We start from the raw sequence: 55,702 nt of genomic DNA, 5'->3' as shown, positions 1-55,702 counted from the left end.
GTCTGCGGCCGAATGGCTGGGCGCTTCCGCCGACCGGGCGGGCAGGGTGCTGGTCGAACCCGACCTCACCGTGCCGAGCAGCCCGGACATTTTCGTCATCGGCGACACCGCGCATGTGGTGCGGCCGGATGGGAAGCCCGTGCCGGGTGTGGCGCCCTCGGCCAAGCAGGAGGGCAAGCATGTCGCCGCGACGATCAAGGCGCGGCTTGCCGGCGACATCGCCACGCGGCCTTTCCAATACCGTCATGCCGGCGATCTGGCGACGATCGGCAAACGCGCCGCCGCGATCGATTTCGGCTGGATCAAGCTCACCGGCTGGCTCGCCTGGTGGCTGTGGGGCATCGCCCACATCTATTTCCTGATCGACTTCCGCAACCGCCTGGCGGTTTCGCTTAGCTGGCTATGGATTTATCTTACAGGTCAGCGCAGCGCGCGGCTGATCACGCAGGGCGACGACGACAAGAGCTGATGCTCTTGGCGCCGCAGTCGAAGGCTTGGTGACCGGCCCGGAGAAGCGGCCCGGGGCAAAAAGCCGTGAACTCGAAGGACCGTGGCCGCTCCCACTCTGGTTCAAGCCGTCCACATGCGTTAGTTTTAGCCATGCGTTATGTAATCGTCATCGCAGCCATTGCCTTCTTCCTGATCTGGGATGGCCTCTACAATCATGGTCACTATCTCGACGTGACCGTGCGGGAAATGTCGCGCATCGTGCGCCAAGTCACCGGATAAGCCTTGCCGGTTGCATATCGCGGGCGCGACATCGTTGCCGGTTGACGCCCAGGCATCGCTCCCACAAAAACACCGCTGAATCGACGATCACGGAGGTTGGCTTGATCCGGCACATCGTTTTCTTCAGCGTGCGGCGCAAGGAAGATGTCGAGGCCGTGCGCTCGGGCCTGCTGGCGCTAGGCAAGATTCCGCATTCCAAGCATTTCGAAGTGACGCTCAACACCAAGGTCGATCTGTTCTCCAACGCGATCGACGTGGTCGTCTATGCCGAGTTCGAGGACGAGGCGGCGCTTGCCGCCTACAAGGCGCATCCGATTTACGCCGACACGACCAGCAAGGTGAAGCCGATGCGCGAACTGCGCTATTCGGCCGACGTCGTTGCCGCGGCCTGAACCGGCATAGCGCGCATACTGTCGATCCCGCGCCCTTGAACCGCGGGTCGGAATGGGGCAAACCGCGCCGGCATGACCAAAAAATCCGCTCATCCGCTCGACCATCTCGTTCTGCCGGCAGAGAACCTCGATGCCGTCCGCTCGCGCCTGACGTCGCTCGGCTTTGTCGTCGCGCCCACGGGCATCCACCCCTTCGGCACGGAGAATGCCTGCGTCTTTTTCACCGACGGCACCTATCTGGAGCCGCTGGCGATCGGAAATGAACAGGCGGCGGACCTCGCCATAAGCGAAGGCAATGTCTTCGTCGCGCGCGACCGTCTCTACCGTCAAACCCTTGGCGAGGAAGGTTTTTCCGCTGTTGTCTTCGGAACGGCCAATGCCGATGCCGATCATACGCGCTATGTCGAGGCCGGTCTTTCGGCCGGCGGGATGCTGAGCTTCTCGCGCGCCTTTACCGACGCAAACGGCAAAAGCGACATGGCTTCCTTCAAGCTGGCATTCGTATCCGACAAGGAGGCCGACGAGGCCTTCCTCTTCGCCTGCCAGCGCATCAACGCGCCAAAGATCGATCGCACGGCGCTGCAGGCGCACGCCAATGGCGTGACGGGTATTCTCGAAATCATCGCCGTCAGTGACAGGCCCGCAGCCCAGATCGGATTGATCGCGACCGCCGCCGAAGCGGATGCGAGCGATGGCGACGCGGTGCGGCTGCCGAATGCGGTCCTCAGCGTTCTTTCGTGCGAAGACTATGGCTCGCGCTTTGGGCTGAAAGTCGCGCCATCGCCGAACCTGCGCTTCACGGCCATCGTTTTCTCGGTTCGCGACACGGCCGCCGCCAAGCAGCTGCTTGCGGACAACGCAGTCCGACACAACATGAGCGGCAATGATATCGTCGTTCCGCCGGCGCCCGGGCAGGGCGCCGCCTTCATCTTCCGGGAGATCCCATGAGCAAGCCCCTGGCGCCCAATTCATCGGTAACCGTCGGCAAGGTCGTCTTCGCCAACAATGCGCCGCTGTCGCTGATCGCCGGCCCGTGCCAGCTTGAATCGCGCCAGCACGCCTTCGACATGGCCGGCGCGCTGAAGGAACTGACTGACCGTCTGGGCATCGGCCTTGTCTACAAGACGAGCTACGACAAGGCCAACCGCACCTCGCTTTCGGCGACGCGCGGTGCTGGGCTCGATGCGGCGATGCCGATCTTCGACGATCTGCGCAAGGAGTTTGGGCTCCCGGTGCTGACCGACGTCCACACCGAGGAACAATGCGCCATCGTCGCGCCCCACGTCGATGTCCTGCAGATCCCGGCCTTCCTGTCGCGCCAGACCGACATGCTGGTCGCCGCGGCCAAAACCGGCAAAGTCATCAATGTGAAGAAGGGCCAGTTCCTCGCGCCCTGGGACATGAAGAACGTCGTCGCCAAGATCACTGGCTCCGGCAATGCGAACGTGCTCACCACCGAGCGCGGTGTCTCCTTCGGCTACAACACGCTGGTCTCTGACATGCGCGCGTTGCCGATCATGGCCGAGATCGGCGCTCCGGTGATTTTCGACGCGACCCATTCCGTGCAGCAGCCGGGCGGGCAGGGCGGCTCCTCCGGCGGCGAACGGCGCTTCGTCGCGACGCTGGCGCGCGCGGCCGTTGCCGTCGGTGTGGCCGGTGTCTTCATCGAGACCCATCAGGACCCCGACAATTCCACGTCTTCAGACGGCCCTAACATGGTGCCTCTCAAGGACATGCCGGCGCTGCTGGAAAAGCTGATGGCCTTCGACCGCATCGCCAAGGGGCACTGATTGCGGCGACGGACCTCGCGCTGGCTTGTGGGAGTTGGCACTGCCTGGTCGACAGCAAGCAAAAGTCGGGAACCTTCACCCGCTCCTCTCATTGTCAATGCAGGCATTCAATCGAGAGGAGCACCACCATGACCACCCCGTCCGGGCACACTGAAGCCATTGCCGCCTCGCGCGTCATCGGCACGTCTGTCTACAACACGGAAGGCAAGAGCATCGGCAGTATCGAGGACGTGATGCTCGACAAGATGTCGAACGGCATCATGTTCGCCGTGATCGGCTTCGGCGGCTTCCTTGGCATGGGCGAGAAGTACCACGCCATCCCGTGGGCGACGCTTGACTATGACGAGGATCAAGGCGGCTACGTCGTCCCGTTCACCAAGGAGCAGTTGCAGGCCGCGCCCGCCTATTCGATCGAGGAACTGACCGGCGCTGACGGCGAGGCCGCTCGCGATGCTTCATTCCAGTATTATCACGTGAAGCCCTATTGGCATTGACCGCTAGATAGGTGCACTGAAAGCCAAAGGCCCCCGGGCAAAACCCGGGGGCCTTTGGCGTTGAACTACTGCGCCGCTTGGAGCGTCGACAATTCCACCGAGCTCTGCTGCGGTTTCTGGTCGTCGCACGACGTCAGGAACGCCGCCGCGATCAGGAACAAACTCACGATACCGCTCAACTGGGACATGGCGAAACTCCTCCTGTTTCGCCCCGCGCGAACGCGACCATAGACGAGAAGGCCACGCGATGCGCATGACTTATGTTGACAGAAATTTGCGCTTCGTGAATCCGGCCCGCGGCAATAATTGCGGGCGCGCCGATTGCCTTTTGCGCCGCTTTGGCTAAGAGGGGCGCGACGCTTCAATCGATCAATCGGGGACATCGCAAATGACCGCCATCATCGACATTGTCGGGCGTGAAATCCTGGACAGCCGTGGCAATCCGACCGTCGAGGTCGACGTGGTGCTGGAGGACGGCTCGATGGGCCGCGCCGCGGTGCCATCGGGCGCATCCACCGGCGCGCATGAGGCGGTCGAGCTGCGCGACGGCGGGCCGCGTTATCTCGGCAAGGGCGTCCAGCGCGCCGTCGAAGCCGTGAACGGCGAGCTGTTCGAGGCGATCGGCGGCATGGAAGCCGAGAACCAGATCCATATCGACCAGACGATGATCGAGCTCGACGGCACCCCGAACAAAAGCCGCCTCGGCGCCAACGCCATCCTCGGCGTCTCGCTGGCCGTCGCCAAGGCTGCGGCCGAAGCCGCCGGCCTGCCGCTCTACCGCTATGTCGGCGGCGCCAAGGCGCACATCCTGCCGGTGCCGATGATGAACATCATCAATGGCGGCGCCCATGCCGACAATCCGATCGACTTCCAGGAGTTCATGATCCTGCCGATCGGCGCGCCGACGCTGCGTGACGGCGTGCGCTGGGGCTCGGAGATTTTCCACACGCTCCGCAAGAAGCTGAAGGATGCCGGCCACAACACCAATGTCGGCGACGAGGGCGGCTTCGCCCCCAACCTGAAGAGCGCGCCGTCGGCGCTCGATTTCATCATGGAGTCGATCGAGAAGGCTGGCTTCAAGCCCGGCGAGGATGTCGCGCTTGGCCTCGACTGCGCGGCGACCGAGTTCTTCAAGGATGGCAACTACGTCTATGAGGGCGAGAAGAAGACCCGCGATCCGAAGGCGCAGGCCAAGTACCTGGCCAAGCTCGCTTCCGACTATCCGATCATCACCATCGAGGACGGCCTTGCCGAGGACGACTGGGAAGGCTGGAAGTATTTGACCGACCTGATCGGCAAGAAGACCCAGCTCGTCGGCGACGACCTCTTCGTCACCAACACGGCGCGGCTGCGCGATGGCATCCGCATGGGCGTCGCCAATTCGATCCTGGTCAAGGTCAACCAGATCGGCTCGCTGACCGAGACGCTCGACGCGGTCGAGACCGCGCACAAGGCCGGCTACACCGCCGTAATGTCGCACCGTTCGGGCGAGACCGAGGATTCGACCATTGCCGACCTCGCGGTCGCCACCAATTGCGGACAGATCAAGACCGGCTCGCTGTCGCGTTCGGACCGCATGGCCAAGTACAACCAGCTCATCCGCATCGAGGAAGAGCTCGGCAAGCAGGCGCGTTACGCCGGCAAGTCGGTGTTCAAGGGCTGATCCAGCCTGTTTGGAACAGTTTGGAAAGGGCGGGGCATCCCGCCCTTTTTCATTTCCGGCGGTCCTGCAACAGGTCGCCCGTAACCGTCCATTAAGCACAATCGGGCGAAATACGACTCATGGCCGCTTGCGTTCGCGGCCGCGAGGGTTCGGGTCATGTGGACACGTCAGCACAAGCAGAGAAACACCGGCAGGCTGATCATCCCTTCGCTCTGCGCGCTCTTTCTGGCCTATTTCGGCTTCCATGCCTATCACGGCGAGTTCGGCATCTATTCCAAGTACCGGCTCGAGGCCCGGGCGGCCGAACTGCAGGCGCAGCTTGATGCCGTGAAGGCGCGCCGGGTCGATTTCGAGCGCCGTGTCCAGCTGATGCATGAAGGCACGCTGGAAAAGGATATGCTTGACGAGCAGGCCCGAAAGGCGCTCAATTTGTCTCAGCCCGACGAAATCACCATCATGCTGCCCTCCGCGAGGAAATAACCGATTTTCGGTTAATCGCCGTTATTTTCAATGATTCTAATCGCTTAGATGCATGCCAGCCATGCATTTTTCAGCATGGCGCAATGCATCCTTGCATGTTAGCCTCGCGCAAATCGGTGGGGAGACTTTTCGATCTCCCTGAATGTCCGCAAAGAGACGCCAACAGGGAGTGACGCATGGCCACCGCCGCCAAAAAAGCGCCCGCGAAATCCAGATCCGACAACAAATCCAGATCCGACAAGCAGCCCAATCTGTCAGCACCCAAGCCCGCTGATTTCACCAAGGAAGAAGAGCTCTCCGCCTACCGGCATATGCTCTTGATCCGCCGCTTCGAGGAGAAGGCCGGCCAGCTTTACGGCATGGGCTTCATCGGCGGCTTCTGCCATCTCTATATCGGCCAGGAAGCCGTCGTCACCGGCATGAAGATGGCGTTGGTCGAAGGCGACCAGATGATCACCGCCTATCGCGACCACGGCCACATGCTGGCGATGGACCTGTCACCGCGCGGCGTCATGGCCGAGCTCACCGGACGCCGCGGCGGCCTGTCCAAGGGCAAGGGCGGCTCCATGCACATGTTCTCCAAGGAGAAGCATTTCTATGGCGGCCACGGCATCGTCGGCGCCCAGGTGTCGCTCGGCACCGGTCTCGCCTTCGCCAACCGCTACCGCGAGAATAAGAACGTTTCGCTGACTTATTTCGGCGACGGCGCCGCCAACCAGGGCCAGGTCTATGAGAGCTTCAACATGGCCTCGCTGTGGAAGCTGCCGGTGATCTACATCATCGAGAACAACCGCTACGCCATGGGCACGTCGGTGTCGCGCTCGTCGGCAGAGACCGACTTCTCGCATCGCGGCGCTTCCTTCAAGATCCCCGGCATCCAGGTCGACGGCATGGACGTCCGCGCCGTGAAGTCGGCGGCCGACATCGCCACCGAATGGTGCCGCGCCGGCAACGGCCCGCTTATCCTCGAAATGCAGACCTACCGCTATCGCGGCCATTCGATGTCCGACCCGGCGAAGTACCGCTCCAAGGAGGAGGTGCAGAAGATGCGCTCCGAGCACGACCCGATCGAGCAGGTTCGGGTGCGGCTGCTCGACAAGAAGTGGGCAAGCGAGGACGAGCTCAAGGCCATCGACAAGGAAGTTCGCGACATCGTCGCCGACGCCGCCGAATTCGCCCAGAACGACGCCGAGCCGGATCCGTCCGAGCTCTGGACCGACATCGTACTCTAAGGGGAGGGCAAGGACATGCCGATCGAAATTCTCATGCCCGCGCTCTCACCGACGATGGAAGAGGGCAATCTTTCCAAATGGTTGAAGAACGAGGGCGACAAGGTCGTCGCCGGTGACGTGATCGCCGAGATCGAGACCGACAAGGCGACGATGGAGGTCGAAGCCGTCGACGAAGGCACGCTGGCCAAGATCGTCGTTCCCGCCGGCACCGAAGGCGTCAAGGTCAATGCGGTGATCGCCGTGCTCGCGGTCGACGGCGAAGACGTCGACAAGGCCGGCGAAGGCATCGGCGAGGAAGAACCTGCCAAGGCTGAAGCCGCGCCTGCGCCGGCGCCCGCTGCCCCCAAGAGCGAGGCTCCGGCCCCTGTCGCCGCCGCGCCGAAGACGGAAGTAGCGGCCGAGCCGGACATTCCCGCCGGCACCGAGATGGCTTCCACCACGGTGCGCGAGGCGCTCCGCGACGCCATGGCCGAGGAGATGCGCCGCGACGGCGACGTCTTCGTCATGGGCGAGGAAGTCGCCGAGTACCAGGGCGCCTACAAGATCACGCAAGGCCTGCTGCAGGAATTCGGGCCGCGGCGGGTCGTCGATACCCCGATCACCGAGCACGGCTTTGCCGGTGTCGGCGTGGGTGCGGCGATGGCCGGGCTGAAGCCGATCGTCGAGTTCATGACCTTCAACTTCGCCATGCAGGCGATCGACCAGATCATCAACTCGGCCGCCAAGACGCTCTATATGTCCGGCGGCCAGATGGGCGCGCCGATCGTCTTCCGCGGCCCGAACGGCGCCGCCGCCCGCGTCGCCGCGCAGCACTCGCAATGCTATGCCGCCTGGTACAGTCACATCCCCGGCCTCAAGGTGGTGATGCCCTACACGGCGGCCGACGCCAAGGGCCTGCTCAAGGCGGCTATCCGCGATCCGAACCCGGTCATCTTCCTCGAGAACGAGATCCTCTACGGCCACTCCTTCGATGTGCCGAAGCTCGACGACTTCGTGCTGCCGATCGGCAAGGCTCGCATCCACAAGCAGGGCAAGGACGTCACCATCGTCTCCTTCGGTATCGGCATGACCTACGCGGTCAAGGCGGAGGCCGAGCTGCGCGGCATGGGCATCGATGCCGAGATCATCGATCTCAGGACCATCCGGCCGCTCGACTTCGACACGATCATCGCCTCGGTAAAGAAGACCAACCGTCTCGTGGTGGTGGAAGAAGGTTTTCCGCAGAACTCGGTCGGCGACCACATCGCCAACCAGGTCTCGCAGCGCGCCTTCGACTTCCTCGACGCGCCGGTGATCACCATCGCCGGCAAGGACGTGCCGATGCCTTATGCGGCGAACCTCGAAAAGCTGGCGCTGCCCAATGTCGGCGAGGTCGTCGAGGCCGTCAAAGCCGTTACCTATCGCTAAGCCGGTCGGGAGGACATCATGCCAATCAACATCACCATGCCGGCGCTCTCTCCGACCATGGAAGAGGGCAACCTGTCAAAATGGCTGGTCAAGGAAGGCGACAAGGTTTCGCCCGGCGACGTGATCGCCGAGATCGAGACCGACAAGGCGACGATGGAAGTCGAGGCCGTCGATGAAGGCACGGTCGCCAAGCTGGTGGTTCCGGCCGGCACCGAAGGCGTCAAGGTCAACGCACTGATCGCGATCCTGGCCGGTGAGGGCGAGGATGCCGCCGCCGCGGCCAAGAGCGGTGGCAGCGCCGCGCCAAAGGCCGAAGCGCCGAAGGCGGACGCTCCGAAGGCCGAAGCCCCCAAGGAAGCACCCAAGCCGGCAGCAGCGGCCGCGGCGCCTGCGCCGGCGAAGGCCGAGCCCGCTCCCGTCGCCAACGGCCACGCCGCCGGCGACCGCGTCTTCGCGTCGCCGCTGGCTCGCCGCATCGCCAAGGATGCGGGCGTGGATGTTTCCGCCGTGACCGGCACCGGCCCGCATGGCCGCGTCGTCAAGGCCGATGTCGAAGCGGCGATCTCTTCCGGCGGCGCCAAGGCGGCGCCTGCCGCGAAAGCGCCGGCCGGCGCCCCTGGCGCGACTCCGGCGCCGGCACCCAAGCCGATGTCGGACGACCAGGTGCTGAAGCTGTTCGCCGAAGGCTCCTACGAGCTCGTTCAGCATGACAACATGCGCAAGACCATCGCGCGCCGCCTGGTCGAGGCGAAGTCCACCATCCCGCATTTCTATCTGACGCTGGACTGCGAGCTCGATGCGCTCTTGGCGCTGCGCACGCAGCTCAATGCCGCCGCCCCGATGAGGAAGACCGACAAGGGCGAGGTTCCGGCCTACAAGCTCTCCGTCAATGATATGGTGATCAAGGCGATGGCCATGGCGCTGATGGCGGTGCCGGATGCGAACGCCTCCTGGACCGAGAACGCCATGGTCAAGCACAAGCACGCCGATGTCGGCGTCGCCGTGTCGATTCCCGGCGGCCTGATCACGCCGATCATCCGGCATGCCGATGAAAAGACGCTGTCGGTGATCTCCAACGAGATGAAGGATTTGGCCAGCCGTGCCAGGAGCCGCAAGCTGAAGCCGGAAGAGTATCAGGGCGGCACGACGGCGGTGTCCAATCTCGGCATGTTCGGCATCAAGGACTTTGCCGCCGTCATCAACCCGCCGCATGCGACGATCCTGGCGGTCGGCGCGGGCGAGGAGCGTGCGGTGGTGAAGAAGGGTGAGATCAAGATTGCCACGGTGATGTCAGTGACGCTTTCGACCGACCACCGCGCGGTCGACGGCGCGCTCGGCGCCGAACTGCTCGGCGCCTTCAAGCGCATGATCGAAAACCCGATGGGCATGCTGGTGTAGGACGGGAAAAGGCGGTGCGGAAATTCTTCACCGGCCTTTCGCCTTGTTCTTTCCGTCGGGCGGATCGCGCGCTGGCGGCCTGGTCGACCGGTGACGGCAGGGGTGTGGCAAAAGCATGAAGACGATTCTCTGCTACGGCGACTCTCTCACCTGGGGCTACGACGCAGCCAGCCTCGGGCGCCATGCGCTCCAGGATCGCTGGCCGAGCTTGCTGGGGGCCGAGCTCGGCGACGACATCCAGGTCATCGCCGAAGGCCTTAACGGCCGCACCACGGCCTTCGACGACCATCTGGCCGGCGCGGACCGCAATGGCGCCCGTGTGCTGCCGACGATCCTGACCAGCCATGCGCCGCTCGACCTGATCATAATCATGCTTGGCGCCAACGACATGAAGCCATGGATCCACGGCAATCCGGTCGCAGCCAAACAGGGCATCCAGCGCCTGATCGACATCGTGCGCGGCCATGACTATCCGTTCGACTGGCCCGCACCGCAGATCCTCATCGTCGCGCCGCCGGTGGTGACGCGCACCGACAATGCCGAATTCAAGGAAATGTTCGCCGGCGGCGACGACGCTTCCAAGCGTCTGGCGCCGCAATATTCAGCACTGGCCGACGAGGCCGGCTGCGGCTTCTTCGACGCCGGCACGGTGGCCGTCACCACGCCGCTCGACGGCGTCCACCTCGATGCCGAGAACACGCGCAACATCGGCAAGGCGCTGGCGCCGCTCGTGCGCGTGATGCTCTCATTCTAACCTTCAGAAAGATCAGGAAGAAAACCCCGTGGCTGAATCCTACGACGTCATCATCATCGGCTCAGGCCCCGGCGGCTATGTCACGGCGGTGCGTTCCGCCCAGCTCGGCTTCAAGACGGCGATCGTCGAGCGCGAGCATCTGGGTGGCATCTGCCTCAACTGGGGCTGCATCCCGACCAAGGCGCTGCTGCGCTCGGCCGAGATCATGCATTATTCGGATCACCTGAAGGACTACGGCCTTAAGCTCGAGGGCGGCAAGGTCAGCCCCGACCCGGCCGCCGTGGTCGACCGTTCGCGAAAAGTGTCGCTCAGGCTGAACAGCGGCGTCGGCTTCTTGATGAAGAAGAACAAGGTCGACGTCATCTGGGGCGAGGCGAAGCTCTCCAAGCCCGGCGAAGTCGTCGTCTCGAAGACCGCCAAGAAGGCGATGGAACCGCAGCCGCCGGTGCCGAAAGGCGTCAAGGGCGAGGGCACCTACACCGCCAAGCACATCATTCTCGCGACCGGCGCCCGGCCGCGCGCGCTGCCCGGCATCGAGCCGGACGGCAAGCTGATCTGGACCTATTTCGAGGCGATGGTGCCGAAAGAGATGCCGAAGTCGCTGCTGGTGATGGGCTCGGGCGCCATCGGCATCGAGTTCGCCTCCTTCTACCGCACCATGGGCGCGGACGTGACGGTGGTCGAGCTGCTGCCCGCGGTGATGCCGGTTGAGGACGCCGAAGTCTCGAAATTCGCGCAAAAACAGTTTGAGAAGCAGGGGATGAAGATCATCCTCGAAGCCAAGGTGACCAAGGTCGATAAGGGCGCCAATTCGGTCACCGCGCATGTCGAGATGAAGGACGGCAAGGTGGAGAAGATCACCGCCGACCGCATGATCTCTGCCGTCGGCGTGCAGGGCAACATCGAGAATCTCGGTCTCGAGACGCTCGGCGTGAAGACCGATCGCGGCTGCATCGTCGTCGACGGTTACGGCAAGACCAATGTGCCCGGCATCTACGCCATCGGCGACGTCGCCGGCCCGCCGATGCTCGCCCACAAGGCAGAGCATGAAGGCGTCGTCTGCATCGAGAAGATCGCCAACTTCCCGGGCGTGCACGCCATCGACAAGCTGAAGATCCCCGGCTGCACCTATTGCAGCCCGCAGGTCGCGTCGGTCGGCCTGACCGAGGCGAAGGCCAAGGCGGAAGGCAAGGACATCCGCGTCGGCCGCTTCCCCTTCAGCGCCAATGGCAAGGCCATCGCGCTGGGCGAGGACCAGGGTTTCGTCAAGACCATCTTCGACAAGAAGACCGGGCAGCTTCTCGGCGCCCATATGGTCGGCGCCGAAGTGACAGAGCTCATCCAGGGTTTTGTGGTGGCGATGAACCTGGAGACGACCGAGGAAGAGCTGATGCACACGATCTTCCCGCATCCGACGCTGTCGGAGATGATGAAGGAGAGCGTGCTCGACGCCTATGGCCGCGCTTTGAACGCATGACAAATCACCGCCCGGCGACAGATCACCAATCGGTGATAGATCGCCGATCGGTGATAGACGGCCGATCCGTGCTAGATTGGTCAGGCGAGACTCACACGCGGCAGCCGGAGATAGCTGACGGCAAGGCGGTTCGTATCCGGATGCATTTTCACCTGATCGAGGAGGAACTGGCACATGCATTTGAATGGCGTCGGCTGGATCGCAGCCATCATCGTCGGCGGCTTGGCGGGCTGGCTCGCCGAGATGGTCATGAAGAGCAACACCGGCATCTTCATGAACATCATCATGGGCATCGTCGGCGCGATCGTGCTGAACGCGATCCTGCAGGCTCTCAACATCCAGTCGTTCGGCGTCGGCTGGGTCGCCTATCTGATCACCGGCTTCATCGGGGCCTGCCTGCTGATCTTTGTTGGCCGGCTCGTTCGCCGGTAAGGCGCGCGAATGCGTCGCTGAACGAAGCCTGCTATGCGAAAACGGCCGTGGCGGCATGCGCTGCCCCGGCCTTTTTCTTTGCCGCGAAAAGTCCTAGATGACGAAAGACAAGCGGCTGGCGAAATCGCGGCCGCGAAGGGTTTGAGATGGTCACAGTCGTAGACACGATCGCCAACCGGCCGCGCCCGCGGCATCCCGAGAAGGCGCACCGGCCCGACCAGGAGGTGCTGCGCAAGCCGGACTGGATCCGCGTCAAGGCCCCGGTCTCCAAGGGCTATTCCGAGACGCGCGAGATCGTGAAGTCGCACAAGCTGGTGACGGTGTGCGAGGAGGCCGGCTGCCCGAATATCGGCGAATGCTGGGACAAGAAGCACGCCACCTTCATGATCATGGGCGAGATCTGCACGCGCGCCTGCGCCTTCTGCAACGTCGCGACCGGCATCCCGACCGCGCTCGATCCGGATGAACCGGCGCGCGTGGCACACGCCGTCAAGCAGATGGGGCTGAGCCACGTCGTCATCACCTCGGTCGATCGCGACGACCTTGCAGATGGCGGCGCGCAGCATTTCGCCCACGTCATCCGCTCCATCCGCGCGGCGACGCCGTCGACGACGATCGAGATCCTGACGCCCGACTTCCTGCGCAAGGACGGCGCGCTGGAGATCGTCGTCGCCGCCAAGCCCGACGTCTTCAACCACAATCTCGAAACCGTGCCGTCGAACTACCTAACGGTCCGGCCCGGTGCCCGCTATTTCCATTCGATCCGGCTGCTCCAGCGCGTGAAAGAACTCGACCCGTCGATCTTCACCAAATCCGGCATCATGGTCGGCCTCGGCGAGGAGCGGAACGAGGTGCTGCAGCTGATGGACGATCTGCGGTCGGCCAATGTCGACTTCATGACCATCGGCCAGTACCTGCAGCCCTCGAAGAAGCACCATCCGGTGATCCGCTTCATCCCGCCGGACGAGTTCAAGTCCTACGAGACGATCGGCAAGACCAAGGGTTTCCTGCTCGTGGCATCGAGCCCGCTGACGCGTTCCTCGCACCATGCCGGCGAGGATTTCGCCAGGCTGCGCGCGGCGCGCGAGGCGCAGCTCGCGAAGGCCAGCTGACTTTCAATGCCGAAATTCGAGGCGACACGCCGCGTCGCGCATACACCGCAAGAAATGTTCGCGCTGGTGGCGGACATCGAGGCCTACCCGCAATTCCTGCCGCTCTGTGAATCGCTCACCGTGCGCTCGCGCAAGGAGCGGGACGGCCGCACCATCCTGGTTGCCGACATGAGCATCGGCTACAAGGCGATCCGCGAGACCTTCACGACACAGGTGCTGCTGAAGCCCGACGACAACGCCATCGACGTCAAATACATCGACGGCCCGTTCAAATATCTCAGCAACATCTGGCGCTTCGACCCGGCCGATGGCGGCTGCGAGGTGCATTTCTTCATCGACTATGAATTCAAGAGCCGCATTCTCGGCGCGCTGATGGGCACGATGTTCGACCGCGCCTTCCGCATGTTCTCGGAAGCCTTCGAGAAGCGCGCCGATGTCATCTATGGCGCGAAGCCGGCCTAACTTTCGCCGAGCGCCCGCAACCCGAGTTGCAGCGCGTGACGCACCGTCTCGTGCCGGATGAATTCGCGGCCCTTCTGGCCGAACAATTGCTGTTCGGCGACAACCGGCTGTCCGGCCAATCCGATCCCGAACCAGACAAGGCCCACCGGCTTGTCCGCCGAGCCGCCGCTGGGACCGGCAATGCCGGTGACGGCGAGCGACAGGCTTGCCCGCGAATGCGCCAGCGCGCCCGCGGCCATCTCCAGCGCCGTCTCGCGCGAGACCGCGCCATGCGCCTCGAGCGTGGCGGCGGAGACACCGAGCATCTCCATCTTGGCTTCGTTGGAATAGGTGATGAAGCCACGATCGACCACGGCGGACGATCCGGCAATGTCGGTCAGCGCGGCAATGATCAGGCCGCCGGTGCAGCTTTCGGCGGTCGCCAGCATGATGCCGCGCTGCTGGCAGGCCTGGAGCAGGGCGTTTGCAAGTTCAGCGTTGCTCATGCCGGAACCTCTCCCGGATATACGACGCTGGCCGTGGCGATCGCCGCGATGCCTTCGCCGCGCCCGACAAATCCAAGCTTCTCATTGGTCGTCGCCTTGATCGAAATGCGTTCGGGCGCAATGCCGAGCATGGCCGAAAGCGCCTGCGTCATCGCGGCGCGATGCGGGCCGACTCGCGGCGCCTCGCAGATCAGCGTGATGTCGGCATTGGCGATGCGGCCGCCGCGCTCGCGCACCAGCTTGGCCGCGTGCTCGACGAAGATCCTCGAGGCCGCACCCTTCCATTGCGGGTCCGATGGCGGGAAATGCGTGCCGATGTCGCCGGCGCCGCAGGTGGCAAGCAGCGCGTCGGTCAGCGCATGCAGCCCGACATCGGCATCCGAATGGCCGGAGAGCTTGCGGTCATAGGGAATGGCGACGCCGCAGAGCGTGACATGGTCGCCGGGCTCGAACGCATGCACGTCGTAGCCATTGCCGGTGCGAATATCCGGGAAGCGGTGCTGCGCGCTGGAGAGCCGCTCGTCGGCCAATGCAATGTCCCTTGCCCAGGTGAGTTTGACGTTGTCTGGCGATCCGGGAACGATCTTGATCGGTATCTGCGCCCATTCGGCGATCGCCGCGTCGTCGGTGAATTCCGTCTTGCCCAGATGATGCGCCTTCTCATGCGCCGCAAGCAGCGGCCAGAACGGAAAACCCTGCGGCGTCTGCGCCGCATGAAGGCCGGCCCTCGACACCGTCTCGTCGATCATGCCGGTGGCCGATTCCCGCTTCAGCGTATCGGCGACGGGCAGTGCCGGCAGGGCGCCGTGGCGCTCCCCGATGGCCTCGATGGTGCGATCGATCAGCCCGGCATCGACGAACGGGCGCACGGCGTCATGCACAAGCACCTTTTCGGGTGCCTGGTCCCTTAGCGCGAGGAGGCCGAGCCGGACGGAGGCCTGGCGCGACGGGCCGCCGATAACAGTGATGAGACGTTCGGCGTGTGCCCCCGCGGCGCGTTGCAACAGCTCGGCATCGTCGGCGTGGATGGCGACAACAACCGGGCCGATCAACGGATGCGAAAGAAAGATATCCAGAGTATGGGCGATAACGGCACGGCCGCCGATGCGCTGATATTGCTTCGGACCGTCGGCCTGACCGGCGCGCGCGCCACGGCCGGCGGCCACGATCACCACTCCGATCCCGCCGCCTGGGGACGCCGCTTGCTTTTCGCTTGCCTCGCTCATTCCGATCGGTCCTAGTCGGGGTGATGGCCGAAGGCCAGCATTTTCCAAAATGCGCCTTAATGTGACGTCATTGCGCGTTGCACAACGCCACACTTCTGGCTAGAGAATGTGCAACGATCGAACATGCTTGGTTTTTGTGCATGGCTGAACTGACCACATTGGCATCGCCACTCGATGTCGGCGGGGTAAAAATCCGCAATCGGGTTTTCCTCGCGCCGATGTCGGGCATCACCGACGAGCCGTTCCGGCAGCGCGCCCACGCGCATGGCGCGGGGCTGGTCGTGTCGGAAATGGTGGCGAGCGGCGAACTGGCCAAGGGCAGGGCGGGCTGCGACCTGCGTATACGTCATTCCGGCCTGCCGGTACATATGGTGCAGCTGGCCGGCCGTGAGGCCGCCCATATGGGCGAGGGCGCGCGAATCGCGGCGGGCGAGGGCGCCGATATCATCGACATCAACATGGGCTGCCCGGCGAAGAAGGTGACCGGCGGCTATGCCGGTTCGGCGCTGATGCGCGACCTCGACCATGCACTGTCCCTGATCGAGGCGGTGGTCGGCGCCGTCTCGCTGCCGGTGACGGTCAAGATGCGGCTGGGCTGGGACGAAAGCGCTCTCAACGCTCCGATGCTGGCGCGGCGCGCCGAACAGGCCGGCGTCAGCATGGTGACCGTGCATGGCCGCACGCGCTGTCAGTTCTACCAGGGCAGGGCCGACTGGCGCGCCATCGCGCGCGTCAAGCAAGCCGTGTCGATTCCCGTGGTGGCGAACGGGGATGTCGGCTCGCCTGAGGAAGCAGCGGCGATCCTCGATCAATCCGGCGCCGACGCGGTGATGATCGGCCGCGCGCATTATGGCGCGCCATGGATCGCCGGCGGTATTGCGACGGCCGCGGGCGGCGCAAAGACACAGGGCATTCCACTGACGCCGCAAGAGTTAACCGATTACGTCGTCTCGCATTACGACGACATGCTCGCGCTCTACGGCGTCGAAAGCGGCCTGCGCCAGGCGCGCAAGCATCTCGGCTGGTATCTTGACCGCCATGCTCCAGGTGTTCGCGCCGAGCAGCGCAAACGTATCCTCACATCGTTCGAACCGGCGGAGATCGTCGCCGAATTGCGCCGCGTATTCACCGACAGCTTGCCGTTGGACAGCCTGCGGAGCGCTGCATGAAGGCCAATGCCCCGCAGCAGGTGGCGGACGCCGCCAACATCGTGCTCAACACCATCCGCCGCCCGGTGATCATGGTCGATCCCGACGGCTTCATCACTTTTGCCAACGCGGATGCCGAGGATTTCTTCCGCTCCAGCGCGACCATGCTTGCCCGCAACACGCTGTCCAAGCTGGTGCCCTTCGGAAGCCCGCTGCTGACGCTGGTCGACCAGGTGCGCGAGCGCCGTGCGCCGGTCAACGAATACCGCGTCGACGTCTCGTCGCCGCGCCTCGGCATCGAGAAGATGGTCGATCTCTATGTCGCTCCTGTGCCGGAGTTTCCGGGTTCCGTCGTCGTGATGTTCCAGGAACGGTCGATGGCCGACAAGATCGACCGCCAGATGACGCATCGCGGTGCTGCGCGCTCCGTCACCGGCCTGGCCGCCATGCTGGCGCACGAGATCAAGAACCCGCTCTCCGGCATCAGGGGCGCGGCCCAGTTGCTCGAACTCTCGGCTTCCGACGAGGACCGGGCGCTCACCCGCCTGATCACGGACGAAACCGACCGCATCGTCTCGCTGGTCGACCGTATGGAAGTGTTTTCCGACGAGCGGCCGATCGAGCGCTATCCCGTCAACATTCACGTCGTTCTCGACCACGTGAAGGCGATCGCTAAGAACGGTTTTGCTAGGCGAATCAAGATCTTGGAGGAATATGATCCATCACTGCCTCCGGTCTTCGCCAACCGTGACCAGCTGATCCAGGTCTTCCTCAACCTGGTCAAGAATGCTGCCGAAGCGATCGGATCGGATCCGCAGGGGGAGATCGTGCTGTCGACGGCTTTCCGTCCGGGCATCCGCGTTTCGGTGCCTGGAACGCAGGACCGCGTCTCGCTACCGCTGGAATTCTGCGTGCATGACAACGGTCCCGGCGTATCGGAAGACATCCTGCCGATCCTGTTTGATCCGTTCATCACCACCAAGCCGAATGGTTCCGGCCTCGGGCTCGCGCTGGTCGCCAAGATCGTCGGCGAGCATGGTGGCATCATCGAATGCGATTCGACCGCGCGGGGCACCACGTTCCGCGTCCTGATGCCGGCCTGGAAGGAGACTTCGCCCGGCTCAGGCGATGAAGCAGAAGGAGACCGCAAATGAGCGTTCGCGGCAATATTCTGGTCGCCGACGACGATGCGGCCATCCGCACCGTGCTCAACCAGGCGCTGTCGCGCGTCGGCCACGAGGTGCGCGTCACCTCGAACGCCTCGACCCTGTGGCGCTGGGTGGCGGCTGGCGAAGGCGATCTCGTCATCACCGATGTGGTGATGCCGGACGAAAACGCCTTCGACATGCTGCCGCGCATCAAGAAGGCGCGGCCCGAGCTGCCGGTCATCGTCATGAGCGCCCAGAACACCTTCATGACCGCCATCCGCGCCTCCGAGACGGGCGCCTACGAATATCTGCCGAAGCCATTCGACCTCACCGAGCTGCTCAACATCGTCAACCGGGCGCTATCCGAGCCGAAGCGGCCGAAGCTCGACGCCCGCGGGGAGGACCAGCCGGAAACGATGCCGCTGGTCGGCCGCTCCGCCGCCATGCAGGACATCTACCGCATGCTGGCGCGCATGATGCAGACCGATCTCACGGTCATGATCAGCGGCGAATCCGGCACCGGCAAGGAGCTGGTGGCGCGCGCGCTGCACGAATATGGCCGACGCCGCGGCGGCCCGTTCGTGGCCATCAACATGGCGGCGATTCCGCGCGACCTCATCGAATCGGAACTGTTCGGCCACGAGAAGGGCGCCTTTACCGGCGCGCAGAACCGTTCCAGCGGCCGCTTCGAGCAGGCCGAGGGCGGCACGCTGTTCCTCGACGAGATCGGCGATATGCCGATGGAAGCGCAGACCCGGCTGCTTCGCGTCCTGCAGCAGGGTGAATACACGACGGTCGGCGGACGCACGCCGATCAAGACCGACGTGCGCATCGTCGCGGCCACCAACAAGGACCTGCGCACGCTGATCAATCAGGGCCTCTTCCGCGAAGACCTGTTCTATCGCCTCAATGTTGTGCCGCTGAGGCTGCCGGCGCTGCGCGAGCGTTCCGAGGACATTCCCGACCTGGTGCGGCACTTCTTCAAGCAGGGCGCCAGCGAGGGCCTGCAGACCAAGCGGATTTCGTCCGGCGGCATCGAGCTCATGAAGCGCTATCCCTGGCCGGGCAATGTGCGCGAGCTGGAAAACCTGGTGCGCCGGCTGGCCGCCCTCTACTCGCAGGACGAGATTTCGTCGGAAATCATCGAGTCTGAGCTCAAGACCGGCGAGAGGCCAGTCGTGCCGGACGGCGGCGCGCTCATTCCCGACGATCTGTCGATCGGCCAGGCGGTCGAGCATTTCCTGCAGCGCTATTTCGCCTCCTTCGCCGGCGAATTACCCCCGTCGGGGCTTTACCAGCGCATTCTCGCCGAGGTCGAATATCCGCTGGTGCTGGCCTCGATGACGGCGACGCGCGGCAACCAGATCAAGGCGGCGGAGCTTTTGGGGCTCAACCGCAACACGCTGCGCAAGAAGATCCGCGAGCTTGGCGTCAACGTATACAAGTCGTCCAGGCAGCCATAGCGCAGCCTCGTGCTTGCAATAATTGGCGAATTGACGGGGGAAAGATTTCGTCCTCGGCCACACTTGTTGCATAATCGCCACAATGCGTTGCATACATCCGACGCAATGACCGACTCTGTACCGCGATATGGCAGCTGAGGCTCCGACCCTGAACCAACCGCTTTTCAGCCAGGCTGGCACACGTGACGGCCGACGGCTGCTGGCGCTGCCCGGCGTGGTGGCCATCGCCGGCGCGGTGATCACGGCGGCAATCTCGTTTGCTATCCTGGTCGGCGCAACGCCGATCGCGCCGACCGCCGACACGACCTGGGCCCTGGTCGCGGCCAATGCCGTCTTCGTTCTGTTCCTGATCGCGCTGATCGCCCGCGAGGTGCGCCGCATCGTCCTGGCGCGGCGCCACGGCAGGGCCGCCTCGCGGCTGCATGTGCGCATCGTCGCGATGTTCGCGCTGGTTGCCGCAATCCCGGCCATCATGGTGGCGATCATCGCGTCGATCACGCTCGACATCGGCCTTGACCGCTGGTTCGAGATCCGCACCAAGACGATCGTCAACTCGTCGTTGTCGATCGCCGACGCCTATGTGCAGGAGAACGCGCGCAACCTGCAGGGCACGACATTGTCGATGGCATACGATCTCGATGCCTCGCGCACGCTCTACGGCCTCGACCGTAGTGGTTTCCTCGATCTGTTGAACAAGGAAGCCGTTGGCCGCGGACTGGCGCACGCCGCCCTGATCAATCCTGACGGCTCGTTCGTCATGAAAGCCAAGACCGACGCCGACTTCGCCATGCCTGAACCGCCGGCGGGCGCCGTCGACACCGCGGCGGCCGGCAAGCCGGTGCTGATCGAGCCGCGCACCCGCAACATCATGGGCGCCATCATCAAGCTGCGCGAGATCGAAGGGCTTTACCTCTATACGATCCGGCTGGTCGATCCCGACGTCATCAAGGCGCGCCAGATCGTCAAGGGCAACACCGATGAATACCGCAATCTGGAGGACAACCGGCGGACCTCGCAGGTCGCCTTTGCATTGCCTTACCTGTCGCTCACGCTGATCATTATCCTGTCGGCGATCTGGACCGGCATCGCCGTTGCCGACCGGATCGTGCGGCCGATCCGTCAGCTGATCGGCGCCGCCGACGAGGTGGCCACCGGCAATCTCGATGTCGCCGTGCCCGTGCGCCAATCCGACGGCGATGTCGCCTCGCTCGGCGAGACCTTCAACAACATGATCCTCGAGCTCAAATCGCAGCGCAACGAGCTCCTTTCGGCCAAGGATCTGATCGACGAGCGCCGGCGCTTCTCGGAGGCGGTGCTGGCCGGCGTCACCGCCGGTGTCATCGGCGTCGACCCCTACGGCATCATCACCATCGTCAATCGCTCGGCCGAAACCATGTTGGCGATTTCGGCAAGTGCGACGCTCGGCCAGAACCTTTCGGCGGTCCTGCCCCTTGTCGGCCGGGTCTTCGAGATCGGACGCCAGTCGGGCAAGCCGGTCTACCGCGAGCAGGTAACCTTCTTCCGCGCCGGCCTGGAGCGCACCTTCAACGTCCAGGTCACCGTCGAGTCCAGCGACGACGGCGAGGAAGAGAAATCCTACGTGGTCACGGTCGACGACATCACCGATCTCGTCCAGGCGCAGCGCTCTTCGGCCTGGGCGGATGTGGCGCGGCGAATCGCGCATGAGATCAAGAACCCGCTGACGCCGATCCAGCTCTCGGCCGAGCGCATCAGGCGCCGCTACGGCAAGGTCATCACCGAGGATCGCGAGGTCTTCGACCAGTGCACCGATACCATCATCCGCCAGGTCGAGGACATCGGCCGCATGGTCGACGAATTCTCGGCCTTCGCCCGCATGCCGAAGCCGGAGATGAAGGCGATCGATCTGCGCGAGTCGCTGCGCGAGGCCTCCTTCCTGGTCGAGGTCAGCCGCCCCGACATCGCCTTCCAGCGCGATTTCGGCAGCGAGCCGTTGAAGGGTACTTTCGACAGCCGCCTGATGGCGCAGGCCTTCGGCAACGTCATCAAGAACGCCGCCGAGGCGATCGATGGACTTGATCCGGCGGATCGTTCGGACGGCACAATCCGGATTCAAGCCGGGCGCCAAGATGGCGCCATACGAATCGACGTTATCGACAACGGCAAGGGGCTGCCGCGCGAGAATCGCCAAAGGCTTCTCGAGCCCTATATGACGACGCGCGAGAAGGGGACCGGGCTCGGCCTCGCTATCGTCAAGAAGATCGTGGAGGACCATGGCGGCCGTCTCGAGTTGCACGACGCGCCAGCGGATTTCCATGGTGGCCGGGGCGCGATGATCTCGATCATCCTGCCGCCGGCGACGGTCGTAGCCGCGCCGCCACGCGGTGAAGGTCGAAACGAACACGAACGAGAAACTGAAAAGGTCGGTAATGGCGTCTGACATTCTCATCGTCGATGACGAGGAAGACATCCGCGAACTTGTCGCCGGTATCCTGAGCGACGAGGGTCATGAAACCCGTACGGCGCATGACGCCGACAGCGCGCTTGCGGCGATCGCCGACCGCGCGCCGCGGCTGATTTTCCTCGACATCTGGCTGCAGGGCTCGCGCCTCGACGGCCTCGCGCTGCTCGACGAAATCAAGACCATGCACCCGAACATGCCGGTCGTGATGATCTCCGGCCATGGCAACATCGAAACGGCGGTGTCCGCGATCCGGCGCGGCGCCTACGACTTCATCGAGAAGCCGTTCAAGGCCGATCGCCTGATCCTGATCGCCGAGCGCGCGCTCGAAACGTCCAAGCTGCGGCGCGAGGTCTCCGACCTCAAGCAGCGCAGCGGCGAGACCTTCGACCTGATCGGCATGTCGTCGGCCATGAGCCAGCTGCGGCAGACAATCGAGCGCGTCGCACCGACCAACAGCCGCGTCATGATCGTCGGCCCGTCCGGCTCCGGCAAGGAGCTGACGGCGCGCGCCATCCACGCCCTGTCGTCGCGCAAGGCCGGCCCGTTCGTGACGCTGAGCGCGGCCACCATCACGCCCGAGCGCATGGAGATCGAGCTGTTCGGCACCGAATCGAACGGTACCGAACGCAAGGTCGGTGCGCTGGAAGAGGCGCATCGCGGCATCCTTTACATCGACGAAGTCGCCGACATGCCGCGCGAGACGCAAAACAAGATCCTGCGCGTGCTGGTCGAGCAGCAGTTCGAGCGGGTAGGCGGCACCAAGCGCGTCAAGGTCGATGTCCGCATCATCTCGTCCACCTCGCAAAACCTCGAGGCGATGATCGCCGACGGCCGCTTCCGCGAGGACCTCTACCACCGCCTGGCGGTGGTTCCGGTCATGGTGCCCGGGCTCGCCGAGCGGCGCGAGGACATTCCCTATCTCGTCGACAATTTCATGAAGCAGATCGCACGCCAGGCCGGCATCAAGCCGCGCCGCATCGGCGACGATGCGCTGGCCGTGCTGCAGGCGCATAACTGGCCGGGCAACGTTCGCCAGCTGCGCAACAATGTCGAGCGGTTGATGATCCTGGCGCGAGGGGAAAATCCCGATGCTCCGATCACCGCCGACCTTCTGCCGTCCGAGATCGGCGACGTGATGCCACGCACGCCCAATCAGTCGGACCAGCACATAATGGCGCTGCCGTTACGCGAGGCGCGCGAGCAATTCGAGAAGGACTATCTGATCGCCCAGATAAACCGCTTCGGCGGCAACATCTCGAAGACCGCCGAGTTCATCGGCATGGAGCGGTCGGCCCTGCATCGCAAGCTGAAGTCGCTGGGAGTCTAGACCGGCTTGGCCCACGCGATTGTTTATTACGGCAAAGGCAGAATCGCCTAAGAAAGCCCGATATTTCCCCGAGGATGCCCATGCCGCGCATTGCCTATGTCAACGGGCGCTATGTCGTCCATTCCCAAGCCAGCGTCCATATCGAGGACCGCGGCTACCAGTTCGCCGACGGCGTCTATGAGGTCTGCGAAGTGGCGCGCGGCCATATCGTCGACATGCCGCGCCATCTTGCCCGGCTCAAGCGCTCGCTGAAGGAACTGTCGATCGCCTGGCCGGTATCGGAAGGCGTCTTGTCGCTGCTGCTGCGCGAGGTGGTCAATCGCAACGGCGTGGTCGACGGCCTTGTCTATGTGCAGGTGACGCGCGGCGTCGCCAGCCGCGAGTTCGTTTTCCCGCCGGCAGGCACGAAATCTTCCCTGGTCATAACCGCCAGGAAAGCCGATCCGGCGGCGAATGCGAAGCGGGTGGAGGCCGGCATCAAGGTCATCACCGTGCCTGAGAATCGCTGGGACCGCGTCGACATCAAGAGCACGGGCCTTTTGCCCAATGTGCTTGCCAAGCAGAAGGCCAAGGAAGCCGGCGCCCAGGAAGCCTGGTTCGTCGACGCCGATGGCAACGTCAAGGAAGGCGGCTCGTCAAACGCCTGGATTGTCACAAGGGACGGCATACTGGTGACCCGGCCGGCCGAGCACGGCATCCTGCGCGGCATCACCCGCACGACGCTTTTCGATGTCGCCGCCAAGCTCGGCCTCAAGATCGAGGAGCGCGGTTTTTCGGTCACTGAGGCCAAGGCTGCCAAGGAGGCGTTCATCAGTTCGGCGACCACAATCGCCATGCCGGTGGTCGAAATCGACGGTGCGCCAATCGCAAATGGCCATCCTGGCTCTATGACACTTTCGTTGCGGCAGGCTTTTTTTGACGTTGCGGAAAAAAGTCCAGCCTGATAACCGCACAACTGGAGTTAACCTCAACTATCTCGTTCTGCTTGCCTTTGTATCGGCAAGAGGGGGTTTGCGCGCTTGACACGTGCCGCGTAATTTGGCGCATTGGCAGCAAACCGAAGGGGATCGGCGAAAGACAAGAAAAATGGCGGAACGATCGCAAAACCTTCAGGACCTGTTCCTGAATTCAGTTCGCAAGAGCAAAAATCCACTTACCATCTTCCTCATCAACGGCGTGAAGCTGACCGGCGTCGTCACTTCGTTCGACAATTTTTGTGTGTTGTTGCGGCGTGACGGGCACTCCCAGCTCGTCTACAAGCACGCCATTTCCACGATCATGCCGAGCCAGCCGGTTCAGATGTTCGATGGCGAGGAAAGCCAGGGCGCCTGATTGGCACGTGATAAGGACGCGGACCGCAGCGTTCGCGGAAAACAAGGACATCAACTCGGGCCGGAAGCCAAGGATCCGACCCGGGCTGTCGTCATTGTGCCGGTGCTTACCCGCCAGCCGCGCGGCGACGAGGAAACCAGCCGTCCGCGTCTGACCCGCTCGGCGGATGCCCGCCATGACGAGGCGGTAGGGCTTGCCAGCGCCATCGACCTCAACCCGGTCCACACCGCGGTGGTGACGGTCGCCGACCCGCGTCCGGCGACGCTGCTCGGCAGCGGCAAGGTGGCCGAGTTCGCCGACATCGTGAAAGAACGCAAGGCGGAACTGGTCATTGTCGACCATCCGCTGACGCCGGTGCAGCAGCGCAATCTCGAAAAGGAACTGAATGCCAAGGTGCTCGACCGCACCGGGCTGATCCTCGAGATCTTCGGCGAGCGGGCGCGCACCAAGGAAGGCACGCTGCAGGTCGAGCTCGCGCATCTCAACTACCAGAAGGGTCGGCTGGTGCGCAGCTGGACCCACCTCGAGCGGCAGCGCGGCGGCGCCGGCTTCCTCGGCGGCCCCGGTGAAACCCAGATCGAATCCGACCGCCGCATCCTGCAGGACAAGATCACCAAGCTGAAGCACGAGCTGGAAACGGTGCGGCGCACGCGCGACCTGCACCGCGCCAAGCGCAAGAAGGTGCCTTTTCCGGTGGTGGCGATCGTGGGCTACACCAATGCCGGCAAGTCGACGCTGTTCAACCGGCTGACCGGGGCAGGGGTGCTGGCCGAGGACATGCTGTTCGCCACGCTCGACCCCACCTTGCGGCGCGTGCGGCTGCCGCACGGCACGCCGATCATCCTGTCGGATACGGTCGGCTTCATCTCCGACCTGCCGACGCATCTGGTGGCCGCCTTCCGGGCGACGCTGGAAGAGGTCGTCGAGGCCGATCTGGTGCTGCATCTGCGCGACATCTCCGATCCGGACACGGCGGCCCAGGCTGAGGATGTCGAACGCATCCTTGCCGATCTCGGCGTCGACGCCGCCGACACGAACCGCGTGATCGAGGTCTGGAACAAGATCGACCTGCTCGACGAGGGCAATCGCGAGCGGCTGCTTGCGGAGGGAGCGAGCGGCAAGTCACCGCCGATCGCCATTTCGGCGGTGACCGGCGAGGGACTGGACACGCTGAAAGCGCTGATCGAGACGCGGGTGTCGGGCGAGCTGGAGACGATGACGGTGACGTTGAGCCCGGCCCAGCTCGGCCAGGTCGACTGGCTGTACCGCAACGGCGACATCGTTTCGCGCACCGACAATGAGGACGGCAGCGTCACTCTCTCGCTCACGGCCACGCATAGCGCCCGGCAGGAGATCGAGAGCCGGCTGCATCGCAAGAACGATAGCTAACCGGCTGATTACTTGGCGCTTTTGGCCTGCTGCCAGAGCGCTTCCATCTCGTCGAGCGTCGCCTTCTCCAGCGAACCGCCCGAAGCCGCCACGGCCTGCTCGACATAGTGGAAGCGGGAGCGGAACTTTTCATTGGTGCCGCTGAGCGCCGCTTCCGAATCGAGCTTGAGATGGCGGCCAAGATTGACGATGGCAAACAACATGTCGCCGAACTCGTCCTTGATCGGCGCGGCATCCCCCGTGGTGAGCGCTTCGCGCAATTCGCCGATTTCCTCCTCGATCTTGTCGAGGATGGGGGCTGCCTCGCTCCAATCGAAGCCGACGCGCGCTGCTTTCTCCTGCAGCTTGAGCGCGCGTGTCAGGGCAGGGAGCGCCACCGGAACGCTGTCGAGAAAACCCTTGCCGTGATCCTCCGGATCGAGCCCGCGCGCGATGCGGGCACTGCGCTTTTCAGCCTTCTCCTCAGCCTTGATCTTCTCCCACATGCCCTTGGCCATGCCGGCGCTGCGCGCCTTCTCATCGCCGAAGACGTGCGGATGGCGGCGGATCATCTTGGTGGTGATGGCCTCGACCACATCGCCGAAAGCGAACTCGCCGATCTCCTCGGCCATCTGCGCGTGGTAGACGACCTGCAGCAATAGGTCGCCCAGTTCCTCGCGCAGGTCGTCGAAATCGCCGCGCGCGATCGCGTCGGCCACTTCATAGGCTTCCTCGATCGTGTAGGGCGCGATGGTCGAAAAGTTCTGCTCGATATCCCACGGGCAGCCGGTCTTCGGCGCGCGCAACGCCGCCATGATCTCGATCAGCCGGGAAATGTCTTTCGAGGGCTTCATGGCCTCAAGCTAGCGCGCGGCCCGCAAGTCGGCCATCCCGGCGGCTCGCCGGCGTGACTTGTCCACAGCTGTCGCGGCCTTCAGTCGAGCACTGAGACAATCGCCTTGGCGAGATCGTCCATGCCGTCCTCCGGCAGGCCGGCGACGTTGATGCGGCTGTCGCCGACCATGTAGACGGCGTGATCGGTGCGCAGGCGCTCCACCTGTGCTTCCGTCAGCCCAAGCCTGGAAAACATGCCGCGATGGCTGGCGACGAAATCGAAGCGATCCGAGTTGGACTGCCGGCGCAATGCTTCGGCAAAAGCGACGCGCAACCTCAGCATCCGCAGCCGCATCTCCTCGAGCTCCGTCTCCCAGTCCTTCCTCAGGCCGGCGTCTTCCAGCACCATGCGCACCGCCGCGGCGCCATGATCCGGCGGCATCGAATAAAGCGCCCGCGCCGCCGCCAGCACCTGGCTCATCGCCACATCGGCCTGCGCGCCGTCTTTGGCCATGATCATCGCAGCACCCACGCGGTCGCGATAGACGGCGAAATTCTTCGAGCAGCTCGAAGCGACAACCATCTCCGGCACCTTGTCGGCCAAGAGCCGCAGACCCGCGGCATCGGCGTCCAGGCCCTCGCCAAATCCCTGATAGGCGATGTCGACGAAAGGCAGCAGGCCGCGCTCCAGGAGAACGTCCGCGACCTTCGCCCACTGCGCGGCGTCGAGATTGGCGCCGGTCGGGTTGTGGCAGCAGCCATGCAGCAGCACGACGTCGCCGCTGTTGGCCGTCCTGAGCGTTGCCAGCATCTCGTCGAAGCGCACAGCGCCGGAGGCGGCATCGAAATAGGGATAGTTGCGAACCTCAAGGCCGGCGGCCCGCATCACGGGCGGATGGTTCGGCCAGGTCGGGTCGGAAAGCCACACCGTCGCGCCGGGACGCGTGCGCTGCAGCAGCTCTGCCACCAGCCTGAGCGCGCCGGATCCGCCCGGCGCCTGAGCCGCGCGTATGCGCGAATGATCGGCCTTTTCGCCGAAGGCGAGCTTGATCATGGCGGCGTTGAAGCCGGTGTCGCCGGCAAGGCCGAGGTAGGTCTTGGTGTCCTGGCTCGCCAGCAGCCTCTTCTCGGCCTCGCGCACGGCGCGCATTACCGGCGTCCTGCCCTCGATGTCCTTGTAGACGCCGACGCCGAGGTCGACTTTGCCCGGACGTGGATCGCTGCGGTAGAGGCCGATCAGGGCAAGGATCTTGTCGGCGGGTGCGGGCTGCAGGGTCTCGAACATCGAAAAGGACTCCAATGGCGGCGGAGTGATACGCAAATAGCCCCCGCCGCGCCAGCGGTTTCCTCAGCGCGCCGGCGATGCATAAAGAAAATGCCGGGCAGGGGGATTAAATCCCCTACAGGCTTCGTAAACAGGGCATGAAACGGTCTATGGCACGCTTCGAAATTGTCGGGCAGTTGGGATCGCTGCGGCGCTATGCGCGCTCGCTGACGCGCGACAGCACCGATGCTGAGGATCTCGTCCATGACGCGCTGGTGCGCGCCTATGAGCGGCGCGCGACCTTTCGCTCCGACGGCAATCTGCGCGCCTGGCTCTTGGCGATCGTGCACAACGTCTTCATCGACCGCATGCGCTCGCGCCGCTCCGAGACGGCGCGCATCGAACAAGCCGGCCTCGTCACCGACCAGAGCGTGCCGGCCTCGCAGGACCATTCCGTGCGCCTGTCGCAGGTCCGGGAAGCGTTTCTTTCGCTCCCCGAGGAACAGCGCTCCGCGCTCCATCTCGTCGCCATCGAGGGGCTTTCCTATCAGCAGGCCGCCGAAGTCATCGGCGTGCCGCTCGGAACCTTGATGTCGCGCATCGGCCGCGCGCGCGCCGCGCTGCGCGAGATGGAGGAGGGCGCGCCGCAGAAAGCCAGGCCGCATCTCAGGATCGTGGGAGACGATCAATGACCGTCATTGTCGACCCCGTAACCGATGCCGATCTCGACGCCTATGTAGACGACCAGCTGGATGTCGCCCGCCGCATCGAGGTCGAGGCGCACCTCGCCGCGCGCCCGGAAGCGGCGGCGCGCGTGATGTCGGACCTGAGGACGCGTGACGAACTGCGCGTCGCGCTTGCCGGCCCCGTCGGCACGGCGCGTCCGGCCACGACCGAAGCGGCGCGGCGGCTGGAAAGAGCCCTTGCCAGGGGGCGGATGCTTATCGTGCTGCAGCGCGCCGCCGCCGCGGCCGTGCTGGTCGCGGCGGGTTGGCTTGCCAACGGCATTTTCGGGCCGATCGCGGTGACCAAGGTGGTCGCCTCGACGCAGCCACCGGCCTATGTCGAGGATGCGGTGAGAGCGCACCGGACGACCTTGATGCGCGAGACGATGCCCTCGCAGCGGGAAGCGCCGGGCTACGATGCCGATGAGATCCGCGCGGCCACCGCAATCGTAATGCCGTCGCTGCCCGACGACTGGAAGATCCGCGACGTCCAGGTCTATCCCTCGCAATTCGGGCCGAGCGTCGAGATGGCGGTCCAGACCAGGGACCTCGGCCTCGTCTCGCTGTTCGCCATCAGGCCGGGCACGTTCGACGTCGTGAAGCCGACGGTCGCGCCCGCCGACGACATCTCAACCGCCTATTTCCAGATCGGCGAGGTCGCCTATGCGGTGGTCGGCCGCGGCGACGCCCGCAGCCTCGACCGTGCCGCCGAAAAACTCGCCAGAACTCTCTACTGAAAACAGACCCTCTACTGAGAACCAAGGAGAACCTGATGAACAGCCCCAATCTGGGATACCGAATGGGCGCCGGCGTCCAGGCCGGAGCCGTCTATGACGAGGGCCTGCGCAAGCACATGCTGCGCGTCTACAACTATATGGGCCTCGGTCTCGTCGTCACAGGCCTCGTCGCCTTCTTCGTGGCCTCGACACCGGCGCTCTACGTGCCGATCTTCTCCAGCCCGCTGAAATGGGTGGTGATGCTGGCGCCGCTCGCCTTCGTCATGCTCTTCTCTTTCAAGATGCAGACCATGTCGGCCGCGAGCGCGCAGACGATGTTCTGGGCCTTCTGCGCCGTCATGGGCCTGTCGCTCGCCTCGGTGTTCCTGGTCTTCACCTCGACCAGCATCGCGCGCACCTTCTTCATCGCCGCCACGATGTTCGGCGCCACCAGCCTCTACGGCTACACGACCAGGCGCGACCTGACGCAGTTCTCGTCCTTCCTGATCATGGGCCTGATCGGCGTGGTGATCGCAAGCCTAGTCAACCTGTTCCTCGGCTCGACCGCGCTGCAATTCGCCATCTCGGTGATCGGCATCGCTGTCTTCGTCGGCCTCACCGCCTGGGACACGCAGACCATCAAGGAGCAGTATGCCGAGAATTTCGATGCCGAATCGCAGCAGAAGCTCGCCGTCTTCGGCGCCTTCTCGCTTTATCTGAACTTCATCAACATCTTCCAGCTGCTCCTGAATTTCACCGGCGAGCGCGAATAGTCCGGGCCGTAGCAGGCAACACTGCTGACCTCGGCGCGGCCGGAGGGAAACCTCCGGCCGTTTTTGTCGACCGCGCCCAAAGCGTCCACGACCAAGGTGGATCTGCCTGCCGAGCTTGAGTTCACGCGCGGCCTTTTGCTAGCCTGCCGGCCCAACCAGCCAACCGCGAGGACGCAATGGAACAGGTGACGCTTAACGCTGAGGGGATCTCGGCGACCATCGTCGGGCAGGGGGCCGAGCTGGTCTCGCTGCGCGATGGCGACGGCACCGAGCTTCTGTGGCAGGCAGGCCCCGCCTGGCGGCGCCACTCGCCGGTCCTGTTCCCGATCGTCGGCCGCCTGAAGGGCGATCAGCTCCGCCATCGCGGCCAAACCTATCCGATGACGCAGCACGGCTTTGCCCGCGACCGGCGCTTTGCCTGGGCGGAGCAGGGGCCGACCTCCTGCACATTGGTGCTGTCGGATAACGCCGAAACGCGGACGCACTACCCCTTCGCCTTTCGCTTGGCCATCGGCTACGAGCTGACGTCCCGGCAGCTTGGCGTGACCTTCGAGATCACCAATACCGGCGACGAGCCGCTGCCGGCCTCGATCGGCGCGCATCCGGCGTTCAACTGGCCGCTGCTGCCGGAACTGCCCAAGGAAGCCTATCGGCTGACCTTCGCCAAGAATGAGCCGGCGCCGGTCCGCCGCCTGAAGGACGGCCTGCTGCTGCCGGCCCCGCAACCGACGCCCATCCAGGGAAAGACGCTGCCGCTGTCCGAAAAACTGTTCGTCGACGACGCCGTCATTCTCGACAAGCCGGTGAGCAACAGCGTGCGCTACGCCGCCGAGCGCGGGCCGGCGATCGAGATGTCATGGCAGGGCTTCAACGAGCTGGGCATCTGGTCCAAGCCCGGCGGCGCGCCTTTCCTGTGCATCGAGCCCTGGCACGGCATCGCCAGTCCCGTCGATTTCGACGGCGAGTTCACCGGCAAGCCTGGCGTCATGCTGATCGAGCCGGGTACCCGGCGCGTCCTGAGCTACCGGATCGGCCTCAGCCGGGAACCGTAGGCAATGGCGTACGCGATCAAGGCCGAGATCGAGGACCCGCAGGCGGAAACCTTCGTCTTCGCCGCCCAGAAAACCATGTATGGCGGCAAGCGCATTGCGGAAGGCGACGTCATCTTCCTGTTCGCCAGCGAGAACGAAGGCGGGCAGGGGCTGATCGCGCGCGGCGTCGTGACCTCATCGGAGGCCACACCCAGGCGTCCCGATCTCGAACGGCAGACGCCGCGGGTCAGTGTCTCAGTCCGCCGTACCGCCCTGGCGACGAAACGGCTGGGCCGCAATGAGCTCAAGCGCTTCAGGGACTGGAAGGACGGCCGGCCCGAGATCGAGCTCAATTTCAAATTCTACCGCCAGGCGACGAACAAGATCGTCGGCATCTCGGACGTGACGGCGGCATTTCTCGAACGGTTCTTCTAGCTCCGGCTTCTTCCGATGCTAGCCCTCCCAGCGTGGCTGCCGCACGATCGCACCTATCGCATTGACGAGAAGCCGCGCCGCGGTCAGCGCCGACAGGCCGTCAATATCGGCGGGTGGGTAGAGTTCAACGAGGTCGAACCCCGCGATCCTGGCCCGCTTGCCGAGGCCCGCGATCAGGTCGGTCGCTTGTGTATAGTTGACGCCGCCGGGCGTGCGCGCCGCCACGCCCGGCATGATCGAGGGATCGAGGCTGTCGCAGTCTAGGGTGACGACGACACGCGCTCCTTCCGGAATGTGCTGCAAAGCAGCTTCGACGCCGTGGGCGTGAACCTCGCGCGCTGTGACGAACCGGCTGCCATAGCGCCGCGCCGCTTCGATTTCCGCGAGACGTGCGCTGCCGACTGCGCAGGCCGACCTGCACCATGCCGGCGACATGGGCCATCTCGCTCGCCCGCCGCATCGGGCTCGAATAGCCGTATCGACCGCCATTCACCTCGTCGCGCCAATCGATGTGGGCGTCGATCTGCAGGATCCAGGTGGGTCCACGGTCGGCAAAGCCCGCAAGGAACGGAATGACGACGGAATCGTCACCGCCAAGCATGATCGGCACGGCCGGCAGGGACAGGATCTCGCGTGTCCTTGCCTCGATCCGGGCCCGGTTGCCATCATTGTCATGCATGATGGTCAAGATGTCGCCGGTGTCGGTGCAGCTGCCCGATCCGCCATTGAACAATGGGCCACCGAGATCGAAATCCCAGTGCTCGACCAGCGGGGCATCGCCCTGGCTGGCGGTGCGGATGGCGTTGGCGGCCTCGGCGTAGCCACTGCTGTCCTTCCCACGATAGGTGCTTCCGTGACCAGCTCCGAAGACCACGGCTCGCGGCACGCGGCTGTCAGGGAGGTAATTGGGAAAGCCGAGAAAGGAAGCGGTCATTTTCCGGATGCTTTCATTGTTATACGCCGCGGGTCGGCGGCAGCCAGGGGCCGGGTAGTTGCTTCAGCCCGGAGTTTTGCGACAATTCCCGTCTCGCGCAACACAGTGGGGCTACAGCGATGAAAAGCGTTCTGATGCTGGCGGTTTGTACTTTGCTCCTTGCCACCTTGTCGCTGGCAACGGCCGGGGAGAAATTACGGGCTTCGGACAAGGCAGCGCTTATCGCAACGCGCGATGCGCGGCGGAAGCGTCCGCCGAAACCGTCAACACCGATCGCCAGAGCAGCATCATGGTCAGCTGCGCGCTCGACGCGACGGCCCGGCAGGCGCTGATCCTCGATGACGAGTTGTCGGATCTGCAGTGATAGGGCTGCGAGGAAGGGCGGTCGGGCTGAGATTGCGGCACGGCGCCATCCGAACATAAGTCGCATAAGATAGATTATGGAACTTGCGTATTACTCACTCCGAGAATTGCCGCGGCTCGCCATTGGCGCCATTGGCGACAAACTCTGTGGACTGGCTGCGTGCGCCGCCTCGCGAATTCGAGCTACCAGCCAAACGCAGGAATGACGGGCTGCGATACTGGCTGAGAGTCGCCGCTATCGCTCTGACTCGTAAGGAATTTCAACCACCATGCCATCATAGGCCGGCGCCACGTGCTCCGGCGTCTCGGCCATCACCACGGCGTAGTCCAGCGGCACGTGCATATGCGTCAGCACGGCCTTGTTCGGAGCCAGTTTCTCGATCCAGCCCAGAGCCTGGCCGAGCGACAGATGGCTGGGATGGGTGTTGTATTGCAGCGCGTCGAGCACCAGGATGTCGAGGCCCAGCAACCGCTCGGCGGTGGCGACCGGGAAATCGCTGATATCCGGGCAGTAGGCAAGCCCGCCGATGCGGAAGCCCAGCGAAATGATATCGCCATGGATCTGCGGCAGCGGCTCAAAGGCGAGGGCGCCCCCCTCGCCTTCGATCACCACCGGTCTCGCGTGATCGATGATATGAGCCTTGACGATCGGCGGATAGGAGCTGCCGGGCGGCGTCTCGAAGCAATAGCCGAAGGCCTGGCGCAGCCGCTCCATCGTCGGTTCGTCGGCGTGGATGTCGATCCTGTGCCGCTGGTCGTGCACAAAGCCGCGCAGATCGTCGATGCCATGGATATGGTCGGCATGCGGATGGGTATAGACGACGGCGTCGATACGCCGGACCGAAGCCATCAGCATCTGCTGGCGGAAATCCGGTCCGGTGTCGATGACGACCGTGGTGCGCGCGCCATTGGCGGCAATCCGCTCGACCAGGGCCGCCGTGCGCATGCGCCGGTTCTTCGGATTCGCGGGATCGCAATTGCCCCAATCGCCGGTGATGCGGGGCGTGCCGGGCGATGAGCCGCAGCCAAGGACGGTGAAGCGCAGCCGGTCGCTCATGTCCGCGCCATGTCCGGACGCGGCATCTTGGTGAACAGCCTGAAGAAATTGCCGGTGGTGATATCGGCGATCTCGGTTTCGCTGACACCGATGGTCTCGGCAAGAACCTTCGCCGTGTTCGTGACATAGGCCGGTTCGTTGCGTTTTCCCCGATGCGGGATCGGCGCGAGGTAGGGCGCGTCGGTCTCGACCAGGAGCCGGTCACGCGGAACATCAGCCGCGATAGCGCGCAACTCGGGGGAATTCTTGAAGGTCAGGATGCCGGAGAAGGAGACATAGCCGCCCAGCGCCACGCCGACTTCGGCCAGCCTGCGTCCAGACGAAAAACAGTGCAGAATGAAGGGGAAGGCGCCCTTCCCTGTCTCGTCCTCGAGGATCGACGCCATGTCGTCGTCGGCATTGCGCGCATGGATGACCAGCGGCAGGCCGGTCCGGCGCGCAGCGGCGATATGGGTGCGAAAACCTTGCGCCTGCGCATCGCGCGGCGCCTTGTCATAGTGGTAATCCAGTCCGGCCTCGCCGATCGCCACGACCTTTGGGTGACCGGAAAGCCGGACCAGCTCGTCGGCGGTGACGTCGAGCTCTTCCGCCGCATTGTGCGGATGAGTGCCGACCGAGCAATAGACCTCGTTGAAAGTTTCAGCGATTTCAAGGATCTGCTGAAAGCGCCTCACGCGCGTCGAGATCGTGACCATGCGGCCTACCCCGGCGGCGAGGGCGCGGGCGACGATAGCCGCCCGCTCCTCGGCAAAGTCCGGAAAGTCGAGATGGCAGTGGCTGTCGACCAGCATCAGGCGCCTTGCTCGACATAACGCGGGAACACGCCCTCCGGCGCCGGCAACGCGGCGCCGGGCACCAGCGCTTGGTCGGCATGGATGTGCTCGAAAGCACGCTTGCCCGCAGGCACGGCCAGCAGGTCGAGCAGCTTGGCCGCCGATCCCGGAATGAAGGGCTGGCAAAGGAGTGCCACGCGTCGCACCAGTTCGGCCGTTGTCCACAAGACCGTTTCCATCCGCTCCGGATTGGTCTTCTTCAGTGCCCACGGCTCCTGGGAAGCGAAATAGCGGTCCGCTTCCGCCACCACGCCGAAGATCGCGGCCAACGCCAGATGGATGCCCTGCTCCGCCATCGCCCGGCGCGAAACGGCCAGCGCTTCGATCGCCTGGTCGAGGATCGCCGTATCGGCCTCCGCCAGCTCGTCGCGCTTCGGCACCGCACCGCCGCAATTCTTGGCGATCATGGACAGCGACCGCTGCGCCAGATTGCCAAGGCCATTGGCGAGATCCGCGTTGGTGCGGTTGACGATCGCCTCATGGCTGTAGTTGCCGTCCTGACCGAACGGCACCTCGCGCAGGAAGAAATAGCGCACCTGGTCAACGCCGTAATGGTCCACCATCGTGAACGGGTCGATGACGTTGCCGACCGACTTCGACATCTTCTCGCCGCGGTTGAACAGGAAGCCGTGGCCGAAGACGCGCTTCGGCAGCGGAATTCCCGCCGACATCAGGAACGCCGGCCAATAGACCGCGTGGAAGCGCACGATGTCCTTGCCGATGATGTGCGCGTCGGCTGGCCAGAAACGCCATTTATCATCGTTTTCATTGGGATAGCCGATGCCGGTGATGTAGTTGGTCAAGGCGTCGACCCACACATACATCACATGCTTCTCGTCGCCAGGCACCGGCACGCCCCAGTCGAAGGTGGTGCGCGAGACCGACAGGTCCTTCAGCCCGGATTTGACGAAGCTCATCACCTCGTTGCGACGCTCGGCCGGACCGATGAAATCGGGCTGGCTCTCGTAGAGCGCGATGAGCTTGTCCTGATAGGCCGACAGGCGGAAGAAATAGCTTTCCTCCTCGACCCATTCGACAGGCGTTCCCTGCGGCCCGTAGCGCACATTGTCAGCGCGGACCTCGGTCTCCTCCTCGCCGTAATAGGCCTCGTCGCGCACCGAATACCAGCCGGCATAGCCACCCTTGTAGATGTCGCCATTGGCGGCCATCGCCTTCCAGATCGCCTGGGAGGACGCATAATGCCGCTCCTCGGTGGTACGGATGAAATCGTCGTTGGAAGCGTTCAGCGCGCTCGCCATGCGCTTGAACTCGGCCGAATTGCGGTCGGCGAGCTCGCGCGCCGCGATGCCTTCCTTGCGCGCCGTCTGCAGCATCTTGATGCCGTGCTCGTCGGTGCCGGTCAGGAAGAACACGTCCTTGCCGTCGAGCCGCTGGAAGCGGGCAAGCGCGTCGGTGGCGATCAGCTCATAGGCATGGCCGATATGAGGCTTGCCGTTCGGATAGGAGATCGCGGTCGTGATGTAGAATGTGTCGCGTGACATGAATGAACCGTCATGAATATCTGAATGTGAGTTGTGGCGGTGGATATCGCATCGGAACGTCGATTGCCATCCCGAGGCCAATGCAGGCCGCCCGAAAGTGGGCCAACGGCATGCATCGAACGGGCCGTCACATTCGCATCGCAGAATTCAGGCGGTCGATCATGGTCAGGGCGTGCTGCTTCTTGTCGAGATTGTAGGTCTCGGCCTCAGATATCGTGTTAAGCGCCTCCTGCCAAGCCTCAGACAGGGTTTTGGCCCTGGCGAGGTCGCCGGACAGCGCCGCTTCGCTGGCGGCGGCCGAAAGCAGATCGAGCGCGCGGCGATTGAAGATGTCGAACTGGATCGCCTGGTCGCGTCCCGCCACGGCCTCGGCGAGGCGGTGGGCGCCGGCAATGTCGGGCTTCCCGGCCGTCACCAGTGCGTCGAGCGCGCCGGCGATCTCCAGCCCGCCATATTGGGTGAGCAGGATGGCGTTGCGCGCGCTGCCCCCTGCCCGCTCGGCGAGCGCCGCGCGTGCGGCCGCATCATCCGGCGGCGGCGGTTCGACATTCTCCAGCACGGCCATCAGCTCGTCGGCCGCCAGCGGCGCGAGCCGCACCATCTGGCAACGCGAGCGGATCGTCGGCAGCAGGCTGCCCGGCGCGTGCACGATCAGAATGAACAAGGTGCGCGCCGGCGGCTCCTCGAGATTCTTGAGCAAGGCATTGGCGGCGTTGGTGTTCATGTCGTCGGCCGGGTCGACGATGACGACACGGTAGCTGCCATCATGCGAAGTCATTGACAGGAAGCGGCTGACCCTGCGGATTTCGTCCACGGTCAGCACCGTCTTGAAGCTCTTGATCTTGTCGTTGGCGGGGCGCGTCAGATGCAGCACGCCCGGATGCGCGCCGGTGGCGATCTGGCGAAACAGTGGGGACGCCGGATCGGGAACGGCAAGCGTGTCGGGCGCCGTCCTGAAATCCGGATATTTCAGAAGATGGTGCGCCAGATGGAACGCCAGCGTCGCCTTGCCGATGCCGAGCGGCCCGGCAAAGATCAGCGCATGCGGCAGCTTGCCCGCGCGGTAGGCGCCAGCGAGCATCCCGGCCGCCGTCGCGTGGCCGATCAGCCGCGGCGTTTCGGCCGGCTCGGGCACGCCGTCCAGCGTGTCGTGCTGCTCTGGGGCGATGCGTTCGAAGATCATGCCGGCGCCGTCTCGATCCTTTGCGCCGGCATCCTCTCTTCCAGCGCCGCGAAGACGGCGGCGGTGACGACATCTTCCACCGTATCGGGATCGGCGGCCGCGTCGATGACGATGCAGCGCTCCGGCTCCGCCGCGGCAATGGCCAGGAAAGCCTCGCGCCGCCGCCGGTGGATGGCCAAAGTCTCCTTCTCGAAACGATCGGCGGCGTCACCCGCGCCGCGCCGCGCGGCCGCCCGCTTCAGGCCTTCGGCCGGATCGATGTCGAAGATCAGCGTCATGTTCGGCATCAAGCCGTTGATGGCCACGGCCTCCAGCGCCTTCATGAAATCCGCGTCGAGCCCGCCGGTGACACCTTGGTAGACGCGCGAGGAATCGATGAAACGGTCGCACAGCACGATCGAGCCGCGCTCGACTGCCGGCCGGATGACCTGCTCGACATGGTCGGAGCGCGCGGCGGCGAACAGGATTGCCTCCATCTTCGGGCCGAACGGCTCGGCCGCGCCGGACAGAAGAACGTGCCTTACCGCCTCGGCGCCAGGCGATCCACCCGGCTCGCGGCTGACCAGCACCTCGTATTTCTTGGCGCGCATGCGCCGCGCCAGCCGCTCGATCTGCGTCGACTTGCCTGCTCCTTCGCCGCCCTCGAAAGTGATAAAAAATCCGCTCGCCAATCGAGACTGCCTTTGCCCGTGCTGGCCGCTGTCATAGCTCCCGTCCGACAAAAGGTCCACGAACTTGCCCGATCACAAATGTTTCTGACGCAGCCAGCCGACAGCGAGTTCCTTGGCCGCGTCGAGCGCACGCTGCGGCAGCGTGCCCACCTTCACCGATTCGGCGGCATAGAGCGGCGTCTGCTGGCTAAGCGTATCGCCTATCCAAACGCGCAGCTCACCGACCGGTTGCCCTTCCTCGACCGGCGCCGACACTGGACCCTGATAGACGATCCTGGCGGTCAGCTTGTCGCGGTTGGCTATCGGAAGAAAGATGTCCACGGGGCCCTTGGCTTTCAAGGCCAGGCCGGATTTGGCGCCGCCGAAGACCTGCGCTTCCCCGACCACCTCGTCCTTGGCGAAGATCTCGGTCTTCTGGAACGACCGCGAGCCCCAGTCGAGCAGCTTGCGCGCCTCTTCTGAGCGTTCGCGGTCATTCGCCAGGCCAGTGAGCGCGGCGATCACGCGGATGCCGTTGTGGCTGACTGTGCCGACTAGGCCGAAGCCCGCCTGTTCGCTGGCGCCGGCCACAAAGCCGTCGGCTTCGATCCCCATGGCGATCAGTGGATTGCGGTTCCTTTGCGCGATCTTGTTCCAGGTGAAGTCCGGCTGGCCGTAATAGTGGAAGAACTCCGGGTAGTCGCGCCACAGATGCAGCGCCAGCATCGTCAGCTCGCGCACCGTCGTCTGCTGGCCGTCGGCAGGCAGGCCCGTCGAATTGACGAAGGTCGATTTCGACAGGCCGAGCTGGCGGGCGCGATCCGTCATCTGCGCGGCGAAATTCGCTTCCGAGCCGGCCATGCCCTCGGCAAGCACGATGCAGCCGTCATTGGCGGCCTGCACGGTGACACCCTGGATCAGGTCCTCGACGCGGACCTCGGATTTGAGCTTTGCGAACATGGTCGAGGTCCCGGACGGCGCGCCGCCGGTGCGCCAGGCGTTTTCGCTGACGACAAACGTGTCGTCGAGCGTGATCCGCTTCGCCTTGAGAGCGTTGAAGACCACCTCCATCGTCATCAGCTTGGCCATCGAGGCCGGTGGGATCGGCTTGTCGGGGTCCTTGGCGAAGAGCACCGTGCCGGTGTCGGCATCGATCATGAACGCCTGCGTCGCCTTGGTCTCGAACAGCTGCGCGCCAGCCGGGGCGGCGCACAACAGCGCCAGCACCAATCCCAGAAGGCTGGCGAAAGGCGGAAGAACGCGCAATTGCATGAAATGTCGACCCAATCTGAGCAAAACCGGAGAGTCGCCCGGAATTGCGCCAAGACTACCCCGCGGCCAAGCTAGCAGGGTTTTTTCGGCCGGATCAACGTGCAGTGCAAATTTAATCAGTTACGCACAACCAGCGCGTCCGGCGCGCCATGCGACCAGGCTGCCTGGAGCAGGTCGTCAATGCTGCCGTGCCCGTCCGGATAGACATTGACCGCGTACCAATCATTGCCGTCGAGCTCGGTGCGCTGGATCTCCGGCCGGCCGAACGGCTCGAGCGCCGCGGCCACACGCTTGGCGTCGGCGGCTTCGTCGAAGGAACCGGCGGCGACGTAGTCGGATCCGGGCGCCTGTTCCTGGCGGTTCGATTTCTTCCACGATCGCAGGATATCGGCCGGCGACATGCCGCCGGCATCGAGCGCGGCAAAGACATCGGCGCGCTTCACCCGCTCATCCGCATAGGACAGCGAAGCCATGGCGAAGGGCGAGTTCGGCGGCAGGCCGAGATCCGGCCGCTCCGGCACGATCGGTCCGAAATCGGGCAGCACGACATCACTGGCGCCTTGCACCGTGAAGGCTGCCGGCTGCACGGTCGGCTGTTCCGACAGGCCCGGCTGCGCGGCAAAGGCCTGCCCCGAATTGGTCAACTGTCCAGGGAACGGCACGGCCGGCGGCGCGCCCACCGAGAGGCTCGGCGACGGGCCGTTCATGGCCACCATCACACCGGTCGGCAGGCCGTCCGACGGATCCGGCCGGTTGTTGCCGGGGCGGTAGGACGCCACCAGATACTGGTCGTCGTCGCCATCGAGCGGCGCGCGGCCGACATATTCGACTTTGACCCGGGCCGTGCCGACCTTGTCATAGTCGAGCATCTGCGCGGCGCGTTCGGAGACGTCGATGATGCGGCCCTCATGATAGGGACCCCGGTCGTTGACGCGAACGATCACGGAACTGCCGGTCTCCAGATTGGTGACGCGGGCATAGCTCGGCAGTGGCATCGTCGGATGCGCCGCCGTCAGATGCGTCATGTCATAGACTTCGCCATTGGCGGTCAAACGCCCGTGGAAGGCATCGCCATACCAGGAGGCCAGCCCGACCTTGGTGAAGCCCTTCTTGTCTTCCTTCGGATAATACCACTTGCCGCGAACCTGGTAGGGCTTGCCGAGCTGGTCGCGGCCGCCGCCCCGGCGCATGAACTGGACGCGCGGGCTTGCCTTCACGCCATATTCGGATTCCGCGAAATATTCCTTGGGACGGGCCTTCTTGTAGACCATCCCCTTCGGCTGGGGCTGTGAGGCGCAGGCAGCCAGCAGCAGGCCCGAAAGGGCGCACAGGGCGAAAGCAGAAGCGCGACGAAGACGCGGGCGCGTCGGAGTCTGCATGTTTTCGATTGTCCCCTACCGTGCTGCACCCGACGGAGCCAGAGGTCGCCCGTTAGGCCAACACCTTGATCCCCAATCCCTTTTGCACAGGAATTGCTTATCACGATGTTAATCGATTATGGCCGCAACAGGGCGAGATTGTGGCATGAGTGCAGAATGCCGCTCGGAAAGTCCGTGCTCGTTCGAGAACGCCCTGCTGCCAATAGCGCCGGCCACAAGATCGCCAGCGCGTCAAATCCGAATAAGAGTGCGGGTTTGTCCTGCTATTGCGGCTGCACGTTGGACGGCAGCTGTTGGGCCGTCGCACGAGACAGCTTCTGGCGCTTCGTCAAAACCGGCTTCTCATAGATCTTCTTCATCAATTCCCCCGTTAGAACATTAGCAGGTAGAGATTGGCAGGGTTTTGGCGGCATTGTCAATTGCATCTGACCGGCTTCCTGGGATTGCCCCCGGCTCCCGAGAATATGATTGAGCCTGTCCTGCGATTGACAGATCTTTGCGCGGCGCACTAGAGCATGGAGCGCATGCGTTCTTGTCGGCACAGTTTTGCTGTTAACAGGACGAAGCGCCTCGTGAAGATCACGATGGAGGGATGGCCGAGCGGTTTAAGGCACCGGTCTTGAAAACCGGCGTGGGCGCAAGTTCACCGTGGGTTCGAATCCCACTCCCTCCGCCACAATTCCAATAAAATCAAAAACTTAAGTCAAGCTGTCGGGCCGCGGCATAAGTTTTAGCCTAACCGGATATGAAAAGGCCCGGCAAGCCGAAGTTGGCCATCAATAACCAGTTGGGATCCACGGATCGGTGTCGTACCCCAAGCGATGGTCCAGGAAATTTGCGGCCTGATTTGACGGACGCGCAACAACCACCGTGCCTGTTGATTTGCAATCCAGTTTCGGTGCCGGCTTGCCGCTGCCAGCCTTCATATGTGCTGCAGGACAAGAGATTGCTGCCTGAGCGGTGGCTACCTTTTTCTTTTCTTTCGCAACGGCTGCTCCGGTGGCCGCCAATACCATTGCTACGCCAAACACAACGAGTTTCATTGAAACGCCCTCACCCTGCACAATCCGAAATGATCGCGCCTGCGTTAACGTTACGTCAACTATATGTTGTCCGCAACGACGATTCCCTGTTTCGATCTCTGGTTGCGTTCGATGAAATCGCAGGTGGCAACCATGGAAGCGATCTTCGACGACATCGCAGCAGCTCTGGGAGCCCCGCCGAGGCGGTTGCGGGCAGGCTACGGCGCCTGGCGCTACGCCTGGCTGAAAGCCGCGTCGCAGTAGGCGTGGGCATAGCTGTCGTCCGCGCTGTCGCCGGCTGAATATTAGCAGTTTCTTGTTGTAAGCCGCTGACGAGAGCATAGTCCTATCGGCGGGTACGAGGAGCTTTTGATGGAGAGTTCCATGCGACTGATCATTCTGTTGGTCGCCTGCGTCGCTGTGTTCATCGTCCGGGATGGCTTGGCCAACAAGAGCGCTTATCGAATTGCGACAGTGAAAAGCCTCGAACAGGTGGAAGGCTTCGGCCTGGTACAGAACTAGCGCCAGAAGTCGCCTGGCTCATACTGCTGGTCAGCACTCCAAGCCCCGCGATATTGCAGGCCGTTGGCCTCAGCCAATTGAGGGCTCAGCATGGGCTATCCTACCCGTCCTCGTGCTCACGCGGCGTGAGCCTGTCATGCGACACTCCGGGGCCTCGCTAGGGTCGGATGCAGGTCTGTCAGGGCTGACTTTTTCCGGGTATCCGGGTATATCGCGACTTCCGTCAAGGGGATGCGAACATGGCGCCCCCTGCGCCGACCCGGACCTTTGTGCGCACTAGCGATTCTGCAAGTCACAGCCGCCAAGAGTTGTGCGCTGCTTGTATTGGTTGGTGGGCGAAGCGTCCTGACACCCATGTCGGTCAATCGTTGGTGAAACACCGTTTATTTGATTTCTCGGACAAAATATGCTGCTTCTCGCGCCCATGAAAAAGCTCTGCCTGATGGTTCTGGCGTCGCTGGCGCCGGTCTTGCCGGCCAAGGCGATGGACAATGCGTTGCGCGCCGGCCTGATGAAACTCGATCCCGAAACCCGCCTCGAGCAGCGGTGCGACGCAGAAGTGCTCGACCGGATCAGCCACGACGATCGCAACTACAAAGCCGACCGGGTCGTGGCCTACGCCTTCGCCACGCCGCAGATGAGCGCCGATGCCATCAAGAGCTCAGGCGCCGCCTTCCGCAGCAAGGGCCAATGGTACCGGCTGAAGTTCAAATGCCAGACCGCGCCGGACCATATGCAGGTGCTGCAGTTCCGCTACAAGATCGGTGACGAAATCCCCGAATCCGACTGGGCCAAATACAATCTCTACGACTAGTTCCCGCCCGCCCGCTTGACCGGCGAACACCCGAAATGATTGAGGGCTTGCGCTGGCGGCGCCGTTTTCCGGCGATGTCCGAACCTGCGTCTTGACGCCGATGGACCATGCCTTTAGGCCCGTCCGGCAAAGGGCCATGTTCATTTCAGGCAAGGATTTCTAGTCGATGGAAATATTCACTGCCACAGGCCTTTCAGCTCTCCTCCAGGTCGTCGCAATCGATCTCGCGCTCGCCGGCGACAACGCAATTGTGATCGGCCTCGCGGCGGCCGGCCTTCCCGCGGATCAGCGCAAGCGCGCCATCATTGTCGGCATCGCTGCGGCCACGGTCCTGCGCATCGTCTTCGCCCTCATCACGCAATGGCTGCTGAGCATCGGCCCGATGCTGCTCATCGCCGGCGGGCTTCTGCTTCTGTGGGTCTGTTGGAAGATGTGGCGCGAATTGCGCGTCAGCCATGACGACGAGCGCGATGCGACCGAAGCGCTGTCGAACAACGACTACAACAAAGACGGATCCGTCGCCGGCAAGGGAGCACGCAAGACCTTCTCTCAGGCCGCCTGGCAGATCGTAATCGCCGACGTCTCGATGTCGCTCGACAATGTGCTCGCCGTCGCCGGCGCCGCCATGAAGCATCCGACGGTGTTGATCATCGGGCTGGCCCTTTCGATCGCCCTGATGGGTTTTGCCGCTTCCTTTGTCGCCCGGCTGCTGCATCGATATCGCTGGATCGCCTATATCGGCCTGCTGATCATCTTGTACGTGGCGATCAACATGCTTCTCGGCGGCGCCGTGCAGCAGTTCCCCGACCATTTTGCCTTCCTGGCGCCCTGGTTCGGGTCGGACGCTCACTAGAGCAATTCCAGGAAAAGTGTGAGCGGTTTTCCGTCCAGAATTGCGTCAAAACAAAGGGATAGAGCGGTTCGCCGTTTCCGTGAAACGGTGAAACGCTCTAGCGCTCTTCAGGGGCGAATGCCTGGCGCAAGCCTCTTGTCCTGGCCGGCGGCAGGTTTGCTTCTGTGCCGAAGCGTGCTATTGCGCCGCGCGAAATGGCTCAAAGCCGCGCCGTAGATCGACCTTCAGAGCCAAAGGCTCAATCCTCGATCTCGCCTTCACCTCTTGGAAAACAAAATTTATGTCCGCCCCACGCGTCAGTTTCGTCAGTCTTGGATGTCCGAAGGCGCTCGTCGATTCCGAGCGCATCATCACGCGGCTCCGCGCCGAAGGTTATGAGATCGCGCGCAAGCACGATGGCGCCGACCTCGTCGTCGTCAACACTTGCGGCTTCCTCGATTCCGCCCGCGACGAGTCGCTCAACGCCATCGGTTCCGCCCTTTCGGAAAATGGCCGTGTCATCGTCACCGGCTGCCTCGGCGCCGAGCCGGACGTCATCCGCGAAAAACATCCCAATGTGCTGGCGATCACCGGCCCGCAGGCCTATGAGAGCGTGATGGCGGCGGTCCACGAGGCGGCTCCGCCCAGTCACGATCCCTATGTCGATCTGCTGCCGCCGCAGGGCGTGAAGCTCACCCCGCGCCACTACGCCTATCTGAAGATTTCCGAGGGCTGCAACAACCGCTGCACCTTCTGCATCATCCCGGCGCTGCGCGGCGATCTGGTCTCGCGGCCGGCGGCGGACGTACTGCGCGAAGCCGAAAAACTCGCCAAGGCCGGCGTCAAGGAAATCCTCGTAATCTCGCAGGACACCAGCGCCTACGGCATCGACATCAAGTACCAGACATCGATGTTCGGCGACCGCGAGGTGCGGGCGAAATTCCTCGACCTTGCCGAGGAACTCGGCAAGCTCGGCATCTGGATACGCATGCATTATGTGTACCCCTACCCGCATGTCGCCGACGTCATTCCGCTGATGGCGGAAGGAAAGATCCTGCCCTATCTCGACATCCCCTTCCAGCACGCCTCGCCGCAGGTGCTGAAGAACATGCGGCGCCCCGCGCATGGCGAAAAGACGCTGGACCGTATCCGCGGCTGGCGCGAGGTCTGCCCGGATCTCGCCATCCGCTCCACCTTCATCGTCGGTTTCCCCGGCGAGACCGAGGACGATTTCCAGATGCTGCTCGACTGGCTGGACGAAGCCAAGATTGACCGCGCCGGCTGCTTCAAATATGAGCCTGTCAAGGGCGCGCGCTCCAACGACCTCGGGCTCGAACAGGTGCCGCAGGAAATCAAGGAAGCGCGCTGGCACCGCTTCATGCAGCGCCAGCAGAAGATTTCCGCCGCGCAGTTGGCCAAGAAAGTCGGCAAGCGCCTGCCGGTGCTGGTCGACGAGGCGCATGGCGCGTCCGGCAAAGGCCGCACCAAATACGACGCGCCGGAGATCGACGGCTCGGTCCACATCCAGTCGCGGCGGCCGCTGCGCGCCGGCGAGATCGTCACCGTCAAGATCGACCGCGCCGACGCTTACGATCTTTACGGATCGGCCGTCTGATCGTCCTCCAAAGCGAAGGCACACCGAATGAGAAAGGGCGCCGCGCGGCGCCCTTTCCTTTTTTGACACCAGTAACTTGCAGCTTACTGCGGCAGCTTGTCGTCGACGCCCTTGACGTAGAAATTCATGCCGAGCAGCGTGCCGTCATCGGCGACTTCGCCGTCCTTCAGCCACGGCGAGCCGTCCTGCTTGGAGACCGGTCCGGTAAAGGGGTTCCAGCCGCCGGCGATCTTCTTCGTGGTCGCCTCCGCCATAGCCTTCACGTCGTCAGGCATGTTGGTGAAGGGCGCGAGCTTTACGGCGCCGTCCTTGATGCCGAGCCACACATTGTCCGGCTTCCAGGTGCCGTCGAGCGCGGCCTGCACGCGGCTGATGTAGTAGGGACCCCATTCGTCCGTGAGCGAGGTGAGCTGCGCGTTCGGCGCGAACTTGATCATGTCGGATGACTGGCCGAAGCCGTGCAGCTTGCGCTCCTCGGCGACCTGCAGCGCGGCGGTGGAATCGGTATGCTGCACGATGATGTCGGCGCCCTGGTCGAACAGCGCCTTGGCTGCGTCGGCCTCCTTGCCGGGATCGAACCAGGAATTCACCCACACGATCTTCACCTTGAAGTCGGGATTGACCGACTGCGCGCCGAGCATGAAGGAGTTGATGCCCATCACCACTTCCGGGATCGGGAAGGACACGATGTAGCCGGCAAGGCCCTTCTTCGATTCCTTGGCCGCGATCTGGCCGAGCACGTAGCGGCCTTCATAGAAGCGGGCGTTGTAGATGCCGAGATTCTTGCCGGTCTTGAAGCCGGTGGCATGCTCGAACATCACTTTGGGGAACTTCTTCGCGACCTTCACCTCGGCGTCCATGAAGCCGAAGGACGTGCCGAAGATGATCTTGCACTTCTCGCGCGCCAGGCGCTCGAAGGCGCGGTCGGCGTCCGGGCCTTCCGAGACGTTTTCGAGATAGGCGGTCTCGACCTTGTCGCCGAGCGCCTTCTCGACTTCGAGGCGGCCCTGGTCGTGCTGGTAGGAATAGCCGAAGTCGCCGATCGGACCCGTATAGACCCAGCAGGCCTTCAGCTTGTCGGCCGCCTCGGCGGTTGCCGCGACCGACAGGGCCGCAGCCGTGGTCATCAACGCAATAAGCAGTTTTTTCATTGTGTTACCTCTCTGAGTTAAGCCTTGGAGCTTCCCGTCTTTTTGTTGTCGTCAACGATCCGGAACGAATGGCTGCCCCAACGAAGCCGGCGTGTTCATCATTGTCAGCCGCTTGTTGCGCGAGATTAGAACGAGAACCGCGATGGTTGCCAGATAGGGCAGCGAAGAAAGAAACTGCGACGGCACCGGAATGCCAAAAGCCTGTGCATGAAGCTGGCCGATCCACACAGCGCCGAAGATATAGGCGCCTGCCAGCACCCGCCACGGACGCCAGGACGCGAACACCACCAGCGCCAGCGCGATCCAGCCGCGGCCCGCGCTCATGTTCTCCACCCATTGCGGCGTGTAGACCAGCGACAGATGCCCGCCGGCAAGGCCGGCGCAGGCGCCCCCGAAGATCACCGCCAGGTAACGGTAGCGGATGACCTTGATGCCCAGCGCATGCGCCGACGTATGGCTGTCGCCGATCGAGCGAAGCGTAAGCCCCGTGCGCGTCCTGAACAGGAACCACATGACCGCCGCGGTCAGCGCGATCGAGATGTAGAAGACCGGATCCTGGCCGAAGATCAGCCTGCCGACGACCGGGATCGAGCTGATCACCGGGATATCGAGATTGGGCAGTCTCACGCCCGGCTGACCGACGAAGCTGGTGCCGATCATGCCGGAAAGGCCGAGGCCGAGCAGCGTCAGCGACAGGCCCGTCGCCACTTGGTTGGTGGCGAGCGACAGCGTCATGACGGCGAAAAGCAGCGAGAACAGCGCACCGACGATGATTGCGGCGAGCAGGCCGATCCACGGTGACCCGGTGAGATAGCCGGCGCCGAAGCCGCCGACGGCGCCCATGATCATCATGCCCTCGACGCCGAGATTGAGCACGCCCGAGCGTTCGACCACCAGTTCGCCGATCGCCGCGATCAGCAGCGGCGTCGCGGCGGTCGCAATGGTCAAAAGGATGTTGACGGTGATGTCCATCAGCGGGCCTCCTCGAGCTTGGGCGCTGCATCGAGCTTCGCGGCGTTCGGCTTCATCAGCGCCACGCCGATCAGGCGAATGCGGTAGTGGATGAGTGTGTCGCAGCCGAGCACGAAGAACAGAAGCATGCCCTGGAACACGCGCGCCACCTTGTCGGAGATGCCGAGCGCGCTCTGCACCGCCTCGCCGCCGAGATAGGTCAGCGCCAGGACGAGACCCGCGGCCACGATGCCCAGCGGATTGAGCCTGCCGAGGAAGGCGACGATGATGGCGGTGAACCCGTAGCCCGGCGAGATCACCGGCTGCAACTGGCCGATGGCGCCGGAGACTTCCGAAATGCCCGCCAGACCGGCCAGCGCGCCGGACAGAAGGAAGGTGAAGAACACCATCCGGTTCAAGCCGAAGCCGGCAAAGCGCCCTGCCCTCGGGCTGGAACCCAGAACGCGCACCTCGAAACCTTTCAGCATGCGGCTCATCATCAGCCAGATCGCTACGGCGGCGACCAGGGCGAAGACGAAGCCCCAATTGGCGCGGCCGGCATCGGGCATCAGCTCCGGCAGCACCGCGGAATCGCCGAACTGGATGGTCTGCGGGAAGCCATGGCCTTGCGGGTCACGCCATGGGCCGCGCACCAGCCAGTCGAGGAAAAGCTGCGCGACATAGACCAGCATCAGGCTGGTCAGAATCTCATTGGTGCTGAAGCGGGTCTTCAAAAACGCCGGGATCGACGCGTAGAAGGCGCCGCCGACCATGCCGAGCAAGAGCATCAGCGGGATCACCAGCGGGCCTTCGAATTGCGGGAACAGCACCGGGATGATCGAGCCGAAGATCGCGCCGAAGATGAATTGGCCTTCGGCGCCGATGTTCCAGATGTTGGCCTTGTAGCAGACCGACAGTCCGACCGCGATCAGGATGAGGGGCGCCGCCTTGATGGCCAGCTCGTGCAACTGCCAGACTTCGCTGATCGGCTGGATGAAATAGATGTTGAATGCATCCAGCGGATTGACGCCGAGCAAGGCGAACATGATGGCGCCGGCGATCATCGTCAGCGCGAAGGCAATGAACGGCGACAGCACCGAAAACAACGCCGAGCGCTGCGGACGTTTGACCAGTTCGATGCGCATCATGCGATCTCCAGGCTGTGTTCTGCGTGGCCGGGCTCGGCGCCACCCATCAAGAGGCCGATCTTCTCGAAAGTCGCCTCGGCGATCGGCAGCGGCGCCGACAATTGCCCGTTGTGCATGACCGCGATCGCATCCGACAGCTCGAACAATTCGTCGAGATCCTGGCTGATGACCAGGACGGCGGAGCCGCTGCGCGCAAGCTCGATCAGGGCCTGGCGAATGCGAGCGGCCGCGCCTGCGTCCACGCCCCAGGTCGGCTGGTTGACGATCATGACGCTCGGCTTGCGGTCGAGTTCGCGGCCGACGATGAATTTTTGCAGATTGCCGCCCGAGAGCGCGGCCGCCTCCGGATCGGGCGCGCTCTTGCGCACGTCCATGGCGGTGATGATGCGCTGGGCGGCGCTATAGACGGCGCTGTTCTTGACCATGCCGCCGGAGCCGACGAAAGCCTTGCCGTCGGTGGCGTGACGGGACAGCAGCAGGTTCTCCGAAAGCTTCATGCGCGGGGCGGCGCCGTGCCCCAGGCGCTCTTCCGGCACGAACGCAGCACCCATCAGCCGCCGGCCGGTGATGGAGAGCGCGCCGGCGTCCTTGCCGCGGATGCGCACCGAACCCGCATCCTGCTGTAGCACTTCGCCGGAGACGGATTCGAAGAACTCGCCCTGGCCGTTGCCGGCAACGCCGGCAATGCCGATCACTTCGCCGGCGCGCACGGTGAGATTGATGTTCTTCAGCGGGATGGCAAAGGGCGTCGCCGGCTTGCGCGTCAGCCCACGGATTTCCAGCAGCGCCGGCGCGGTCTCGATGCCTTCGGCCGGCGCGCGCTCCACGGCCTTGACTTCGCTGCCAACCATCATGCGGGCCAGCGATGCGGCCGTCTCCTCGCGCGGATTGCAGTGGCCCACCACCTTGCCGTGGCGAAGCACGGTGGCCCGGTCGCAGATGCGTTTGACCTCTTCCAGCCGGTGCGAGATGTAGAGGATCGATTTGCCCTCCGAGCGCAGTCGCTCCAGCGTCTCGAACAGCTTGTCGGCTTCCTGCGGCGTCAGCACCGAGGTCGGCTCGTCGAGGATGATGAGCTGCGGCGTCTGCAAGAGGCAGCGGATGATCTCGATGCGCTGGCGTTCGCCGACGGAGAGGTCGCCGACCAGGGAGTCCGGATCGAGCGGCAGCCCATAGCTGAAGGACAGCGCCCTCGCCTTCGCCGCGATGGTGCTGATTGGCGAACCGTCATTGAGCGAAAGCGCGATGTTCTCGGCCGCTGTCAGCGCCTCGAACAGCGAGAAATGCTGGAACACCATGCCGATGCCGAGCTTCTTCGCCACGCCCGGGCTGGTGATCTTGACCGCCTTGCCGTCCCAGAAGATCTCGCCCGAGTTCGGCTCCAGCGAGCCGAACAGCATCTTGACCAGCGTCGACTTGCCGGCGCCGTTCTCGCCGAGCAGCGCGTGGATTTCGCCCTTTGCGATGTTGAGATCGATGTGATCGCACGCCGTCAGCGTGCCGAAAATCTTGGTGAGACCACGAACCTCAAGCAGGTTCTGCCTGTCATGATTTGCACTCACAGTGCCTCCCATCCGGCTTCCCGGACATGTTCTGTGTTCCCGAAAGCATGGTATGCGCGGCCGGCTCCCATCGGAAAGCAGCACCCAACTTGAAAGAGCTTCAAGAATTTCAGCGGAAACTCAAGGGCTAAGATAGACCTCTTGAGAACAGTAGCAAATCCGCATCGCGTTTCAGGGAAGCCGTGCCTTCGGGCACGGCAAGCCGCTGAAAAACAGGGCAGTTGGCTAAGGTATGATGCCGAAAAGTGCGAGGCGGTTTTCCTACGACATCATGCTCTAGGGAATGAGGACGGTCGTTCCCGTCGTCTTGCGGGCTTCGAGATCGGCTTGCGCCTTTCCTGCGTCCTTCAACGCGTAGCGCTGGTTGATCTTGATCTCGACGGCGCCGCTCTTGACCACATCGAAAAGCGCTTCTGCCGACTTCACCAGATCCTCGCGCTTGGCGTTGTAGACGAAGAGCGTCGGCCGGGTCGCGTAAAGCGAGCCTTTCTGGGCGAGAAGCGACATCGGGAAAGGCGGAACCGGTCCCGACGACGAGCCGAAGCTGACGAACATGCCGAGCGGCCGCAGGCAATCGAGCGAGGCGGGAAAAGTATCGGCGCCGACGGAATCGTAGACGACGTCGCATTTCTTCCCGCCGGTGAGCGCCGCGACGCCGGCGACGAAATCCTGCTCCTTGTAGTTGATGACATGATCGAAGCCATGCGCCCGCGCGAGCTCGATCTTGTCGGCGGAGCTCGCGGTGCCGATCACGATCGCGCCGAGATGCTTTGCCCATTGGCCGAGGATCAGGCCGACACCGCCGGCTGCCGCATGGTAGAGGATCGTGTCGCCGGCCTTGACTGGGAAGGTTCGACGCAAGAGGTATTCCGCCGTCATGCCCTTCAGCATCATCGCCGCCGCCTGCTCGTCGCTGATGCCGTCCGGCACCTTGACCACGCGGTCGGCGGCGATCACCCGCTGCTCGGCATAAGCCCCGACATTGACGGCATAAGCGATGCGGTCGCCGGGCTTCAGCCAGTCGACGCCGGTGCCGAGCGCCAGCACGACGCCCGCCGCCTCGCTGCCGGGAATCAGCGGCAAACCGCCGGGGGGCGGATAAAGCCCGGAGCGGTAATAGACGTCGATGAAGTTCAGGCCGATCGCCGTGTGCCGGATCAGGATCTGGCCTTCTCCCGGCTGGCCGGGATCGGCATCCTCGTAAGCCAGGACTTCGGGGCCGCCATTGGCGTGGATGCGGATTGCCTTGGACATCGCTCAACTCTCTGAAGGGTACGTAAACTGGAGCATGACCCCGAAAGGGCCAGCCGATGTTTGAAAGATCATGGGCCGATAGACAGCTAGGTCAGGATGACCATTCGACCAAAAATGTCCTGATCCAGGATCAGGACTTCCTGGCGCCCAGACTGGGGAACATCTGCATGATGCCCCCGATACAGGCGAGATAGAGGCCGGTGATGGTAATGCCGATCTTGGTGAAGTCGCTGACCTGCTCTCCCAGCACGCCGATCTTGTCATAGAAGGCGGCAAGTGCTGCCTGCGCCAGCGCCAGCGCGCCGAAGGCGCACCACAAAAGCGTCATGCCGAGATTGACCGGCCTCAGCCGCACCACGCGCACCGGATGAATGAAGTTGATCGGCAGGAAGGTCAAAATACCGGCAATAACCACCACGGCGAACGATACCCATTGCCCCGGCTCGATGACGAACAGCGTGAACACCACCATGTTCCAGACGACAGGGAAGCCCTTGAAGAAGTTCTCCTTCGTCTTCATGCCGGTGTCTGCATAGTAGATCGCGCTGGAGACGACGATAATGGCCGCCGACAGGAAGGATAGGTTCTCGCCCATGAAGCCGCGCTGATAGAGCGCGAAGGCCGGGATGAGCACGTAGGTGACGTAGTCGATGATGTTGTCGAGGAGTTCTCCCGACCATGTCGGCAGGATCTCCTTGACCTCGAGCTTCCTGGCGATCGGGCCGTCGATGCCGTCGACGAACAGCGCCAGCCCCAGCCACCAGAACATCGCCGTCCAGCGTTCCTCGCTCGCCGCCACCAGCGACAGGAAGGCCAGGAACGATCCTGACGCGGTCAGCAGATGAACGGAAAACGCACGCGCCTGCGGCCACGTCACCTTCTTCTTCGGCAACGGAATCCGCTGCGCGATCTTCTTCGCCGCCTTCCTGGCCGTTGTATTCTTGCTCACGGTCCCCGCCAGTCCAGCTTGCAGATTTCGGCCGATCGGCCGGCGAAATTCCAGTTGCGGCCGAAGGCGCGCATCTTGCTCTTGTCGGACTTCGCCACGATGATTTCCGGCGCGATCCAATATTCTGAATTGGTGATCACCGTATCCTTTTCACGGTCCTTGCCGGGGATCGGCGTCACCGCGCCGTCGATGATCTTCGGTATTTGGAAGACGCGCGTCCTGTCACGCGTCTCATAGGTAATCGGCACCTGCTCGACGCCGAGGAATTTGCCGACAAGGATCGACAGCAGCGAGGTGGTGCCGCCGGCCTTACCCGTGAAGATCTTGGTCAGCGCTTTGACCGCATAGACTGACGCCCGCTTGTCGATGAACAGTCCGGCGCTCCAGTTGCCGCGGCTCATATAGCCGGGGATTTCCATGACCAGGCCGAGATTGAGACCCGAAAGGTCGACTTCGCCGAAATGGCCGGCATCGATGCGGAAGCCAGCCCAGGTCTGGCAGTAACCTTCCGTCGGCGGGTGGCTGCCGAGCGACAGCACGCAGGGGCAGAAAACCGTGCAATTGCATGAGAGTACCAGCTCCCCTTTCATCGCCCAGCTTTGGTCGGTCATCGAATTCTCCCCTTACGCCGAAACTAATAGCAGGGCTGCCGCCCACACAAGCAGTATCGTACCGGCGACCCGGCTGGCCACCCTGCCGGTGGTCTGTTTTTCGATCAGGGTGAACAGGCCGATCAGCGCCATCCAGAAGATGTTCATCGCGCCGACGGCGAACATCACCAGCATCAGCGCCCAGCAGCAGCCAAGGCACCAGACGCCCTGCTCCACTCCTAGTTGGAAGATGCGGCCCGGTTTCGCGCTCCAATTGGCGAACAGGATCGAGAACGGGTTGCGGCATTTTTCCAGGCACGCCTGTTTCAAGCCGCTAAATTGATAAAGGCCTGCAACAAGCAGTGCCGCGGCGCCGGCAATACCGACTGCGGGATCGAGCATCCGGCCGGAACCGGCAAAAGCGTAGACCGCGAGCGTCAGCGCGGCGAAAGCCGCGGACGCGCCAAGCCAAGTGGTGAGGTATCCGGTAACGAGCACCAGCGGTTGAACAACCGGCTCGCCCTTGATCCGCGCTGTGTCGGCAATCTCGCAATAGGTGCGGATCAGCGGCGCGGCGGAAGGCAGCATCGTGGCAACCGCCATCAGGAACCACATCAGCACAAGCGCCGGTACCTGCAGGCCAGCCGGGCCGGCAAGCGGCGCCGGCGCAAGGCAGAGAGCAAAGAACCGGTCGAGAAAATCCGGAAAAGGCAGGCTCGGGAGATTCTTGAGCAGCAAATCGCCGGGTCTGCCGGCAAGGCTGCCTTCAGCGCCGCGGATCGCCATCGCGCCGAGAAGCAACCATGCAAGGACGATGGCGACACCCACCGTGAGCGTCACCGCAAAGCGCGGACTGCGCGCCACGCCGGCCGTCGCGCGCCCCGCGCGGTCGAGATGGTTGAAATCCTGCTGCTCCCCGCTCATGGCAATCGAATGGGCTGAATCGCCGCGTTGATCAAGCCGGCTGATCCGACCTATATCTTGGATAAGGGCCCGACGGGGCGCCTCCCAACGTGGAAGCATGACGTGGATCATAACGACAGAGCCCGCATCCTGGTTGCCGGCAGCGGTCCGGCCGGCCTTATCGCGGCGCTCGGCTTTGCCCAGGCCGGCTTTCAGGTGACGCTGGTGGGCCCTGAGGCCAACACCACCGATGGCCGCACCACGGCGCTCATGAACCCCGCCCTGAAAGTTCTGGAACGGCTGGGCGTCCTTGCCGAGCTCAAGCCGCAGGCCGCGGCGCTCAAGGTGATGCGCATCGTCGACGCCACAAGGCGGCTGATCCGCAGCCCAACCGTGACCTTCCGCGCCAGCGAGATCGGCGAGGAACAGTTCGGCCTCAATCTGCCGAACAATGCCCTTATTCCGATCCTCGCTAAGGCGGCTTCAGCGCATGACGGCATTCATTGGCTGAAATCCACGGTCGAATCCTGGAGCCTCGACGCCGACCAGGCCCGTGCAAGGCTGGCCGACGGGGGCGAAGTCTCCGCATCCCTGGCGGTCGCCGCCGACGGGCGCCTGTCTCCAGCGCGGGAGGCCGCCGGCATTCGCGCATTCGCGCGGCCTTATCCGCAATCGGCGCTTGTCCTCAATTTCGGCCACCGCAGCGACCACGGCTTCGTGTCGACCGAGTTCCACACCGAAACAGGGCCGTTCACCCAGGTGCCGCTGCCCGGCAGGCGATCGAGCCTTGTCTGGGTCGTGAAGCCGGAGACGGCGCAAGAGCTTGCCGCGCTCGATGATGCAATCCTGTCGGAGCGTATCGAGCAGCAGATGCAATCGGTGCTTGGCCGGGTCTCGGTCGAGCCGGGCCGCCAGATCTATCCTTTGTCGGCAGCTTCGCCCGCCCGGTTCGCGCAGAATCGCGTCGCGCTGGTCGGCGAGGCGGCGCATGTGTTTCCGCCAATCGGCGCCCAAGGGCTCAACCTCGGCATCAGGGACATCGACGATCTGATTGGAATCGCCGGCGAAAACCGCGGCGATCCAGGGGCGAGCAGGAGTCTTGCCGCTTATGATACCAGGCGCCGACCCGACATATGGGCGCGTAGCGGCGCGGTGAACCTGCTCAACATGTCGCTGCTGTCCGACATGCTGCCCGCACAGCTGGCGCGCAGCGCCGGCCTCAATGCGCTGGGCAGCTTCGCGCCGCTGCGGGCCTTCTTCATGCGCGAGGGATTGCGGCCGGGCAGCGGCTTTCGCGCCATTGCCGGCGGCTTACGGAAAGAGGTCGGCCGGTAGGATTCCGTGTCGGATCGCGTAGAGCAGCGCGGTCACCGTCACCACCGAGAAGCATGTCGTGATCAGCACGCTGGCCGAAGCGCGCTGCACCCATATGTCGTACTGCTGCGCGATGACGAAGACATTGGTCGCCGTCGGCAGCGCCGCCAGCAGCATCGCTGAAAAGACCCAGGTCGGCGTGAAATTGCCGATCCAGCTCAGCACGACATAGCAGAGCAGCGGATGGACGATCAGCTTCAACCCGGCAATCAATGCCAGCTCGTGCGGCACACGGTTGAGCGGCCTCAGCGCCAGCGTGACGCCCATGGCGAACAGGGCGCAAGGCGCGGCCGCGCGGGCGA

The 55,702-nt window shown here is 63.8% G+C and carries 58 protein-coding genes, 1 tRNA gene and 1 pseudogene (2 of these 60 cut by a window edge); 37 read left to right on the top strand and 23 right to left on the bottom strand.

The window, feature by feature from the left end; translation table 11 throughout:
- The 6 genes from EJ072_RS31460 to EJ072_RS31440 form a co-directional block, all read left to right on the top strand.
- Positions 1 to 469, top strand: partial view of an NAD(P)/FAD-dependent oxidoreductase gene (locus EJ072_RS31460; RefSeq protein ID WP_126082774.1) — the 3' end only. Its footprint begins 797 nt before the window's first position; the window shows 469 of its 1,266 coding nt (coding positions 798-1,266); the start codon falls outside the window, past its left edge; the stop codon is at positions 467 to 469.
- Between the two features lie 131 nt (positions 470 to 600).
- Positions 601 to 729, top strand: coding sequence for a hypothetical protein (locus EJ072_RS37410; protein ID WP_278161972.1), 129 nt, complete (start codon positions 601 to 603; stop codon positions 727 to 729).
- A 101-nt stretch (positions 730 to 830) separates the two neighbouring features.
- Positions 831 to 1,121 carry a Dabb family protein gene (locus EJ072_RS31455; protein ID WP_126061001.1) on the top strand — a complete coding sequence of 97 codons (291 nt, stop codon included), beginning with the start codon at positions 831 to 833 and terminating at the stop codon, positions 1,119 to 1,121.
- Positions 1,122 to 1,193: 72 nt separating this feature from the next.
- Positions 1,194 to 2,069 (top strand): VOC family protein, encoded by an 876-nt coding sequence (locus tag EJ072_RS31450; protein WP_126082773.1) that lies wholly within the window; start codon positions 1,194 to 1,196, stop codon positions 2,067 to 2,069.
- Positions 2,066 to 2,911, top strand: coding sequence for a 3-deoxy-8-phosphooctulonate synthase (kdsA, locus tag EJ072_RS31445; RefSeq protein WP_126082772.1), 846 nt, complete (start codon positions 2,066 to 2,068; stop codon positions 2,909 to 2,911). The genes EJ072_RS31450 and kdsA overlap by 4 nt, the downstream gene beginning before the upstream one ends.
- A 128-nt stretch (positions 2,912 to 3,039) precedes the next feature.
- Positions 3,040 to 3,405 carry a PRC-barrel domain-containing protein gene (locus tag EJ072_RS31440; protein WP_126082771.1) on the top strand — a complete coding sequence of 122 codons (366 nt, stop codon included), beginning with the start codon at positions 3,040 to 3,042 and terminating at the stop codon, positions 3,403 to 3,405.
- Between the two features lie 65 nt (positions 3,406 to 3,470).
- Here the strand turns inward: EJ072_RS31440 and EJ072_RS37405 are convergent, their stop codons facing one another.
- Entirely contained in the window at positions 3,471 to 3,593 is a 123-nt protein-coding gene (locus EJ072_RS37405) for a hypothetical protein (protein ID WP_280952541.1), read from the bottom strand.
- A 200-nt stretch (positions 3,594 to 3,793) separates the two neighbouring features.
- On the opposite strand from EJ072_RS37405, the gene eno reads away from it, so the two are divergent.
- From eno to EJ072_RS31390, 10 genes are all read left to right on the top strand, one after another.
- Entirely contained in the window at positions 3,794 to 5,068 is a 1,275-nt protein-coding gene (gene eno, locus EJ072_RS31435) for a phosphopyruvate hydratase (protein WP_126082770.1), read from the top strand.
- Between the two features lie 156 nt (positions 5,069 to 5,224).
- On the top strand, positions 5,225 to 5,548 hold the full coding sequence (locus EJ072_RS31430; RefSeq protein WP_126082769.1) for a septum formation initiator family protein: 324 nt from the start codon (positions 5,225 to 5,227) through the stop codon (positions 5,546 to 5,548).
- Positions 5,549 to 5,724: 176 nt separating this feature from the next.
- Positions 5,725 to 6,780 carry a pyruvate dehydrogenase (acetyl-transferring) E1 component subunit alpha gene (gene pdhA / locus EJ072_RS31425; protein WP_126082768.1) on the top strand — a complete coding sequence of 352 codons (1,056 nt, stop codon included), beginning with the start codon at positions 5,725 to 5,727 and terminating at the stop codon, positions 6,778 to 6,780.
- A 15-nt stretch (positions 6,781 to 6,795) separates the two neighbouring features.
- Positions 6,796 to 8,187, top strand: a complete 1,392-nt coding sequence (locus EJ072_RS31420; protein WP_126082767.1) for a pyruvate dehydrogenase complex E1 component subunit beta — start codon at positions 6,796 to 6,798, stop codon at positions 8,185 to 8,187.
- Positions 8,188 to 8,205: 18 nt separating this feature from the next.
- Complete coding sequence (locus tag EJ072_RS31415; RefSeq protein ID WP_126082766.1) at positions 8,206 to 9,585, top strand: pyruvate dehydrogenase complex dihydrolipoamide acetyltransferase; 1,380 nt, start codon at positions 8,206 to 8,208, stop codon at positions 9,583 to 9,585.
- 115 nt (positions 9,586 to 9,700) lie between these two features.
- Entirely contained in the window at positions 9,701 to 10,339 is a 639-nt protein-coding gene (locus EJ072_RS31410) for an SGNH/GDSL hydrolase family protein (RefSeq protein ID WP_126082765.1), read from the top strand.
- 28 nt (positions 10,340 to 10,367) lie between these two features.
- On the top strand, positions 10,368 to 11,816 hold the full coding sequence (lpdA, locus tag EJ072_RS31405) for a dihydrolipoyl dehydrogenase (protein ID WP_126082764.1): 1,449 nt from the start codon (positions 10,368 to 10,370) through the stop codon (positions 11,814 to 11,816).
- A 174-nt stretch (positions 11,817 to 11,990) separates the two neighbouring features.
- Positions 11,991 to 12,248 (top strand): GlsB/YeaQ/YmgE family stress response membrane protein, encoded by a 258-nt coding sequence (locus EJ072_RS31400; protein ID WP_042642286.1) that lies wholly within the window; start codon positions 11,991 to 11,993, stop codon positions 12,246 to 12,248.
- Between the two features lie 146 nt (positions 12,249 to 12,394).
- On the top strand, positions 12,395 to 13,360 hold the full coding sequence (lipA, locus tag EJ072_RS31395; protein ID WP_126082763.1) for a lipoyl synthase: 966 nt from the start codon (positions 12,395 to 12,397) through the stop codon (positions 13,358 to 13,360).
- Between the two features lie 6 nt (positions 13,361 to 13,366).
- On the top strand, positions 13,367 to 13,822 hold the full coding sequence (locus EJ072_RS31390; RefSeq protein WP_126082762.1) for a type II toxin-antitoxin system RatA family toxin: 456 nt from the start codon (positions 13,367 to 13,369) through the stop codon (positions 13,820 to 13,822).
- Here EJ072_RS31390 and EJ072_RS31385 read toward each other — a convergent pair.
- Together EJ072_RS31385 and EJ072_RS31380 are read right to left on the bottom strand one after the other, a co-directional pair.
- Positions 13,819 to 14,307 carry a CinA family protein gene (locus EJ072_RS31385; protein ID WP_126082761.1) on the bottom strand — a complete coding sequence of 163 codons (489 nt, stop codon included), beginning with the start codon at positions 14,305 to 14,307 and terminating at the stop codon, positions 13,819 to 13,821. The genes EJ072_RS31390 and EJ072_RS31385 overlap by 4 nt on opposite strands.
- Positions 14,304 to 15,533, bottom strand: a complete 1,230-nt coding sequence (locus EJ072_RS31380; RefSeq protein WP_126082760.1) for a bifunctional 2-C-methyl-D-erythritol 4-phosphate cytidylyltransferase/2-C-methyl-D-erythritol 2,4-cyclodiphosphate synthase — start codon at positions 15,531 to 15,533, stop codon at positions 14,304 to 14,306. Before EJ072_RS31380 ends, EJ072_RS31385 begins: the two co-directional genes overlap by 4 nt.
- Positions 15,534 to 15,673: 140 nt before the next feature.
- On the opposite strand from EJ072_RS31380, the gene dusB reads away from it, so the two are divergent.
- From dusB to hflX, 8 genes are all read left to right on the top strand, one after another.
- Positions 15,674 to 16,702, top strand: coding sequence for a tRNA dihydrouridine synthase DusB (gene dusB, locus EJ072_RS31375; RefSeq protein WP_126082759.1), 1,029 nt, complete (start codon positions 15,674 to 15,676; stop codon positions 16,700 to 16,702).
- Positions 16,699 to 17,835: a nitrogen regulation protein NR(II) gene (locus tag EJ072_RS31370; protein ID WP_126082758.1), complete on the top strand. Its 1,137-nt coding sequence runs from the start codon at positions 16,699 to 16,701 to the stop codon at positions 17,833 to 17,835. Before dusB ends, EJ072_RS31370 begins: the two co-directional genes overlap by 4 nt.
- Positions 17,832 to 19,292 (top strand): nitrogen regulation protein NR(I), encoded by a 1,461-nt coding sequence (ntrC, locus tag EJ072_RS31365; protein ID WP_126082757.1) that lies wholly within the window; start codon positions 17,832 to 17,834, stop codon positions 19,290 to 19,292. The genes EJ072_RS31370 and ntrC overlap by 4 nt, the downstream gene beginning before the upstream one ends.
- Positions 19,293 to 19,419: 127 nt before the next feature.
- Positions 19,420 to 21,711 (top strand): PAS domain-containing sensor histidine kinase, encoded by a 2,292-nt coding sequence (locus EJ072_RS31360; protein WP_126082756.1) that lies wholly within the window; start codon positions 19,420 to 19,422, stop codon positions 21,709 to 21,711.
- Positions 21,701 to 23,062, top strand: a complete 1,362-nt coding sequence (locus EJ072_RS31355) for a sigma-54 dependent transcriptional regulator (RefSeq protein ID WP_042642304.1) — start codon at positions 21,701 to 21,703, stop codon at positions 23,060 to 23,062. Before EJ072_RS31360 ends, EJ072_RS31355 begins: the two co-directional genes overlap by 11 nt.
- An 80-nt stretch (positions 23,063 to 23,142) precedes the next feature.
- The gene (locus EJ072_RS31350; protein ID WP_126082755.1) at positions 23,143 to 24,006 is read left to right on the top strand and encodes a D-amino-acid transaminase; all 864 of its coding nucleotides are present in this window, start codon (positions 23,143 to 23,145) and stop codon (positions 24,004 to 24,006) included.
- Between the two features lie 142 nt (positions 24,007 to 24,148).
- Entirely contained in the window at positions 24,149 to 24,394 is a 246-nt protein-coding gene (hfq, locus tag EJ072_RS31345) for an RNA chaperone Hfq (RefSeq protein WP_006202172.1), read from the top strand.
- The gene (gene hflX / locus EJ072_RS31340; protein ID WP_126082754.1) at positions 24,395 to 25,783 is read left to right on the top strand and encodes a GTPase HflX; all 1,389 of its coding nucleotides are present in this window, start codon (positions 24,395 to 24,397) and stop codon (positions 25,781 to 25,783) included.
- Between the two features lie 8 nt (positions 25,784 to 25,791).
- On the opposite strand, the gene mazG is transcribed toward hflX, so the two are convergent.
- Together mazG and EJ072_RS31330 are read right to left on the bottom strand one after the other, a co-directional pair.
- Positions 25,792 to 26,616 (bottom strand): nucleoside triphosphate pyrophosphohydrolase, encoded by an 825-nt coding sequence (mazG, locus tag EJ072_RS31335; protein WP_126082753.1) that lies wholly within the window; start codon positions 26,614 to 26,616, stop codon positions 25,792 to 25,794.
- 80 nt (positions 26,617 to 26,696) lie between these two features.
- Complete coding sequence (locus tag EJ072_RS31330) at positions 26,697 to 27,881, bottom strand: amino acid aminotransferase (RefSeq protein ID WP_126082752.1); 1,185 nt, start codon at positions 27,879 to 27,881, stop codon at positions 26,697 to 26,699.
- 149 nt (positions 27,882 to 28,030) lie between these two features.
- Between EJ072_RS31330 and EJ072_RS31325 the strand changes: the two genes are divergently transcribed.
- From EJ072_RS31325 to EJ072_RS31305, 5 genes are all read left to right on the top strand, one after another.
- Positions 28,031 to 28,552 (top strand): sigma-70 family RNA polymerase sigma factor, encoded by a 522-nt coding sequence (locus tag EJ072_RS31325; RefSeq protein WP_189343135.1) that lies wholly within the window; start codon positions 28,031 to 28,033, stop codon positions 28,550 to 28,552.
- Positions 28,549 to 29,322 (top strand): anti-sigma factor, encoded by a 774-nt coding sequence (locus EJ072_RS31320; RefSeq protein WP_126082750.1) that lies wholly within the window; start codon positions 28,549 to 28,551, stop codon positions 29,320 to 29,322. Before EJ072_RS31325 ends, EJ072_RS31320 begins: the two co-directional genes overlap by 4 nt.
- Before the next feature lie 35 nt (positions 29,323 to 29,357).
- A complete protein-coding gene (locus EJ072_RS31315) occupies positions 29,358 to 30,074 on the top strand; it encodes a Bax inhibitor-1/YccA family protein (RefSeq protein WP_126082749.1) in 717 nt (238 codons plus the stop codon).
- Positions 30,075 to 30,250: 176 nt separating this feature from the next.
- The gene (locus tag EJ072_RS31310; RefSeq protein ID WP_126082748.1) at positions 30,251 to 31,126 is read left to right on the top strand and encodes an aldose 1-epimerase family protein; all 876 of its coding nucleotides are present in this window, start codon (positions 30,251 to 30,253) and stop codon (positions 31,124 to 31,126) included.
- Between the two features lie 3 nt (positions 31,127 to 31,129).
- A complete protein-coding gene (locus EJ072_RS31305; protein WP_126082747.1) occupies positions 31,130 to 31,540 on the top strand; it encodes a hypothetical protein in 411 nt (136 codons plus the stop codon).
- Between the two features lie 18 nt (positions 31,541 to 31,558).
- On the opposite strand, the pseudogene EJ072_RS31300 reads toward EJ072_RS31305, so the two are convergent.
- Positions 31,559 to 32,474 (bottom strand): annotated as a pseudogene (locus EJ072_RS31300) (agmatinase).
- Between the two features lie 58 nt (positions 32,475 to 32,532).
- Here EJ072_RS31300 and EJ072_RS31295 point away from each other — a divergent pair.
- Positions 32,533 to 32,838, top strand: a complete 306-nt coding sequence (locus tag EJ072_RS31295) for a hypothetical protein (RefSeq protein ID WP_126082746.1) — start codon at positions 32,533 to 32,535, stop codon at positions 32,836 to 32,838.
- Positions 32,839 to 33,072: 234 nt separating this feature from the next.
- Here EJ072_RS31295 and EJ072_RS31290 read toward each other — a convergent pair whose 3' ends face one another.
- From EJ072_RS31290 to EJ072_RS31260, 7 genes are all read right to left on the bottom strand, one after another.
- Positions 33,073 to 33,894, bottom strand: a complete 822-nt coding sequence (locus EJ072_RS31290; RefSeq protein ID WP_126082745.1) for an MBL fold metallo-hydrolase — start codon at positions 33,892 to 33,894, stop codon at positions 33,073 to 33,075.
- Complete coding sequence (locus EJ072_RS31285) at positions 33,891 to 34,685, bottom strand: TatD family hydrolase (protein WP_126082744.1); 795 nt, start codon at positions 34,683 to 34,685, stop codon at positions 33,891 to 33,893. Before EJ072_RS31285 ends, EJ072_RS31290 begins: the two co-directional genes overlap by 4 nt.
- Positions 34,685 to 36,229, bottom strand: a complete 1,545-nt coding sequence (metG, locus tag EJ072_RS31280) for a methionine--tRNA ligase (protein ID WP_126082743.1) — start codon at positions 36,227 to 36,229, stop codon at positions 34,685 to 34,687. Before metG ends, EJ072_RS31285 begins: the two co-directional genes overlap by 1 nt.
- Positions 36,230 to 36,356: 127 nt before the next feature.
- Positions 36,357 to 37,412: a DNA polymerase III subunit delta' gene (locus EJ072_RS31275; RefSeq protein WP_126082742.1), complete on the bottom strand. Its 1,056-nt coding sequence runs from the start codon at positions 37,410 to 37,412 to the stop codon at positions 36,357 to 36,359.
- Positions 37,409 to 38,083 (bottom strand): dTMP kinase, encoded by a 675-nt coding sequence (tmk, locus tag EJ072_RS31270; RefSeq protein ID WP_126082741.1) that lies wholly within the window; start codon positions 38,081 to 38,083, stop codon positions 37,409 to 37,411. Before tmk ends, EJ072_RS31275 begins: the two co-directional genes overlap by 4 nt.
- A 72-nt stretch (positions 38,084 to 38,155) precedes the next feature.
- A complete protein-coding gene (locus tag EJ072_RS31265) occupies positions 38,156 to 39,334 on the bottom strand; it encodes a D-alanyl-D-alanine carboxypeptidase family protein (RefSeq protein ID WP_126082740.1) in 1,179 nt (392 codons plus the stop codon).
- Between the two features lie 116 nt (positions 39,335 to 39,450).
- Entirely contained in the window at positions 39,451 to 40,713 is a 1,263-nt protein-coding gene (locus tag EJ072_RS31260) for a septal ring lytic transglycosylase RlpA family protein (RefSeq protein WP_126082739.1), read from the bottom strand.
- Positions 40,714 to 41,299: 586 nt separating this feature from the next.
- Between EJ072_RS31260 and EJ072_RS31255 the strand changes: the two genes are divergently transcribed.
- A tRNA-Ser gene (locus EJ072_RS31255) sits at positions 41,300 to 41,389 on the top strand.
- 100 nt (positions 41,390 to 41,489) lie between these two features.
- Here EJ072_RS31255 and EJ072_RS31250 read toward each other — a convergent pair.
- A complete protein-coding gene (locus EJ072_RS31250) occupies positions 41,490 to 41,756 on the bottom strand; it encodes a hypothetical protein (RefSeq protein ID WP_126060970.1) in 267 nt (88 codons plus the stop codon).
- 111 nt (positions 41,757 to 41,867) lie between these two features.
- Here EJ072_RS31250 and EJ072_RS37400 point away from each other — a divergent pair, with 111 nt between their 5' ends.
- The 5 genes from EJ072_RS37400 (at position 41,868) to rimO (ending at position 45,518) form a co-directional block, all read left to right on the top strand.
- Positions 41,868 to 41,999, top strand: a complete 132-nt coding sequence (locus tag EJ072_RS37400) for a hypothetical protein (protein WP_281059501.1) — start codon at positions 41,868 to 41,870, stop codon at positions 41,997 to 41,999.
- Positions 42,000 to 42,119: 120 nt separating this feature from the next.
- A complete protein-coding gene (locus tag EJ072_RS36195; RefSeq protein ID WP_189343134.1) occupies positions 42,120 to 42,257 on the top strand; it encodes a hypothetical protein in 138 nt (45 codons plus the stop codon).
- Between the two features lie 406 nt (positions 42,258 to 42,663).
- A complete protein-coding gene (locus tag EJ072_RS31245; RefSeq protein ID WP_126082738.1) occupies positions 42,664 to 43,071 on the top strand; it encodes a DUF930 domain-containing protein in 408 nt (135 codons plus the stop codon).
- A gap of 166 nt (positions 43,072 to 43,237) precedes the next feature.
- On the top strand, positions 43,238 to 43,924 hold the full coding sequence (locus EJ072_RS31240; protein ID WP_126082737.1) for a TerC family protein: 687 nt from the start codon (positions 43,238 to 43,240) through the stop codon (positions 43,922 to 43,924).
- A 280-nt stretch (positions 43,925 to 44,204) separates the two neighbouring features.
- Positions 44,205 to 45,518 (top strand): 30S ribosomal protein S12 methylthiotransferase RimO, encoded by a 1,314-nt coding sequence (gene rimO / locus EJ072_RS31235; protein WP_126082736.1) that lies wholly within the window; start codon positions 44,205 to 44,207, stop codon positions 45,516 to 45,518.
- Between the two features lie 83 nt (positions 45,519 to 45,601).
- Here rimO and EJ072_RS31230 read toward each other — a convergent pair whose 3' ends face one another.
- From EJ072_RS31230 to EJ072_RS31195, 8 genes are all read right to left on the bottom strand, one after another.
- On the bottom strand, positions 45,602 to 46,669 hold the full coding sequence (locus tag EJ072_RS31230) for a BMP family ABC transporter substrate-binding protein (RefSeq protein ID WP_126060966.1): 1,068 nt from the start codon (positions 46,667 to 46,669) through the stop codon (positions 45,602 to 45,604).
- Positions 46,670 to 46,720: 51 nt separating this feature from the next.
- Positions 46,721 to 47,641, bottom strand: coding sequence for an ABC transporter permease (locus tag EJ072_RS31225; RefSeq protein ID WP_126082735.1), 921 nt, complete (start codon positions 47,639 to 47,641; stop codon positions 46,721 to 46,723).
- Positions 47,641 to 48,768 (bottom strand): ABC transporter permease, encoded by a 1,128-nt coding sequence (locus EJ072_RS31220; protein WP_126060964.1) that lies wholly within the window; start codon positions 48,766 to 48,768, stop codon positions 47,641 to 47,643. The genes EJ072_RS31225 and EJ072_RS31220 overlap by 1 nt, the downstream gene beginning before the upstream one ends.
- The gene (locus EJ072_RS31215) at positions 48,765 to 50,342 is read right to left on the bottom strand and encodes an ABC transporter ATP-binding protein (protein ID WP_189343133.1); all 1,578 of its coding nucleotides are present in this window, start codon (positions 50,340 to 50,342) and stop codon (positions 48,765 to 48,767) included. Before EJ072_RS31215 ends, EJ072_RS31220 begins: the two co-directional genes overlap by 4 nt.
- A gap of 264 nt (positions 50,343 to 50,606) precedes the next feature.
- On the bottom strand, positions 50,607 to 51,584 hold the full coding sequence (locus tag EJ072_RS31210; RefSeq protein WP_126082733.1) for a quinone oxidoreductase: 978 nt from the start codon (positions 51,582 to 51,584) through the stop codon (positions 50,607 to 50,609).
- Positions 51,585 to 51,714: 130 nt separating this feature from the next.
- Positions 51,715 to 52,533 (bottom strand): phosphatidylcholine synthase, encoded by an 819-nt coding sequence (pcsA, locus tag EJ072_RS31205; RefSeq protein WP_126082732.1) that lies wholly within the window; start codon positions 52,531 to 52,533, stop codon positions 51,715 to 51,717.
- Entirely contained in the window at positions 52,530 to 53,144 is a 615-nt protein-coding gene (locus EJ072_RS31200; RefSeq protein ID WP_042642362.1) for a DUF1326 domain-containing protein, read from the bottom strand. The genes pcsA and EJ072_RS31200 overlap by 4 nt, the downstream gene beginning before the upstream one ends.
- A gap of 12 nt (positions 53,145 to 53,156) precedes the next feature.
- Entirely contained in the window at positions 53,157 to 54,047 is an 891-nt protein-coding gene (locus tag EJ072_RS31195) for a DUF2182 domain-containing protein (RefSeq protein WP_126082731.1), read from the bottom strand.
- Between the two features lie 102 nt (positions 54,048 to 54,149).
- Between EJ072_RS31195 and EJ072_RS31190 the strand changes: the two genes are divergently transcribed.
- Positions 54,150 to 55,361, top strand: coding sequence for a UbiH/UbiF family hydroxylase (locus tag EJ072_RS31190; RefSeq protein ID WP_126082730.1), 1,212 nt, complete (start codon positions 54,150 to 54,152; stop codon positions 55,359 to 55,361).
- Here the strand turns inward: EJ072_RS31190 and EJ072_RS31185 are convergent.
- Positions 55,338 to 55,702 carry the end of an AEC family transporter gene (locus EJ072_RS31185; protein WP_126082729.1) on the bottom strand. It continues 598 nt past the right edge of the window, so only the last 365 of its 963 coding nucleotides appear in the window; its start codon lies off the right edge, out of view; the stop codon is at positions 55,338 to 55,340. The genes EJ072_RS31190 and EJ072_RS31185 overlap by 24 nt on opposite strands.

This window comes from Mesorhizobium sp. M2A.F.Ca.ET.046.03.2.1, from assembly GCF_003952425.1.
Lineage (GTDB): Bacteria > Pseudomonadota > Alphaproteobacteria > Rhizobiales > Rhizobiaceae > Mesorhizobium.
The sequence above is the reverse complement of the archived record's forward strand: the minus strand, read 5'-3'. Positions and strand labels throughout refer to the sequence as shown.

Bases quoted from the DNA above. Each gene is read 5' to 3' on its own strand.
- EJ072_RS37410 (WP_278161972.1), top strand. From the start codon at position 601: ATGCGTTATGTAATCGTCATCGCAGCCATTGCCTTCTTCCTGATCTGG.
- EJ072_RS31450 (WP_126082773.1), top strand. From the start codon at position 1,194: ATGACCAAAAAATCCGCTCATCCGCTCGACCATCTCGTTCTGCCGGCA.
- kdsA (WP_126082772.1), top strand. From the start codon at position 2,066: ATGAGCAAGCCCCTGGCGCCCAATTCATCGGTAACCGTCGGCAAGGTC.
- EJ072_RS31440 (WP_126082771.1), top strand. From the start codon at position 3,040: ATGACCACCCCGTCCGGGCACACTGAAGCCATTGCCGCCTCGCGCGTC.
- EJ072_RS37405 (WP_280952541.1), bottom strand. From the start codon at position 3,593: ATGTCCCAGTTGAGCGGTATCGTGAGTTTGTTCCTGATCGCGGCGGCG.
- eno (WP_126082770.1), top strand. From the start codon at position 3,794: ATGACCGCCATCATCGACATTGTCGGGCGTGAAATCCTGGACAGCCGT.
- EJ072_RS31430 (WP_126082769.1), top strand. From the start codon at position 5,225: ATGTGGACACGTCAGCACAAGCAGAGAAACACCGGCAGGCTGATCATC.
- pdhA (WP_126082768.1), top strand. From the start codon at position 5,725: ATGGCCACCGCCGCCAAAAAAGCGCCCGCGAAATCCAGATCCGACAAC.
- EJ072_RS31420 (WP_126082767.1), top strand. From the start codon at position 6,796: ATGCCGATCGAAATTCTCATGCCCGCGCTCTCACCGACGATGGAAGAG.
- EJ072_RS31415 (WP_126082766.1), top strand. From the start codon at position 8,206: ATGCCAATCAACATCACCATGCCGGCGCTCTCTCCGACCATGGAAGAG.
- EJ072_RS31410 (WP_126082765.1), top strand. From the start codon at position 9,701: ATGAAGACGATTCTCTGCTACGGCGACTCTCTCACCTGGGGCTACGAC.
- EJ072_RS31400 (WP_042642286.1), top strand. From the start codon at position 11,991: ATGCATTTGAATGGCGTCGGCTGGATCGCAGCCATCATCGTCGGCGGC.
- lipA (WP_126082763.1), top strand. From the start codon at position 12,395: ATGGTCACAGTCGTAGACACGATCGCCAACCGGCCGCGCCCGCGGCAT.
- EJ072_RS31390 (WP_126082762.1), top strand. From the start codon at position 13,367: ATGCCGAAATTCGAGGCGACACGCCGCGTCGCGCATACACCGCAAGAA.
- EJ072_RS31385 (WP_126082761.1), bottom strand. From the start codon at position 14,307: ATGAGCAACGCTGAACTTGCAAACGCCCTGCTCCAGGCCTGCCAGCAG.
- EJ072_RS31380 (WP_126082760.1), bottom strand. From the start codon at position 15,533: ATGAGCGAGGCAAGCGAAAAGCAAGCGGCGTCCCCAGGCGGCGGGATC.
- dusB (WP_126082759.1), top strand. From the start codon at position 15,674: ATGGCTGAACTGACCACATTGGCATCGCCACTCGATGTCGGCGGGGTA.
- EJ072_RS31370 (WP_126082758.1), top strand. From the start codon at position 16,699: ATGAAGGCCAATGCCCCGCAGCAGGTGGCGGACGCCGCCAACATCGTG.
- ntrC (WP_126082757.1), top strand. From the start codon at position 17,832: ATGAGCGTTCGCGGCAATATTCTGGTCGCCGACGACGATGCGGCCATC.
- EJ072_RS31360 (WP_126082756.1), top strand. From the start codon at position 19,420: ATGGCAGCTGAGGCTCCGACCCTGAACCAACCGCTTTTCAGCCAGGCT.
- EJ072_RS31355 (WP_042642304.1), top strand. From the start codon at position 21,701: ATGGCGTCTGACATTCTCATCGTCGATGACGAGGAAGACATCCGCGAA.
- EJ072_RS31350 (WP_126082755.1), top strand. From the start codon at position 23,143: ATGCCGCGCATTGCCTATGTCAACGGGCGCTATGTCGTCCATTCCCAA.
- hfq (WP_006202172.1), top strand. From the start codon at position 24,149: ATGGCGGAACGATCGCAAAACCTTCAGGACCTGTTCCTGAATTCAGTT.
- mazG (WP_126082753.1), bottom strand. From the start codon at position 26,616: ATGAAGCCCTCGAAAGACATTTCCCGGCTGATCGAGATCATGGCGGCG.
- EJ072_RS31330 (WP_126082752.1), bottom strand. From the start codon at position 27,881: ATGTTCGAGACCCTGCAGCCCGCACCCGCCGACAAGATCCTTGCCCTG.
- EJ072_RS31325 (WP_189343135.1), top strand. From the start codon at position 28,031: ATGGCACGCTTCGAAATTGTCGGGCAGTTGGGATCGCTGCGGCGCTAT.
- EJ072_RS31320 (WP_126082750.1), top strand. From the start codon at position 28,549: ATGACCGTCATTGTCGACCCCGTAACCGATGCCGATCTCGACGCCTAT.
- EJ072_RS31315 (WP_126082749.1), top strand. From the start codon at position 29,358: ATGAACAGCCCCAATCTGGGATACCGAATGGGCGCCGGCGTCCAGGCC.
- EJ072_RS31310 (WP_126082748.1), top strand. From the start codon at position 30,251: ATGGAACAGGTGACGCTTAACGCTGAGGGGATCTCGGCGACCATCGTC.
- EJ072_RS31305 (WP_126082747.1), top strand. From the start codon at position 31,130: ATGGCGTACGCGATCAAGGCCGAGATCGAGGACCCGCAGGCGGAAACC.
- EJ072_RS31290 (WP_126082745.1), bottom strand. From the start codon at position 33,894: ATGAGCGACCGGCTGCGCTTCACCGTCCTTGGCTGCGGCTCATCGCCC.
- EJ072_RS31285 (WP_126082744.1), bottom strand. From the start codon at position 34,685: ATGCTGGTCGACAGCCACTGCCATCTCGACTTTCCGGACTTTGCCGAG.
- metG (WP_126082743.1), bottom strand. From the start codon at position 36,229: ATGTCACGCGACACATTCTACATCACGACCGCGATCTCCTATCCGAAC.
- EJ072_RS31275 (WP_126082742.1), bottom strand. From the start codon at position 37,412: ATGATCTTCGAACGCATCGCCCCAGAGCAGCACGACACGCTGGACGGC.
- EJ072_RS31265 (WP_126082740.1), bottom strand. From the start codon at position 39,334: ATGCAATTGCGCGTTCTTCCGCCTTTCGCCAGCCTTCTGGGATTGGTG.
- EJ072_RS31260 (WP_126082739.1), bottom strand. From the start codon at position 40,713: ATGCAGACTCCGACGCGCCCGCGTCTTCGTCGCGCTTCTGCTTTCGCC.
- EJ072_RS31250 (WP_126060970.1), bottom strand. From the start codon at position 41,756: ATGAAACTCGTTGTGTTTGGCGTAGCAATGGTATTGGCGGCCACCGGA.
- EJ072_RS37400 (WP_281059501.1), top strand. From the start codon at position 41,868: ATGAAATCGCAGGTGGCAACCATGGAAGCGATCTTCGACGACATCGCA.
- EJ072_RS36195 (WP_189343134.1), top strand. From the start codon at position 42,120: ATGCGACTGATCATTCTGTTGGTCGCCTGCGTCGCTGTGTTCATCGTC.
- EJ072_RS31245 (WP_126082738.1), top strand. From the start codon at position 42,664: ATGCTGCTTCTCGCGCCCATGAAAAAGCTCTGCCTGATGGTTCTGGCG.
- EJ072_RS31240 (WP_126082737.1), top strand. From the start codon at position 43,238: ATGGAAATATTCACTGCCACAGGCCTTTCAGCTCTCCTCCAGGTCGTC.
- rimO (WP_126082736.1), top strand. From the start codon at position 44,205: ATGTCCGCCCCACGCGTCAGTTTCGTCAGTCTTGGATGTCCGAAGGCG.
- EJ072_RS31230 (WP_126060966.1), bottom strand. From the start codon at position 46,669: ATGAAAAAACTGCTTATTGCGTTGATGACCACGGCTGCGGCCCTGTCG.
- EJ072_RS31225 (WP_126082735.1), bottom strand. From the start codon at position 47,641: ATGGACATCACCGTCAACATCCTTTTGACCATTGCGACCGCCGCGACG.
- EJ072_RS31220 (WP_126060964.1), bottom strand. From the start codon at position 48,768: ATGATGCGCATCGAACTGGTCAAACGTCCGCAGCGCTCGGCGTTGTTT.
- EJ072_RS31215 (WP_189343133.1), bottom strand. From the start codon at position 50,342: ATGGGAGGCACTGTGAGTGCAAATCATGACAGGCAGAACCTGCTTGAG.
- EJ072_RS31210 (WP_126082733.1), bottom strand. From the start codon at position 51,584: ATGTCCAAGGCAATCCGCATCCACGCCAATGGCGGCCCCGAAGTCCTG.
- EJ072_RS31200 (WP_042642362.1), bottom strand. From the start codon at position 53,144: ATGACCGACCAAAGCTGGGCGATGAAAGGGGAGCTGGTACTCTCATGC.
- EJ072_RS31195 (WP_126082731.1), bottom strand. From the start codon at position 54,047: ATGAGCGGGGAGCAGCAGGATTTCAACCATCTCGACCGCGCGGGGCGC.